The 57,671-nt window shown below is 70.8% G+C and carries 30 protein-coding genes and 4 tRNA genes (2 of these 34 only partly in view); 20 read left to right on the top strand and 14 right to left on the bottom strand.

The genetic code is table 11. The features are described 5' to 3' along the window. Window positions 1-84, top strand: partial view of an antibiotic biosynthesis monooxygenase gene (locus tag WAE60_RS00820; RefSeq protein WP_337684407.1) — the end only. It extends 273 nt beyond the left edge of the window; only the last 84 of its 357 coding nucleotides appear in the window; the start codon falls outside the window, past its left edge; the stop codon is at window positions 82-84. Here WAE60_RS00820 and WAE60_RS00815 read toward each other — a convergent pair whose 3' ends face one another. Beyond that, window positions 85-2,088, bottom strand: coding sequence for a class I poly(R)-hydroxyalkanoic acid synthase (locus WAE60_RS00815; RefSeq protein WP_337684406.1), 2,004 nt, complete (start codon window positions 2,086-2,088; stop codon window positions 85-87). Between the two features lie 95 nt (window positions 2,089-2,183). On the opposite strand from WAE60_RS00815, the gene WAE60_RS00810 reads away from it, so the two are divergent. From WAE60_RS00810 to WAE60_RS00750, 13 genes are all read left to right on the top strand, one after another. Beyond that, window positions 2,184-2,666, top strand: coding sequence for a hypothetical protein (locus WAE60_RS00810; protein ID WP_337684405.1), 483 nt, complete (start codon window positions 2,184-2,186; stop codon window positions 2,664-2,666). A 109-nt stretch (window positions 2,667-2,775) separates the two neighbouring features. Next, on the top strand, window positions 2,776-3,996 hold the full coding sequence (locus WAE60_RS00805) for an LL-diaminopimelate aminotransferase (protein ID WP_029915106.1): 1,221 nt from the start codon (window positions 2,776-2,778) through the stop codon (window positions 3,994-3,996). Between the two features lie 59 nt (window positions 3,997-4,055). Beyond that, the gene (locus tag WAE60_RS00800) at window positions 4,056-5,345 is read left to right on the top strand and encodes a homoserine dehydrogenase (protein ID WP_029915104.1); all 1,290 of its coding nucleotides are present in this window, start codon (window positions 4,056-4,058) and stop codon (window positions 5,343-5,345) included. Between the two features lie 52 nt (window positions 5,346-5,397). Further along, window positions 5,398-6,351 (top strand): class II fructose-bisphosphatase, encoded by a 954-nt coding sequence (glpX, locus tag WAE60_RS00795; protein ID WP_337684403.1) that lies wholly within the window; start codon window positions 5,398-5,400, stop codon window positions 6,349-6,351. A gap of 145 nt (window positions 6,352-6,496) precedes the next feature. After that, window positions 6,497-7,474, top strand: coding sequence for a class 1 fructose-bisphosphatase (locus tag WAE60_RS00790; protein WP_337684402.1), 978 nt, complete (start codon window positions 6,497-6,499; stop codon window positions 7,472-7,474). A gap of 238 nt (window positions 7,475-7,712) precedes the next feature. Further along, on the top strand, window positions 7,713-9,527 hold the full coding sequence (gene recJ / locus WAE60_RS00785) for a single-stranded-DNA-specific exonuclease RecJ (protein ID WP_337684400.1): 1,815 nt from the start codon (window positions 7,713-7,715) through the stop codon (window positions 9,525-9,527). 69 nt (window positions 9,528-9,596) lie between these two features. Next, window positions 9,597-9,671, top strand: a tRNA-Glu gene (locus WAE60_RS00780). A 53-nt stretch (window positions 9,672-9,724) separates the two neighbouring features. Beyond that, a tRNA-Glu gene (locus WAE60_RS00775) sits at window positions 9,725-9,799 on the top strand. 173 nt (window positions 9,800-9,972) lie between these two features. Continuing rightward, entirely contained in the window at window positions 9,973-10,572 is a 600-nt protein-coding gene (gene cspD / locus WAE60_RS00770; protein WP_337684399.1) for a stationary phase survival cold shock domain protein CspD, read from the top strand. 108 nt (window positions 10,573-10,680) lie between these two features. Next, window positions 10,681-11,193 (top strand): DUF192 domain-containing protein, encoded by a 513-nt coding sequence (locus tag WAE60_RS00765; RefSeq protein WP_029915094.1) that lies wholly within the window; start codon window positions 10,681-10,683, stop codon window positions 11,191-11,193. Between the two features lie 71 nt (window positions 11,194-11,264). Beyond that, a tRNA-Pro gene (locus tag WAE60_RS00760) sits at window positions 11,265-11,341 on the top strand. A gap of 46 nt (window positions 11,342-11,387) precedes the next feature. Beyond that, window positions 11,388-11,693, top strand: coding sequence for an ETC complex I subunit (locus tag WAE60_RS00755; RefSeq protein ID WP_029915091.1), 306 nt, complete (start codon window positions 11,388-11,390; stop codon window positions 11,691-11,693). Window positions 11,694-11,733: 40 nt separating this feature from the next. After that, a tRNA-Arg gene (locus WAE60_RS00750) sits at window positions 11,734-11,810 on the top strand. Window positions 11,811-11,877: 67 nt separating this feature from the next. On the opposite strand, the gene treF is transcribed toward WAE60_RS00750, so the two are convergent. The 4 genes from treF to WAE60_RS00730 all read right to left on the bottom strand — a co-directional run bounded on the left by treF (window position 11,878) and on the right by WAE60_RS00730 (window position 17,900). After that, a complete protein-coding gene (gene treF, locus WAE60_RS00745) occupies window positions 11,878-13,458 on the bottom strand; it encodes an alpha,alpha-trehalase TreF (RefSeq protein ID WP_337684398.1) in 1,581 nt (526 codons plus the stop codon). A 159-nt stretch (window positions 13,459-13,617) separates the two neighbouring features. Further along, complete coding sequence (locus tag WAE60_RS00740; protein ID WP_337684396.1) at window positions 13,618-16,185, bottom strand: TonB-dependent receptor; 2,568 nt, start codon at window positions 16,183-16,185, stop codon at window positions 13,618-13,620. 57 nt (window positions 16,186-16,242) lie between these two features. Then, window positions 16,243-17,322 carry a FecR domain-containing protein gene (locus tag WAE60_RS00735; protein ID WP_337684395.1) on the bottom strand — a complete coding sequence of 360 codons (1,080 nt, stop codon included), beginning with the start codon at window positions 17,320-17,322 and terminating at the stop codon, window positions 16,243-16,245. Continuing rightward, the gene (locus WAE60_RS00730; protein ID WP_337684394.1) at window positions 17,319-17,900 is read right to left on the bottom strand and encodes a sigma-70 family RNA polymerase sigma factor; all 582 of its coding nucleotides are present in this window, start codon (window positions 17,898-17,900) and stop codon (window positions 17,319-17,321) included. The genes WAE60_RS00735 and WAE60_RS00730 overlap by 4 nt, the downstream gene beginning before the upstream one ends. Before the next feature lie 164 nt (window positions 17,901-18,064). On the opposite strand from WAE60_RS00730, the gene WAE60_RS00725 reads away from it, so the two are divergent. Then, window positions 18,065-18,418, top strand: a complete 354-nt coding sequence (locus WAE60_RS00725) for a DUF1622 domain-containing protein (RefSeq protein WP_029915081.1) — start codon at window positions 18,065-18,067, stop codon at window positions 18,416-18,418. Between the two features lie 13 nt (window positions 18,419-18,431). On the opposite strand, the gene WAE60_RS00720 is transcribed toward WAE60_RS00725, so the two are convergent. The 3 genes from WAE60_RS00720 to WAE60_RS00710 all read right to left on the bottom strand — a co-directional run bounded on the left by WAE60_RS00720 (window position 18,432) and on the right by WAE60_RS00710 (window position 32,778). Further along, window positions 18,432-20,174 (bottom strand): ShlB/FhaC/HecB family hemolysin secretion/activation protein, encoded by a 1,743-nt coding sequence (locus WAE60_RS00720; RefSeq protein ID WP_337684393.1) that lies wholly within the window; start codon window positions 20,172-20,174, stop codon window positions 18,432-18,434. Next, a complete protein-coding gene (locus WAE60_RS00715; RefSeq protein ID WP_337684392.1) occupies window positions 20,171-31,513 on the bottom strand; it encodes a YDG domain-containing protein in 11,343 nt (3,780 codons plus the stop codon). The genes WAE60_RS00720 and WAE60_RS00715 overlap by 4 nt, the downstream gene beginning before the upstream one ends. A 317-nt stretch (window positions 31,514-31,830) precedes the next feature. Then, entirely contained in the window at window positions 31,831-32,778 is a 948-nt protein-coding gene (locus WAE60_RS00710; RefSeq protein WP_337684391.1) for a DeoR family transcriptional regulator, read from the bottom strand. Between the two features lie 392 nt (window positions 32,779-33,170). On the opposite strand from WAE60_RS00710, the gene WAE60_RS00705 reads away from it, so the two are divergent. After that, entirely contained in the window at window positions 33,171-46,694 is a 13,524-nt protein-coding gene (locus tag WAE60_RS00705) for an autotransporter outer membrane beta-barrel domain-containing protein (protein WP_337684390.1), read from the top strand. 24 nt (window positions 46,695-46,718) lie between these two features. On the opposite strand, the gene WAE60_RS00700 is transcribed toward WAE60_RS00705, so the two are convergent. Continuing rightward, window positions 46,719-48,059 (bottom strand): citrate:proton symporter, encoded by a 1,341-nt coding sequence (locus WAE60_RS00700; protein ID WP_337684389.1) that lies wholly within the window; start codon window positions 48,057-48,059, stop codon window positions 46,719-46,721. A 143-nt stretch (window positions 48,060-48,202) separates the two neighbouring features. On the opposite strand from WAE60_RS00700, the gene WAE60_RS00695 reads away from it, so the two are divergent. From WAE60_RS00695 to WAE60_RS00680, 4 genes are all read left to right on the top strand, one after another. Continuing rightward, on the top strand, window positions 48,203-48,949 hold the full coding sequence (locus WAE60_RS00695) for a GntR family transcriptional regulator (protein ID WP_337684388.1): 747 nt from the start codon (window positions 48,203-48,205) through the stop codon (window positions 48,947-48,949). Between the two features lie 152 nt (window positions 48,950-49,101). Continuing rightward, a complete protein-coding gene (locus tag WAE60_RS00690) occupies window positions 49,102-51,255 on the top strand; it encodes a TonB-dependent receptor (protein WP_337684387.1) in 2,154 nt (717 codons plus the stop codon). A gap of 97 nt (window positions 51,256-51,352) precedes the next feature. After that, window positions 51,353-52,600, top strand: coding sequence for a glycerate kinase (locus tag WAE60_RS00685; RefSeq protein ID WP_337684386.1), 1,248 nt, complete (start codon window positions 51,353-51,355; stop codon window positions 52,598-52,600). Next, on the top strand, window positions 52,597-53,673 hold the full coding sequence (locus WAE60_RS00680) for a tartrate dehydrogenase (protein WP_337684385.1): 1,077 nt from the start codon (window positions 52,597-52,599) through the stop codon (window positions 53,671-53,673). Before WAE60_RS00685 ends, WAE60_RS00680 begins: the two co-directional genes overlap by 4 nt. Window positions 53,674-53,713: 40 nt before the next feature. Here WAE60_RS00680 and WAE60_RS00675 read toward each other — a convergent pair whose 3' ends face one another. The 5 genes from WAE60_RS00675 to WAE60_RS00655 all read right to left on the bottom strand — a co-directional run. Continuing rightward, window positions 53,714-54,715 (bottom strand): phosphoglycerate dehydrogenase, encoded by a 1,002-nt coding sequence (locus WAE60_RS00675; RefSeq protein ID WP_337684384.1) that lies wholly within the window; start codon window positions 54,713-54,715, stop codon window positions 53,714-53,716. Continuing rightward, complete coding sequence (locus WAE60_RS00670; protein WP_337684382.1) at window positions 54,712-55,458, bottom strand: class II aldolase/adducin family protein; 747 nt, start codon at window positions 55,456-55,458, stop codon at window positions 54,712-54,714. The genes WAE60_RS00675 and WAE60_RS00670 overlap by 4 nt, the downstream gene beginning before the upstream one ends. After that, window positions 55,455-55,778 (bottom strand): DUF4387 domain-containing protein, encoded by a 324-nt coding sequence (locus tag WAE60_RS00665; protein ID WP_029915061.1) that lies wholly within the window; start codon window positions 55,776-55,778, stop codon window positions 55,455-55,457. The genes WAE60_RS00670 and WAE60_RS00665 overlap by 4 nt, the downstream gene beginning before the upstream one ends. Further along, window positions 55,778-57,163, bottom strand: coding sequence for an acyclic terpene utilization AtuA family protein (locus WAE60_RS00660; protein ID WP_337684381.1), 1,386 nt, complete (start codon window positions 57,161-57,163; stop codon window positions 55,778-55,780). Before WAE60_RS00660 ends, WAE60_RS00665 begins: the two co-directional genes overlap by 1 nt. 122 nt (window positions 57,164-57,285) lie before the next feature. Next, window positions 57,286-57,671, bottom strand: the 3' portion of a protein-coding gene (locus tag WAE60_RS00655; RefSeq protein ID WP_337684378.1) for an amidohydrolase family protein. The gene runs 637 nt beyond the window's last position; the window shows 386 of its 1,023 coding nt (coding positions 638-1,023); its start codon lies beyond the right edge, outside the window — the gene reads right to left on this strand; its stop codon occupies window positions 57,286-57,288.

Below are 57,671 nucleotides of genomic sequence, written 5' to 3'. Positions count from 1 at the left end.
GAGCACCTGGAACGCGTCCAGCCCCTGATCGACCGCGCCGAGGCGATGCCGGTCGAGCTGGCCTACGAGGTGGGCCTGATCTGATCAGGCGGCGGTGTCGGACCGTACACGGACGAAACTGCCCGGGGCGTCCTCGATCGCCTTGAGGACGCCCTTGGCCGGGTCCCGGGCCGGGACCTGCGGACCGGACCGGGCCTTCAGCCAGGCCGCCCAGTGCGGCCACCACGAGCCAGGATGCTCCACCGCGCCGGACCGCCAGCCCTCGACCGAGGCGGGCAGCTGCTCGTTGGTCCAGTGCTGGTACTTGTTGGCGTCCGGGTGGTTGATCACCCCGGCGATGTGACCCGAGCCGGCCATGGTGAAGGTCACCGGCCCGCCGAACGCCCGCGCGCCGCGATAGACGCTGGGATAGGGGGCGATGTGGTCGTCCTTGGACGACTGGACATAGATCGGCGTCTTGACCTTCGACAGGTCCAGCTGCTCGCCGCCCAGGGTCAGGCGGCCCGTGGTCAGGGCGTTGTCCTTGTAGAAATTGCGCAGGTAGAACAGGTGCAGCGCCTTGGGCATGCGCGTCTGGTCGGCGTTCCAGAACAGCAGGTCGAACGGCCGCGGCTCCTTGCCCATCAGGTAGTTGTTGATGAAGAACGACCAGATCAGGTCGTTGCCGCGCAGGCTGTTGAAGGTGTCGGCCATCGACTGGCTGGGCAGGTAGCCGCCCTGCTGGTCCATCAGGGACTCGATCGACTGCAGCCATTCCTCGTTGGTGAACAGCAACAGGTCGCCGGCTTCCGAGAAGTCCTGCTGGGCCGCGAAGAAGGTGGCGGAATTGATCCGCTTGTCGCCCTTGGCGGCCATGTGGGCCAGGGCGCAGGACAGCAGGGTGCCGCCGATGCAGTAGCCGACGGTGTTGACCCGATCGACGCCCGCCTGGGTCATGACCTGCCGGGTCGCGTCGTAGATGCCTTCGAGCATGTAGTCCTCGAAGGTCTTCTTGGCCTGGTGGCTGTCGGGATTGACCCACGAGGCCACGAACACCGTGAAGCCCTGGCCGGTCAGCCAGCGGATCATCGAGTTCTCGGGCCGCAGGTCCAGGATGTAGAACTTGTTGATCCACGGCGGGAAGATCAGCAGCGGGATCTCGTGGACCGTCTCGGTGGTCGGCGAGAACTGCAGCAGCTGCAGGATGTCGTTCTGGTAGACCACCTTGCCCGGGGCGGTGGCGACGTTCTCGCCGACCTTGAACTTGGCCAGGTCGGTCTGGCTGATCGCCAGCTGGCCGCCGCCGCGTTCCAGGTCGGCGGCGAAGTTCTCCATACCGCGCACCAGGCTCTCGCCCTTGCTCTGCATCACCTCGCGTAGGGCGGCGGGGTTGGAGATCAGGAAGTTCGACGGCGAGAAGGCGTCGGTCAGCATCTTGGTGAAGAACTCGACCCGGCGCTTGGTGGCGGGATCGACGCCCTGGGCCTGCGAGACCAGGTCGTTCAGCCAGTTCGACGACAGCAGGTAGCTCTGCTTCATCATGTCGAACATCGGGTTGGACGCCCAGTCGGGGTCGCTGAACCGCTTGTCGCCGGGGGCGGGGGCGACCACGGGCTGGGTCGGTTCGCCCGTCGCCTTGCGGGCCGCCGACTGCCACAGGTCCATATAGCGGCTGAACAGGTCGGCCTGGGCCCGCAGCAGCCGGTCGGGCTGGGCGGCCAGGCTGGTCATCACCTCGTTGAAGGCGGGACCGACGTGGAAGGGGTCGGGGCTGAGGGCGGCGGGGCGGTCGGCCTGGCGCAGGGCGGCCTCGGCGATCGCGCCCTGGGCGGTGACGGCGGCGCGGGCCAGGTTGGCCGACAGGGTCTCCAGCATCTGGCGCTGGTCCGGCGACAGGAAGGCCTCGAAGTCGGGCAGGGCGCCGGTCGGGAGGGGGGGCGCGGTCCGGGCGGTCGATTCGGCGTTCCGGGCGCGGAGCTCCGGCCCCGGGTCGGCTTTCGGCGGAACCTTCGGCCCGGCCTTGCTCTTGGTCTTGGCGGCGGTCGGCGCCGCGTCCGCCTTGGCGGCGGGCTTTTTGCGCGGTTTGGGGGAGGTTTCGGTCGTGGCCATGGAGCTCCTTGCACCGTCATCTCTTCGACCATCTCGCCTTGGCGGCGCGGATGGCCTTTCGCTCGCCGCGATCATCGCATAAGACCTGAGACAAGATGAACGTCGAAACCGGTAAAATCGTACGGGCCAGCGTACTCTTTCGCGGCGCGGCTCTCGTGGCCCTGCTGGCGGGTCTGAGCGCCTGCGCTTCGTCGCTGTCGTCGGTTTCGCCGTTCACGCCGCCGCCGGCCGATCCCAACTCGCCGATCGCCGCCGCCGCCAACGCCGCGGCCAAGGACTCCAAGCACGCCGACCTGCCGCGCTTCATCGACATCCCGCCGATCCCGACCGACGTGCGCACGCCCGTCGAGTTCAAGAAGGCCGTGGGCGCCGAAAAGGTGGCCGCCGACAAGCTGAAGCGCGACACCGCGCCCAACACCTGGACCCTGTCGGACACCGAAGGCTACGCCGCCCAGGCCCGCAAGGTCGGCAAGGCGCCGCCCAGCGACATCCCCACCGACGCCGACCGCGCCGCGACCGAAGCCTTCGCAAAGGCGGCGCGCGATCGAGCTACCGCGCCTCCGTCCAAGCCCCAATAGGGCGACGGAGGCATAAAATTCCCGTAACTGGCTTGGCTATGCCCCGCTCGGGGTCTATCCATGCCCGACATCCGCTCCCGGCGCGCCGCTGCGGCGCAATGAGCATTTCATGACCTCCGATTTCCACCGTATCCGCCGCCTCCCGCCCTACGTCTTCGAGGAGGTGAACAAGATCAAGGCGCGCCTTCGCGCCGAGGGCACCGACATCATCGACTTCGGGATGGGCAATCCCGACATGCCCACGCCCAAGCATATCGTCGACAAGCTGATCGAGACCGCCCGCGACCCGAAGGCCGGCCGCTACTCGGCCTCCAAGGGCATCGCCGGCCTGCGCAAGGCCATGGCGGGCTACTACGGCCGCCGCTTCGGCGTGAAGCTGAACCCCGACACCGAGGTGATCGCCACCCTGGGCTCGAAGGAAGGCTTCGCCAACCTCGCCCAGGCCCTGACCGCGCCGGGCGACGTGATCATCTGCCCGAACCCGGCCTATCCGATCCACGCCTTCGGCTTCATCATGGCCGGCGGCGTGATCCGCCACGTGCCGGCCCTGTCGCCCGAGCAGTACCTGTCCAACATCAGCCGCGCCGCCAAGCACTCGGTGCCGCCCGCCAGCGTGCTGATCCTGTCCTACCCGTCCAACCCGACCGCCCAATGGGTGGACCTGGACTTCTACAAGGACGCCGTCGCCCTGGCGAAGAAGCACGACCTGCTGGTGATCAGCGACGTGGCTTACGGCGAGATCTATTTCGACAACAACCCGCCGCCGTCGATCCTGCAGGTCGAGGGCGCCAAGGACATCGCCGTCGAGGTCAACTCGCTGTCGAAGACCTACGCCATGGCCGGCTGGCGGGTGGGCATGGTGGTCGGCAACGCCCGCATCTGCGCCGCCTTGGCCCGCGTGAAGTCGTACCTGGACTACGGCGCCTACACCCCGGTGCAGGTGGCGGCGGCCGCCGCCCTGAACGGTCCGCAGGACTGCGTCGACGAGATCCGGGCCATCTACAAGGGCCGCCGCGACACCCTGGTGTCGTCGATGGCGCGCGCCGGCTGGGAGATCCCCAATCCGCCGGCCTCGATGTTCGCCTGGGCCAAGATCCCCCCGCAGTTCGAGGCCGCCGGCTCGATGCTGTTCTCGCGCCTGCTGATCGAGGAGGCCGGCGTCGCCGTCGCGCCCGGCATCGGCTTCGGCGAGTACGGCGAGGGCTATGTCCGCATCGGCCTCGTCGAGAACGAGCAGCGGATCAAGCAGGCCGCCCGCAACGTCAAGAAGTTCATCGCCAACGCCGACACGATCCTGGCCAAGGCGCACAACAAGATGGAACAGGTCTAGGGCGCCGCCAAATCCCCTGAAGGATGGGCAGCCCGGCCGCTGGAACTAGGAACGCGAATATGACCCAGAAGACCTGGCGCGTCGGCGTAGCCGGCCTCGGCACCGTCGGCGGAGGGCTGTTGCAGTTCCTGGCCGAGCAGCCGGACTTCGCGCCGGCCGGCGACCGGGCGGTGGTGACGGCGGTCTCGGCCCGCTCCAAGTCGCGGCCGCGCACGGTCGACATCTCGGGCCTGGCCTGGTTCGACGACCCGGTGGCCCTGGCCTCGTCGCCGGACGTCGACCTGTTCGTCGAGCTGGTGGGCGGCAGCGACGGCCCGGCGAAGGCGGCCGTCGAGGCGGCGCTCAAGCTGGGCAAGCCGGTGGTCACCGCCAACAAGGCCCTGATCGCCGAGCACGGCGCCGAACTGGCGGCCCTGGCCGAGGCCAACGACGCCCCGCTGCTGTTCGAGGCCGCGGTCATGGGCGGCACGCCGGCGGTGAAGATGCTGCGCGAGGCCATGGTCGGCGACGAGGTTGTCGGCGTGGCCGGCATCCTCAACGGCACCTGCAACTTCATCCTCAGCGAGATGGAGAAGACCGGCCGCGACTTCGCGGACGTGCTGCGCGAGGCCCAGGGCCTAGGCTATGCCGAGGCCGACCCGACCATGGACGTCGGCGGCTTCGACGCCGGCCACAAGATCAGCATCCTGGCCGCCCTGGCCTTCGGCTGCGCGCCCGACTTCGACGCCGCCGAGATCGAGGGCATCAGCGACGTCGAGCTTTTGGACATCAAGCTGGCCAAGGACCTCGGCTATCGTATCAAGCTGGTGGCCGGCGCGGCCAAGAGCGACGACGGCGTGTCGGTGAAGGTGCATCCCTCGCTCGTCCCGCTGGAGCATCCGTTGGCCCAGGCGGGCGGCGCGCTCAACGCCCTGTTCATCGAGGGCAAGCGGATCGGCCGGATCTTCATCCAGGGGCCGGGCGCGGGCGCGGGTCCGACCGCCGCCGCCGTGGCCGCCGACATCGCCGACGTCATGACCGGCGCCCGCCGCCCGGTGTTCCAGGCGCCGGCCGGCCAGCTGAAGCCGTTCGTGGCCGTCGATCCGGCCCGTTCGGTGGGCAAGGCCTATCTGCGGATCATGGTCCGCGACGAGCCCGGCGCCATCGCCGCCATCTCCGAGACCCTGGCCGAATGCGGCGTCTCGATCGACAGCTTCCTGCAGAAGCCGGTCGAAGGCGCGGGCGGCGTTCCGATCGTGCTCGTTACGCACGCGACTCCCGAATCCAATCTCCTCGACGCGATTAGTCGCATCGAAAAACTGCACGCCGTGCTAGAGCGTCCCCGCCTTTTGCGCGTCGCGCGCATCTGAGAGCCGCGCCAAGCGGCCGGGACTTGAGCCTCGCATAGGCTGGGAGACGTTGATGAGTTCGAAGACCCTGGACCGTTCGCTGGTCCTGGACGCGGTTCGCGTGACGGAAGCCGCCGCCATCGCCTCGTGGTCGATGGTGGGGCGGGGCGACGAGAAGGCGGCCGACCAGGCCGCGGTCGACGCCATGCGCAACACGCTGAACGAGCTGGCGATCGACGGCGAGATCGTGATCGGCGAGGGCGAGCGCGACGAAGCGCCCATGCTCTATATCGGCGAGAAGGTCGGCACGGGGCAGGGCCCCGCCATCGACATCGCCCTGGACCCGCTGGAAGGCACCACCCTGACGGCCAAGGCCATGCCCAACGCCCTGGCGGTGATGGCCTGGGCGCCCAAGGGCAGCCTGCTGAACGCCCCCGACACCTACATGGACAAGATCGCCTGCGGTCCGGGCCTGCCGGCCGGGGTGATCGACCTGGACAAGTCGCCGGCCGATAACGTCAAGGCCATCGCCGCCGCCAAGGGCGTCGATCCCAAGCACATCACCGTCTGCGTGCTGGACCGTCCGCGTCACGCCGAGATCATCGCCAGCATCCGGTCGGTGGGCGCGCGGGTCAATCTGATCACGGACGGCGACGTGGCCGGGGTGATCGCCACCACCGATCCGTCGACCGGCATCGACCTCTATGTCGGCTCCGGCGGCGCGCCCGAGGGCGTCCTGGCCTGCGCGGCGCTGAAGTGCGTCGGCGGCCAGTTCCAGGGGCGCCTGCTGTTCCGAAATGGCGACGAGCGCGCCCGCGCCGCCCGCTGGGGCATCACCGACCTCGACAAGAAGTACGACCTGCACGAGATCGTCCGCGCCGACGCGATCTTCGCCGCGACCGGCGTCACCTGGGGCAACCTGCTGGACGGGGTGACCTACAAGGACGGCTTCGTCCACACCCACACCCTGGTCATGAACTCGTCGACCGGCACGGTGCGCGAAGTGCGGATGAAGCGGAAGGCCTAGCGGTCTTCCGGCGGACAGTCGCCGATCCGTCGCCGGAAAATGCGTCACAACAACATCCTAGAGCGGTAAGCTGATCCAGCCGGATCGGAAATCGCGCCGCGCGCGCTATGGTCGCGCCGAATCTTTCTTTCCCAAGAGGCCCCGCATGACCACGCTGACCGATCTCGCCGGATGGCTCTCTGACGAGCCGGCGGGCGACGAGGTGAAGGCCGTCGTCACCGTCATCGCCGGGGCCTGCGCCAGGATCAGCAAGGTCGTGGCCTCCGGCGCGATCTCGGGCAGCCTGGGCGCGGCCGGCGTGGTCAACGTCCAGGACGAAGAGCAGAAGAAGCTCGACATCATCACCAACGACATCCTGCGCGATGCGCTGCAGGGCTGTCCGCTGGTGGCCGGCCTGGCGTCCGAGGAACTGGAGACGGTCGAGGCCACCGGGGCCGTTGGCGGTTTCCTGGTCACCTTCGACCCGCTGGACGGCTCCAGCAACATCGACGTCAACGTCTCGGTCGGCACGATCTTCTCGATCCTGCCCGCGCCCGCCGGCGTGGCGCCCAGCGAGGCCGACTTCCTGCTGCCCGGCCGCAACCAGGTCGCCGCCGGCTACGCCGTCTACGGCCCGCAGACCATGCTGGTGCTGACCTTGTCGAAGGGCGTCGTGGGCTTCACCCTGGACGCCGACGGCGCCTGGCGGCTGACCCACCCGACCGTCGCCATCCCCGCCGACACCGCCGAGTTCGCCATCAACATGTCCAACCAGCGCCACTGGGCCGCGCCGGTGCGCCGCTATATCGACGGCTGCCTGCAGGGCAAGACGGGGCTGCGGGGCAAGAACTTCAACATGCGCTGGGTCGCCTCGATGGTGGCCGACGTCCATCGCATCCTGATGCGCGGCGGCGTCTTCATGTACCCCTGGGACGCCCGCGAGCCGGACAAGCCGGGCAAGCTGCGGCTCCTCTACGAGGCCAACCCGATGTCGCTGATCGTCGAACGGGCGGGCGGCAAGTCGACCGACGGCGTCACCGCGATCCTGGACCTGCAGCCCACCAAGCTGCACCAACGCGTGCCGGTGGTGCTGGGCTCGGCCAACGAGGTCGAGGTGGTCGTCGCCGAGACGGCGGCGGGCTGATCCGGGTCGGGGACATGCCCTTGCGGCGTGTCCCCAAGTCTTGGCGCGGTGGATGCTGATGGGGACACGCCCAAGGGCATGTCCCCGGTTTGCGTCCGTTTCTGACGCATCGGCGACCTATCTTCCCAGCATCGCCCCGTCCGTGGAGCGAATCCGCCGAAGGGCGTAGGCTCGGGAGATGACCACGACAGCCAAGCTCAGCATCGCCGGCCGTTTTCCCGCACGGGAGGGCTGAGCCATGGCCGACGGACACGCGCCCCTCGCCACGGGCCACTTCCTCGACGTCGAGCGGTCGATCAGCGGCCGGGCCTGGCGCGAGCGGCCGGGCGACGCAGGCGTAGCCCGCAGCCACCAGCAGATGCACGGCCTGTCCGAGCCCCTGGCTCGGGCCCTGGCCTCGCGCGGCGTGGGCGTCGACGCGGCCGAGCACTATCTGCGGCCCACCCTGAAGGCGCTGTTCCCCGACCCGTCCAGCTTCACCGACATGGACCGGGCCGCCGAGATCCTGATCGACGCCCTGGAAAGCGGCCGGCCGACCATGGTGTTCGCCGACTACGACGTCGACGGCGCCACCAGCGCCGCCCAACTGGTTCGCTGGTTCCGCTACATGGGCGTCGAGCTGCCCATCTACATCCCCGACCGCCTGACCGAGGGCTATGGCCCCAGTCCGGCGGCCTTCAAGACCATCCGTGACGGCGGGGCCGAGCTGGTGGTCACCCTGGATTGCGGGGCGGCCGCCTACGACGCCATCGCCAGCGCCGCGACCATCGGCCTGGAGGTGGTGGTGATCGACCACCACCTGATGCGCGAGGACCCGCCGGCCGCCGCCGCCGTGGTCAATCCCAACCGCCCGGGCTGCCAGAGCGGGCAGGGGGTTCTGGCCGCCGCCGGCGTGACCTTCGTGCTGCTGGCCGCCCTGAACCGCGAAGCCCGCAAGCGCGGCCTGTTCACCGAGGAGCGTCCGCAGCCGGACCTGCGCCAGTGGCTGGACCTGGTGGCCATGGGCGAGGTCTGCGACGTCACCCAGCTGGTCGGCTTCAACCGGGCCCTGACCACCCTGGGCCTGCGCACCATGTCCAGCTGGGGCAATCCGGGCCTCAAGGCCCTGTTCCAGGTGGGCAAGGGCTCGGGCCCCGCCTCGGTGTTCCATGCCGGCTTCATCCTGGGGCCGCGCATCAACGCCGGCGGACGGATCGGCCGCTCGGACCTGGGCGCGCGCCTGCTGTCCACGGACGACCCGCTGGAGGCCCAGGCCCTGGCCGAGGAGCTGGACGGCTTGAACACCGAGCGCAAGGCCGTCGAGGCCGCCGTGGTGGAAGAGGCCGCGGCCGTGCTGGAGCGCGGCAGCAACTTCAATCCCGACGCCCCGGTGATCGTCGTGGCGGGGGAGGGGTGGCACCCCGGCGTGATCGGCATCGTCGCCGGCCGCCTGCGCGAGCGCTATCGCAAGCCCGTGGTGGTGATCGGCGTCGACCGCGCCGCCAATGTCGGCAAGGGGTCCGGCCGCTCGCAGCCGGGCGTCAACCTGGGCGCGGCGATCCAGGCGGCCTTCGAGGCGGGCCTGCTGATGGCCGGCGGCGGCCACGCCATGGCGGCGGGCCTGTCGATCCGCCCCGATTCGATTCCCGAGTTCCGCGCGTTCCTGGAGGAGCGCCTGGCCGGCGAGATGGAAGCCGTCGGCGTCGAGGCGGTCGAGATCGACGCCCTGGTCCAGCCCCGGGCCGCCAACCGCGCCCTGTGGAGCGAGTTCCAGCAGTTGGCGCCGTTCGGTCCGGGCAATCCCGAGCCGATGTTCGCCCTGGCCGGAGTCCGGCCCGAACGGATGATGGCGATGAAGGGCGGCCACGTGCGGGTCGATCTGATCGGGCCGTCGGGCGACCGAATCAAGGCCATCTCCTGGCGGTCGGCCGAGACCCCGCTGGGCGAGCGCCTGCTGACCGGCGGGGGAGCCCTGCACGTCGTGGGCCGTCTGAAACCGGACGATTATATGGGCCGGGAAGGCGTCCAGCTGGAGATCGAGGACGTCGCCGACCCCCGCATGCGCGTGACCTGAAAAAACTGCTCTTCGTCGCTTGCGCCCCGGGGGGAAGCTTTGTATATCGCCTGCTCTTCGCGGCCACGCGGTCCCTTCGTCTATCGGTTAGGACGCCAGATTTTCATTCTGGAGAGAGGGGTTCGACTCCCCTAGGGACTGCCACCGCGAAGCTACTTAGACTTTACATGCGAATACCCGCCTAATGCAGGCGCCGTGGTCCCTTCGTCTATCGGTTAGGACGCCAGATTTTCATTCTGGAGAGAGGGGTTCGACTCCCCTAGGGACTGCCACCCACCACGGACATTTCAGGTTTATGTCGGTCTAGGCGCTGCGACGAAATGTCGCGTACGCCTCGCGATCGCCTTTTCACGTCAATTGGTTATTGACGGCTCTCTTCTCGCGAGAACAGTGTTATTCTGTGGTGCTCGCCCCCTGGGCTGTCTGGGCGAGCCAGAGGGGCGGAATGTCTGGTTTCGATTTCGAGGACTCGGGATCGCATGAGGAATTCGTGCGTATCAGCGGTCGCGTGAAGTGGTTCGACACGGGAAAGGGGTACGGGTTCATCGTCCCCGACGATCCGGGTCAGACCGGCCTGAAGGACGTGCTGCTGCACGTCACGTCTCTGCGCAGCTGCGGCCGGGAAACGGCGCTGGAGGGCGCGATCATCGTCTGCGACGTGGTCAAGCGTCCCAAGGGCTGGCAGGTGTCCGAGGTCGTGGACCTGGACGAGAGCGCCGCGCCGGCGCCCCTCGAGCGGCCCAAGCGGTCGTTCGGCGAAGGCCTGGGCATGCGCCGCGACCACTTCCGTTCGGGCGTCGACAGCGGCCGCCAGATGCTGGAGCCCGTCGGGCCGGCCGAGCGCGCCAAGGTCAAGTGGTTCAACCGCACCAAGGGCTACGGCTTCGTCGTCCGCGACGGCCAGCCGGGCGACATCTTCGTGCATATCGAGACCCTGCGTCGCGGCGGCCTGGAGGACCTCCAGCCGGGCGACGACGTCATGGTGCGTTTCGCGGAAGGCCCTAAGGGCCTGGTGGTGGCCGAGATCACCGCCGGCGAGGACTGACCTCCAAGGACCGGCTTTCGCCATGGCGGCGTGACGTCGTAGGATCGCCGCGCCGCGGGACGCGGCGAGGATGATGAGGCGCGTGTGACCTTCATGAGGACGATCGGGATGACGACGATCGGACGACGCGCCCTGGCGCTGGTCGTCCTGGCCCTGTTCTCCAGCCTGTCGATCGCCGCGCCCGCCCAGGCGTGGCAGGCCAAGCCCAAGCCGGCGCCGGCCGCCGCCAAGCCCTCGGCCAAGCTCGACACGGTCGAGATCCTGACCAGCCGGGGACGGGCCAGGTTCACCGTCGAACTGGCCGTGACCAAGGCCGAGCAGGAGCGGGGCCTGATGTTCCGCAAGTCGCTGGCCCCCGACCGCGGCATGCTGTTCCCGTACAACCCGCCCCAGCGGGCGGCGTTCTGGATGAAGAACACCCTGATCCCGCTGGACATCATCTATATCGCGCCCGACGGCCGGGTGCTGTCGATCGCCCGCAACGCGGTGCCGCACGACGAGACGCCGATCCCCTCAGGCGGCGTGATCCGGGGCGTGCTCGAGATCCCCGGCGGCCGCGCCGCCCAGCTGGGCATCCTGCCCGGCGACCGGGTGCTCAACAAAATCTTCCCGAAAGGCTGATTTCTTTCAGGACGTCCGGCGTTCCGTTTGCCCCCGGCGGCGAAGCCCTGTAGAGCAGCCGCTCGGTGTTTCGGAGCGTAGCGCAGCCTGGTAGCGCATCTGGTTTGGGACCAGAGGGTCGCAGGTTCAAATCCTGCCGCTCCGACCACCTAGACCCCATTCCGAGGGGTGACGATCGACCTGGAGAGGCCCTCATGCTCGCGCGCATCTACCGCCCCGCCAAGACCGCCATGCAGTCCGGCAAGGCCAAGACCAAGGACTGGGTTCTGGAGTTCGAACCGGCCTCGGCCAGACGTCCCGATCCGCTGATGGGCTGGACCCAGTCGAGCGACATGAACGGCCAGGTGCGCCTGAACTTCGAGACCCGCGACGAAGCCGTGGCCTACGCCCAGCGTCACGAGATCTCGTTCCAGCTGTTCGAGCCCAAGACGCCCAAGCGGATCATCAAGGCCTACGCCGACAACTTCGCCGCCGGCCGCAAGCAACCCTGGACGCACTAGGCTTTCCGCCCCAAGCTTCCCCGGATTCCCCAAGGGATCCGCGCCCTTAGCTCAGCTGGATAGAGCACTCGCCTTCTAAGCGAGCTGTCGCTGGTTCGAATCCAGCAGGGCGCGCCACTCCTACATTATAGCGTGACGCGATAGGCCAGAGTCGCCGAAGGGCGCCGGGTTCCGATCGGGATTCTCACGGCGCGGCGTAGAGGTCGAGCAGGGCGCGGGTCACGCCGTTGGTCCAGCCGAAGCCGTCCTGCAGCGGGTACTCGCCGCCGCCGCCGGCCTTGGCCTCCTCGACGTCGTACTTCTCCAGCATCTTGCCGCTGGCCTGGTATTCGCGGGCCACGGTGGCCAGCCAGCGCTGGCCGATGGTCTTGGCCAGGTCGTCCTCGCCGTAGCGGCGCAGGCCCGAGACCGCCACCCATTGCAGCGGGGCCCACCCGTTGGGCGTGTCCCACTGCTGGCCGGTGGCGACGGTGGTGGTGCGCAGGCCGCCGGGCGCGAGCAGCAGGGCGCGGGTGGTCGCCGCCACGGCCTTGGCCTGGTCGGCGCTCGCGGCCCCGACGAACAGCGGATAGAGGGTGGCCGCGCTGGGATGGTCCAGCCGCGCCCGCTCGCGCCACTGGTAGTCCAGATAGAGCCCGCGCGGGGCGTCCCAGAGATAGGCGTCCATCGCCGCCCGGCGGGCCTTGGCGCGGCCGCTGAACTCGGCGACGCAGGGGGCGTCGGTCAGATGGGCGCAGCCCTGGGCGATCGCCGTCTCCAGACCGAACAGCAGGGCGTTGAGGTCGACCGGGATGATCGCGGTGGTCTGGATGGACTTGAGGTTCTTGCCGTCGGCCATCCAGCGCGAGCTGAAGTCCCAGCCGCTTTCGGCTCCCGAGCGCAGGTCGCGGAAGACGTCGCCGGCCGGACGGTTCGTGACCTCTCGCGCCGTCAGCACGTCCTCTCGGTAGGACTCGTCGCGCGGCGTCGTGCGGTCGTCGGCGTAGCGGTTGAGGATCGCGCCGTCGGGCAGGGCCACGACGCGGCGATACGCCTGGCCCGGCGCCAGGGTCTTCTCGCCGTCCATCCAAAAGGCGTGCTCGCGGCGCATCAGGTCCAGGCGCTGCTTGAACCGCGCCTTGTCGGTCTTGTCCGCGAGCCCCACCATGGCGAAGTAGAACGGCGGCTGCGAGCGGCTGAGATAATAGGTGCGCGTGCCGTTGGGGATGTGGCCGTAGCGGTCGATCAGCCCGCCGAAGTCGTCGACCATGTTCTCGACCGCGTCCTGCCGGCCGTCGGCGGCCAGGCCCAGCATCGTGAAGTAGCTGTCCCAGTAGTACATCTCGCGGAAGCGCCCGCCGGGCACCACGAACGGCTTCTCCAGGGGCAGGGCGCTGTCGCCGTCGACCGGCGTGACCGGCGGACGGGTCAGCACCGGCCACAGGGCGGCGATGTGGGCCTTCAGGGTGGTGCGGTCCTTGGACGGCGGCGGCGCGGGCGGACTTTGCGGCACCACGAAATTGGCGGTCACGAACCGCTTCAGCTCGGCGTCGGTGAAGGCCGCGTGGGCGCGGTAGGCGGCCAGGATCCGGTCGGGCGGACGTTTGGGCGTGGCGTCGACGAAGGTCTTCCCGTCCGGGAACAGCCTGCGCATCTGCACCTGGTGGAACAGCTCGGCATAGGTGTCGGCGGGGGAGGCGATCTCGCCGGCCGTCGTCTGGGCGAAGGCGGGCGCGGCGAGGGCGAGCCAGGCGATGGAGGCGGCTAGGACGTGGCGACGGTTCACGGCGTTCCTCCGAAGGCGAACAGCTCTAGCTCAAGAACGGGAAAAGCGCGGATCGGGTCCGAGGGAGGGACCCGATCCGCCAACGGGAGCCGCCGGGGGAGGCGCTCCCTCCGCCGGGCCGACTGGGGGCGGCTCCGGCGGTCTGATCGGGAGAACCGGTCAGAAGTTGTAGCCGACGCTGAACTTGAACGACCGGCCCAGGATCGGGCGGGCGTTGGCGCCGCTGGTCGAGCGCGGGTCGCCCTCGGTCAGGCCGTGGCTGTCGGTGAGGTTGTCGGCCGAGACCTGGACGGTGAAGTCGGCGACGTCGAAGATCGCGCCCAGGTCGACCTTGGTGTAGCCCTTCAGCACCTGGGTGTTGGCGTTGTCGGCGAAGCGGTCGTCCACGGCGCTGACCGTCCCGTAGAAAGTCGTCTCCACCGAGCCCAGGGTCACGTCGTAGCTGGGGGTGAAGCGGATCATCCAGTCGGGCTGGCGCTGGGCGCTGTTGCCCTTGTTGGCCGGGATCGACGACTTGACGATCTCGGTCTTCTGGAAGGTGCCGTTCAGGGCCAGGGACAGTCCGAAGTCCGAGCGCCAGCGGCCGTCTAGCTCCAGGCCGTGAGCCTTGTTGCTGTTGCTCTCCTGGATGCCGCCGACGTCGGCGAACTTGGCGCCCTTGAACTCGTTGGCGAAGCCGGTGGCGTAGAGCTCGAACGGTCCGCTGCGCAGCTTGTAGCCCAGCTCGTACTGGTCGACCGACAGGGTGTCGGTCAGGCCTTCGCGGAAGTTGTCGAAGCTGGGGAACTTGTAACCGCGCGAATAGCGGCCGAACACGCCCGACACGCCGTTGATGTCGTAGTTCACCCCGACCGTGTAGCTGGTCTTGCTGTTGCTGTAGTCGGTGGTCCGCAGGGCCAGGCCGTCGGGGAAGCCGGGACCGTCGTCGACCACGTAGTCGGTCTGGAAGCGCTCGCGGCGGACGCCCAGGTCGATGCGCAGGGGATCGATCACCTGCCAAGAGTCGGCCAGGTAGAGGGCGTCCACCCGCCCGTCGCCGGCCGATGTCAGGCCGAACTTGAAGCAGCTGGACGTGCTGCCGGCCGTGGCCAGGTCGGCGCAGGTGACCGGGGCAGCCAGGTACTCGCCGTTGGCCTTGACCTGCATCGGCTCGACATTGCCCAGCGTCCAGAAGTCGTCGGACTTGAAGCTGGAGGCGTAGTAGCCGGCCGACAGCTGGTGGGTCCCCAGGGTCTTGGCGATCGACAGATCGTTGGTCACGGCCTTGATCTTCTTCTCGACGATCCAGGCGCCCCAGTTCTGCACGTAGTCGGTCGAGGCCAGGGTGGCGCCGCCGCGGGTCTTGATCGCGCCGGGGACCACGGTGTTCAACGAGGCGACCGTGATCGCCGCGCCGTCGCCCACCAGGCCGTAGGTATTGGCGTCGCCGTCGGTCAGGCTGAAGCGGTCGCGCACCTGCCAGCCGTCGCCGAACTCGTGCTCGAACCCGCCGCCCGCGACGAAGCCCTTGAAGCCCCGGCCGTCGGCCAGGTCGAAGTTGCGCGTCGCGCCCGCGGCGTTGATCTGCAGGGTGTGGAAGCGGCTGGCCTCGCCGATCTGGGTGTAGGTCCCTTTGTCGACGCCCGGCACGTTGATCGCGAACGGCAGGTACCAGGCGCCGTGGTCGTCGGTGTAGCGGGCGTAGAGATTGATCTTCCCACGTTCCATCCGCTTGGTGATGTTGACCGTGAACTGCTGGCCGACCTCGCTGTCGAACTGGGTGTCGCGCACGCCGGGCGAGGTGGTCGCGTAGCCGCCGACCATGAAATAGAGGTCGTCGGCCAGCTTGCCGCTGATCAGGCCGTCGACGCGGCGCAGGTCGTAGTCGGAGGTCGACAGCTTGATCAGGCCGTGGGTCTCCTCGCCGCCTTCCTTGAGCTGGAAGTTCGTGGTCAGGCCGGGCTGGCCGTTGGAGAAGATCGGGTTGGGGCCGCCGCGCAGGGCTTCCATCCGCGAGATGGTCTCGTCGACCCGGAAGATCGAGCTGTTCTCCAGGAACGACAGGGTCGAGGGCGGATAGATCGGCGAGCCCTGCAACTGGATGGTCAGGAACTCGGCGTCGCCGGTGGCGGGGAAGCCGCGCACGAAGACGTTGGCGCCGGCCACCCCGCCCGAGGTCTCGACCCAGACGCCCGGGACCAGGGTCAGCAGCTCGGCGGTGCTCTTGGGCGAGGCCTTGGTGATGTCGTCGGCGTTGACGGTGGTGACCGCGAAGCTGGCGGCCAGCTTGTCGATGCCCTTGCCGCCCGGGGTGCCGACCACGATCACTTCCTCGACCTGGGCGGGGGTCTCGGGCTCGGGCTCGACGGCCGTGGCGGGCTGGCCCTGGGTCTGGGCGCTGGTGGCCACCAGCAGGGTCTTGGCGCGGATGGCGTAGACGCCGCTGGCGGTGGGCTGGGCGCTGAGGCCGGTGCCGTTCAGCAGGCGCTTGAGGCCGGCCTCGGCGGTGTAGGCGCCGGTCAGGGCCGGGGCGCGCTTGCCGCGCACGCTGGCCTCGTCGAACGCCAGCTGCTGGCCGGAGGCCTGGCCGAAAGCGCGCAGGGCGCTGCTCAGGTCCTGGGCGGGGATGTCGAAGCTGTAGGTGGTCCGCTGCTGCTGGGCGTGCACGGCGACGGGGGCGGCCAGCAGCATCAGGGCCGCGGCGGCGGTGGACCCCCAAGCCAGGCGACGGTCGAACGTTCTGCGCATTGTCTTCCCTCCCTTATGCGCCGACGTTGATTGCGGCGCTTTGGAAAGTGAGACGCCTCAGCTCGTCGAAGACACACCGGACGGCGCTGAATTTTTTTGACCGCGGTCGATTTTCAGCACGGTCACGCCGTTGGCCGCAACCGCGTGGACGGGCAGCACGGCCGTCACCCCGTCGACGAAGGCGCCGGTGTCGCCCGAGGTGAACACGCCGCTGATCCGCAGCTGGGCGACGCCGGGATCACCGATCTTCAGCTTGTCGCGGGCGTAGCGGTTCACCCGCTCGACGGCCAGGTCCATGGGCTCGTCCTGGAACACCAGCTGGCCGTTCTCCCAGGCCTTGGCGCGCACCGGATCCAGCTGGCTGACGACCGTTGCGTTGGTGCGGGTCGAGGCGACCAGTTCGTGGTCGGGGGTCAGCAGCCGGTCGGCGGGCGCGCCGTCGATCTTGAGGGGCACGGCGGTGTCGGCGCGGCCGGTCTTGTCGTCCAGCACGGCCACGTGGCCTTCGTAGAGCACCACCCGCATCTGGCCGGTCAGGCGCTCGACGCTGAACACCGTGCCGGTGGCCACCACCAGCTTGTCGCCGGCCGCCACCGAGAAGGGCCGCAGCGGGTCCTTGGCGACCGAGAACTTGGCCCGGCCGCTGTCCAGCCACAGCCGCCGGCGGCCGCGCTCGTACTTGACCTTCAGCACGGTGGCGCTGTCGAGCGAGGCGCGCGAGCCGTCGGCCAGCTCGACGATCCGCCGCTCGCCCTCGGTGGTGCGGTAGACGTCGGGCAGGCTGGCGCGCCAGGCGACGCCGCCGCCGACGGCCGCGACCAGGCAGGCCGCCAGCGCCGCCCACATCGCCCGACGGCGGCCGGGGCGGGCCCAGCGACCGTGCTGCGCGCGCCGCAGATCGTCCAGGGCTTCGCGGCGCAGCGCGATCAGGCCCGGCCCCGCGGCCTGTTCCTCGACGGCGCGCCAGGCCATGACGGCGTCGTCCAGCAAGCCGCGATGGTCGGCGTCGGCCTCGAACCAGGCCTGGAGCTCGTCGTGCTCGGCCGGAGTCAGCGCGTTGTCGGCCAGGCGCACGCACCACAGGGCGGCCTGCTCGCGCGCAGCCTCCAGCCGCTCTTCAGGAGAGATCACGGTCATTCGCCGGCCCTCACGCGTCGGGTCAGATGGGTCATGGCCTTGAGGATGTGCTTTTGCACCGCGCTGACGGAGACGCCGTACAGGGCGGCGAGTTCGGATTGCTTCATGCCTTCCAGACGGAACAGAAGAAAGATAGCGCGTGTGCGGTCGGGCAGTTCGCGCAGGGCGTCGGACACCTCGCCCAGGCTCTCGCGACCCAGCAGCACCCGAGCGGGGTCAAGCGGCTCCAGGTCGCCGGCGCCGGCACCGGCGTGCACGCTGGCGCGATAGTTGGCCCGGACCCTTTCGCGCCGACCCCGGTCGCGCAGCAGGTTGGCGGCCATCTGGAAGATGTAGGCGTCGGCGTTGTCCACTCCGCCGGCCCCCGTCGGACCGGATTGAGCGGTCGCCAGCTTGGCGAACAGCTCCTGGGTCATGTCCTCCGCGTCGCTGTGGCTGGCGGCGCGACGCATGAAGAACGCCATCAGCGCCGGCCGGTAGCGTCGGTCCAGTCTATGGAGGTCTGGTTCGATGACTGGTCGCACGATCCCGCCCCATGGGCGTGAGCCCGGGTTCAAGAGGTTTTTCTCACCGTGCATGACGCACGACAACGGCCAACCCACAGCACGGCGCGCCGACTTTTCGCATCTGCGGGAATCCCACGGAACGGCCGGAGCAATCTTCGGCCGGTTCCCTCCGGGTTTTACCCGGTGGCGCGTCCGGCGCGCGCGCGATGGAGTCGCGGCATCAACAAGGTGAGCGCATGGAAGAGATCCTTCGGGAATTCGCCAGCCACATCGCCCTGGCGACGGAACTGGTCTGCGTGCTGTGTATCGCCATCGGTTCGGTGGTGGCGCTGACCCGCGTGATCCTCGCCCTGGTGCGGGGTCTGGCGAGCGAGGTCAGCACGCGCCAGACGATCTTCGTCGCCTATGCCGGCTGGATCATCCTGGCGCTGGAGTTCGCCCTGGCCGCCGACATCGTCCGCACGGCCATCGCCCCGACCTGGGACCAGATCGGTCAGCTGGCGGCCATCGCGGCGATCCGGACGGCCCTGAACTACTTCCTCAACAAGGACGTCGAGGAGCGGCGGGAAACCTCCGCGTTCAAGGACTAGGTAAGGCCTCTTCCTAGAAGCCGATCGAGGTCGAGACGGCGAACTGGCTGGCCTTGTGGGCCTGGCCGGGCGCCGGCTTCAGCTGCGAGCCGAACTCGAGCTGCAGCGCGAAGTGGCGGTCGACGACATAGCGGAGATTGAACCCCAGGCTGGCCAGTTCCGCCTCGTCGGCCAGGTCCGGGAAATCCGTCGGCTGCTCGAACTTCCCGTAGTCGACGAACACGCCCAGCTGCAGGCGGTCGTCCAGGCCCGGTCGGCCCAGGGCCTGTCCTACCCGGATGGTCGGAAAGCGCATCTCGGTGCTGAGGATCACGCCGTTCGAGCCCAGGGCGATGTTAGTGTCATAGCCTCGGACGCTGCCGATGCCGCCCGCCGCCAGCTGTTCGCTGTAGGGCAGATTGCCGCTGGCGATCTGGGCCACGCCGCGCGCGATCCAGGTGAACCCCTTGGGCAGGGTCGTGGTCCGGGTGGCGCTGAAGCGGTCGTAGGCATAGGTGGCGTCGCCGCCGGGGACCAGCAGGCGCATTTCCCGGTCGCCGTTGTGCGGAGCCAGCTCGCCCGGCGAGAGCACGGCGAGGTTCTCCAGGTCGGTCTGACCGGCCCGGTCGGTGGCGGTCAGGCTGTAGATGACGGGGAACTGGACGATCTCGACGTCGGTGTCGAGCAGCCGGAAACCCAGGAATTCCAAGGTGTTGTCGACGCGTTTGTAGTCGAAGCCGATCTGCAGGGTCTGCTTGATCGGCCCGGGGCCGATCACGGGATGGGCCCATCGGCCGCTGAACTGCCCCGAATGGCCCTTGCTGCCGAACTCGCGGGCGACGCGGGGTTTCTGGATCGCGTAGGCCCCGAAGAACAGCAGGCGGTCGCCGTCGACCAGCGGGACCACGTCGCTGAACGAGTGCGAGGTATAGCGGCCCGAGAAGCTCTGGGTGAACTGGTATGAGAACGTGCCGCCCCGGCCGAAGACGTTGCCCCAGTTGAAGCCCACGTTCCACTCGTCGCGGCCCAGGGTCGTGACCCCCTGGTTGTCGTAGCCGGCGTAGACGCGGAACGGGAAACGATCGTGGGCGGTCAGGGCCACGTCGCTCAGGCCGGTTTCGGCCCCGGGGCGGAGGACGGCGTCGACGGTCAGGAAGGCGTTCTGGTTATAGCCGTCCAGCGCTCCGCGCATCCGCGCCAGCGTCAGGGGCTCGCCGCTGTCCAGCCCGCCCAGTCTTCGTACGGTTTCCGACGAGAAATGGCGGTTGCCGGTGATGGTCACCTCGCCGACGCGGAATTCGGTCACCACGATCTGGCCGACGCCGTTCTGGATGTTCTGGGGCGGTGCCGTCACGTCCATGAACGGCCGGCCGGCCTTGCGGTAGGCGGCTCGCACCAAGGCGGTGATCTTGTCGAGATCGGCGCGGGTCAGGGGCTTGCCGAGATAGTCCGTGGCCTGCCGGGTGAAGGCCGGCGTCGACAACAGCGGCAGGTCGGCGGTCGCCAGGCCGGTGGGCGGCGGCGCGACGCCGGCGGGCTGGAGCGATCCGGGATCGGGAACGAAGACCAGGCCCTCCAGGCGCGGCAGCAGGACCGTCCGGTCCTGGCTGGGCGGGGAGGCCGGCGGCGGGGGCTGTACGGGCGGGGGCGTCGTCGGCTGGGGCGGCCGGGGGATCACGCGTTCGAAGTCCTGCGCGCGCGCGACGAGCGGCGCCGAGGCGGCCAGGGCGACGATCATCGCCGCCCACCGCGCGGGCGACTTCGAGTGGGGCTTCAAGGTTGGGCCTCGCTGATTTCGAGGGGGGCGGACCGAGCGACGAAGCGCAGGCTCCAGCGGGTCTGGCGGTCGCCCAGCAGGAGGACGTCCTCGGTGGAGTTGGCGACCGGCGCGCCGCCGAAGATCACCGCCTCGTTGCCCTCGATGACCGGCAGGGAGATCTCGAAGCTGGACGGCAGGTCGCCCAGGCCGTTGGTGCGCCCTTGATAGAGGCCGCCGGCGACGGGGTAGGGGACGTAGAAGCGCGGATTGCCGACGGAACGGGCCAGGTTGAACACCGTGTTGCAGGCGTCCGCCCGCGCGGTCGGACATCCCGGCGGTCCCGGCGGCGCGACGATCTCGCCGGGGCCCGAGGCCGAGGTCGGCAGGTCGTAGTTCGACAGCAAGGTCCCCGCGTCGGTGCTGTAGTCGTCGCCGCCGAGCAGGGCCGTCACGACGCGGGCGCCGGGATCCGCGGAGTCGTACGCGCCGGCGGTTTCGGTGACGGTGGCGCCCTGGCCGCCGATGAAGCCGGTCAACTGGTAGTTTCCGGAGGTCAGGCTCGCGGTGGTGTTCCCGTCGTAGTCCTTGGTCGGGTTGCCGATGATCACGGCGGCCAGGGGCGCGCGATTGATGGTTCCCGCGCCGCTCGCGGCCGTGGGCAGGACGTAGTTCGAGAGCAGGGTCGAGGCCCCGGCGGCGTAGTCCGTCGTGCTCAGCGTCGCGCTGACCGAGCGGGCGCCGGCGTTCGGGGAGTCGTAGACGCCGACCGTCTGGCCGATGGCCATGCTCTCGCCGGACGCCAGGCCCGTCAGGACGTAGTTGCCGGAAGTCAGGGTCGCGCCGGTGGTGGCGTCATAGGTCTTGGAGATGCCGGTCAGCACGACCGTCAGGGCCTTGGGATCGATGCGCCCGGCGCCGGACGCGCTGGTGGGCAGGACATAGTTGTCGAGCAGGGTCGCGCCGCCTGGCGCGAAGTCCGCCGTCGCGAGGTCGGCGTTCACCGTGCGGGCGCCGGCGTTCTTGTCGTCGTAGACGCCCGTCGTCCGGGTCACCTCGGCGCCTTCGCCGGAGACGAAGCCGGTCAGTTGGTAGTTGGCCGAGGTGAGCGTGGCGGTGGTCGTGCCGTCATAGGCCTTGGCCGGTCCGCCGACGATCGCCGCGGCGAGGGCCGCCTTGTCGATCCGGCCCAGGCCGTCGGCCGTGGCGGGCAGGACGTAGTTGGAGAGCAGGGTCGAGCCGGTCGCGGTGAAGTCGCCGGCCTCCAGGACCGCGCTCACGGTGCGCAGGCCGGCGTTGGGCGAGCCGTAGGCGCCGACGGTTTCGGTGACGACGGCGCCTTCGCCGGGCGCGAAGCCCGTCAGGGTGTAGTTCCCGGAGGTCAGGGCGGCGGCGGCGTTGCCGTCATAGATCTTGGAGACGCCGTTGAGGCGGGCGATCAGCACGGCCGGGTCGATCCGGCCGAGGCCGTTGACGCTGGTCGGCAGCACGTAGTTGGCCAGGTTCGTGCCGCTGGCGGCGTTGAAGTCGCCCGCGTCCAGATTGGCCGTAACGAGGTGCAGGCCGACGTTCGCCTGGGCGTAGACGCCCTGGCTCTCGGTTACGGTCGCGCCCTGGCCCGCCACGAAGCCGGTCATCACGAAGTTGTCGGGCGCGACCGTCGCCGCGGTGGTCCCGTCATAGGTTTTGGTCACGCCCGCGAAGGCGACGAACAGGGTCTTGGGATCGATGTGGCCCAGGCCCGCCGCCGAGGTCGGGAGCACGTAGTTCGCGAGCAGGGTGCCGCCATCGGCCGCGAAGTCGCCGGCGCCGAGCGTGGCGGTGACCAGGCGGACGCCGGCGTCGGCCGAGGCGTAGGCGCCCGCGGTCTGGCCGATCGTGGCGCCCTGGCCCGCGACGAAGCCGGTCAGGAGGTAGTTGGCCGAGGTCAGGCTCGCCGAGGTCGTGGCGTCGTAGGTCTTCGTCGGATCGCCCACGATGATCGCGGTCAGGGCGGCCTGGTCGATCCGCCCCGTCCCCGTGGCCTGGACGGGCAAGACGTAGTTGGAGAGGTCGGTCGCGCCACTGGCGACGAAGTCCGCGCCGTCGAGGTCGGCGGTGACCAGGCGAAGGCCCGCGTCCGCCGAGCCGTAGGTCCCGACCGTCTCGGTGACGCTCGCGCCCTCGCCGGCGGCGAAGCCGGTCAGGGTGTAGTTTCCGGGGGTCAGCACCGCCGCCGTCGTGCCGTCATAGGTCTTGAAGGCGCCGTTCAGGATGGCGACCAGCATCGCCTGGCCGATGGTCCCCGTCCCGAGGGCGGTGGTGGGCAGGACGTAGTTGCCGAGCAGCGTCCCGCCATTGGCCGTGAAGTCGCTCGAAGTCAGGCTGGCCGTCACGGCGCGCACGCCGACATTGGGATTGGCGTAGGTCCCCACGGTCTGGTCGACGGTGGCGCCTTCGCCGGCGATGAAGCCGGTCAGCTGGTAGTTGGCCGCCGTCAGGCTGGCCGCCGTCGAGCCGTCGTAGAGCTTGGACGGGTTGCCGACGATCACGGCCGCCAGGGATTTGGGCGTGATATGCCCGACGCCCTCGGCCCGGGTCGGCAGGATATAGTTGCCCAGGGAGGTGCCGCTGTTGGCCTGGAAGTTCGGGCTGCCCAGTTGGGCGGACACCAAGCGGACACCGGCGTTGGCGCTGTCGTAGGTTCCTGTCGGCTGGGTGACGATGGCGCCCTGGCCCGAGACGAAGCCGGTCAGCAGATAGGTGGTCAACACCGCGCTCTGGGTTCCGTCATAGGTCTTGGTGGGATCGCTCAGGATCACCGCTTCCAGCTGCTTCTTGAGGATCAGGCCCGCGCCGGTGGCGGTGGTCGGCAGGACGTAGTTGGCCAGCAGGGTCCCGCTGTCGGCCGTGAAGTCCGTCGGGTCGAGGGCGGCGGTGATCAGGCGCGCGCCGGCGTTGGGCGAGCCGAACTGGCCCGCCGTCTCGCCGACGCTGGCGCCCTCGCCGGAGACGAAGCCGGCCAGGCGGTAGTTGGCCGGGGCCAGGGTGATGTCGGTGGTGGCGTCGTAGGTCTTGGTGGGGATGCCGGTCACGAACGCCGTGAGGGCCTTGGGGTCGATCGTCCCCGAACCCGCCGCGCTGACCGGCAGGACGTAGTTGGCCAGGTTCGTGCCGCCGTTGGCGGTGAAGTCGCCCGTCGAAAGGCCGGCCGTGACCGTGCGGGCGCCCGCGTTGGCGGCGCTGTAGGTCCCGATCGTCTGGCCGACGCTGGCGCCCTGGCCGGCGACGAAGCCGATCAGCTGGTAGTTGGTCGAGGCCAGGGTGGCGGCGGTGGTCCCGTCATAGGTCTTGGTGGGATTGCCGATGATGGCGGCGGTCAGGCTGGCCTGGCTGATGTGGCCCACCCCCGTGGCCGTCGTCGGCAGGACGTAGTTCGCCAGCAGGGTCCCGCCGTTGGCGGTGAAGTCGCTGGAGCCCAGCGTCGCGCTGACGTTGCGGAGGCCCGCGTCGGCCGAGGCGTAGGCGCCGACGGTCTGGGTGACGGTGGCGCCTTCGCCGGCGATGAAGCCCACCAGGTCGTAGTTGCCGGCCGCGAGGCTGGCGGCGGTGGTCGCGTCGTAGGTCTTGGTCGGATCGCCCACGAAGGACGCCGTCAAGGTCGCCTGACCGATGGTCCCCGCGCCGCTGGCGGTGGTGGGCAGGACATAGTTGGCCAGGTTCGTGCCGCCGTTGGCGGTGAAGTCTCCGGCGGAGAGGCCGGCGGTGACCGTGCGGGCCCCCGCATTGGCGGAACTGTAGGTCCCGATCGTCTGGCCGACGCTGGCGCCCTGGCCGGCGACGAAGCCGGTCAGCTGGTAGTTGGTCGAGGCCAGGGCGGCGACCGTGGTCCCGTCATAGGTCTTGGTGGGGTTGCCGATGATGGCGGCCGTCAGGCTGGCCTGGCTGATGTGGCCCAGGCCCGTGGCGGTGGTCGGCAGGACGTAGTTCGCCAGCAGGGTGCCGCCGTTGGCCGTGAAGTCGCCGGCGGCGAGGTTGGCGGTGACCAGGCGCGCGCCCGCGTCGGCCGAGGCGTAGGCGCCGACGGTCTGGGTGATGCTGGCGCCTTCGCCGGCGATGAAGCCCACCAGATCGTAGTTTCCGGCCGCCAGGCTAGCGGCGGCGGTCGCGTCATAGGTCTTGGTCGGATCGCCGATGATCGCCGCCGCCAGCGCCTTGGGATCGATCGTCGCCGAGATGCCGGTCGGCTGGGTCAGGATGTAGTTCCCGGCGTCGACGCCGGTCAGGAGGTAACCGCTGGCGTTGACCAGGTAGGTCCCGGCGTTGGCGGAGGGGAAGCTGGCCGACGAGGCGGCGCTGTCGACGTCCAGGTCGTCGACGCCCAGCGTGCCGACCACCACCGTGCCGGCGTTGTTCAGGGTGAGGGCGGTCGTGCCGTCATAGGTTTTGGTGTTGGCCAGCATACCCGCGAGGGTCACGGTCGCCGGGGTGATCTCGCCGATCGGCGCGTTGGTCAGGGTGGGGGCGATGCTGTAGTTGCCCTGGGCCGCGCCGCCCAGCGCCAGGCCTGACAGGGTGACGTTGATCCCCGTGCCCACGTTCTTGACCGCGTAGTTCCCCGACAGGCCCGAGGTGTCGACGATCACATCGTCGGTCCCGACGATCCCCGACAGCGTATAGGCCGAGGACGCCGTCGGCAGTTCGGTCCCGGCCGTGTAGACGCGGCTGACCTTGATGAGGTTCAGCAGGGCCTGGGTGATGTCGGCGGTCAGGTAGTTGGGCTGGGTGAGGGTGTAGTTGCCGGCGTCGACGCCGGTCAGGCCATAGCCGGTGGTGGTGACGGTCTTGCCGATCCCGACATTGGGGTCGCCGAAGACGCCCGTCGTGGCGAGCGTAAGGGTCAGGTCGTCGGAGCCCAGGCGGCCGACCAGGCTGGTCCCGCTGTTGTCCAGCGTCGCCGCGACCGTGCCGTCATAGACCTTGTCGTTGGCGGCCGCGCCGGCCACCGAAGCCGGGGCCGGGGTGATGTGGCCGGTTCCGGACGCGCTGGTGGGCAGGGTGTAGTTCGCCAGCGACGTGGCGCCGCCGGCCGTGAAGTCCAGGCCGTCCAGCGTCGCGGTCACCGTGCGGGTCCCGGCGTTCTTGCTGTCGTAGACGCCGGCCGTTTCGGTGACCGTGATCGTCTCGCCGGCCACCACGCCCACCAGGTCGTAGTCGGTCGAGGCGAGCGTCGCGGCGGTCGTCGTGTCGTAGACGCGGGTCGGATCGCCGATGATGCTGGCGCTCAGCGCCTTGGGCGTGATGATCCCGATCGGCTGGGCGGTCATGGTCGGCGAGATCGAATAGTTGCCGGCGCTGCTTCCCGACAGGCTCAGGCCGCTGAGCGTGACATTGATCCCGCCGATCACGGTCCCGCCGCTCAGGCTCCCGGCGACGTTCTTGTCGGCATAGGCGCCCGAGAGGCCCGAGGTGTTGGCCGTGACCGTGTCGCCGGCATAGACGCCGCTGAAGGCGTAGCCCGAGCTGGCGGTCGGCAGGGCGGTCGAGCCGTCATAGATCTTGGTCACGGCCAGGAGGCTGATCGGCGCGGGTGTGATGGTCGCGGTCAGGCCCTGGGGGTGGGTGACGGTGTAGTTGCCGGCGTCGATCCCCGTGACGATGTAGCCGTTGGCCACGACGGGCTTGCCGACGCCGGCGTTGGCGTCCGGCGCGGTGAGGCCGGCGTTGTAGAACAGGGCGCTGGAGCCGCCCGTCTGCAAGGTGACGTCGTCTGTGCCCAGCACGCCGCTCAGGCCCGCGCCGGCGTTGTTCAGGATCGCGGTGGCGGTCTGGTCGTAGACCTTGTCGTTGGCCAGCACCCCGATCACCTGCAACGAGGCCGGGGTGATGATCCCGATGGGCGCGTTGGTGGTGGTCGCCGCGATCGTGTAGTTGGCCGCGTCCGCGCCGGTCAGGCCGACCCCCGACAGGGTGACGCCGATGCCGGTGGCGACGTTCTTGTCGGCGTAGGCGCCAGACAGCCCGGCGGCGTTGACGGCCACGGTGTCGCCGCCGATCACGCCGGAAAGACCGTAGGCGCCGTTGGTCGTCGGGATCGCCAGGGTGGAGTCGTAGACCTTGGTCACCGAGGCCAGGATCAGGGTCGCCTCGGTGATGTCGGCGAACAGGCCCGTGGGCTGGACCACGGTGTAGTTGCCCGCATCGGTTCCGCCGATCGCGTAGCCGGTCGCGGTGACGGGGATGTTCACCCCGACGTTCTTGCTGGCGAAGGTCCCGCTGGCCGCGCCGGAGACCACGGTCACCACGTCGGCGCCCAGCACTCCGGAAAGGGCGGCCGCGCCGCTGTTCAGGATGGCGCTGGTGTTGCCGTCATAGACCTTGTCCTGGGCGGTGACGTTGATCACCTGGACGCTGGCCGGGGTGATCGTGCCCGCGCCGCTGGCGGTGGTCGGCAGGTTGTAGTTGGCGAGGTTAGTGGCGCCCACCCCGGTGAAGTTGGGGGCGCTGAGGCCGGCGGTCACGATGCGGGCGCCGACATTGTCGCTGTCGTAGGTCCCCACGGTCTGGCCGACGGTGGCGCCCTGGCCGGCGACGAAGCCGCTGAGGCTGTAGTTGGCCGAGGTCAGGGTGGCGACGGTGGTGTCGTCATAGACCTTGGTCGGGTTGCCGATGATCGAGGCCAGCAGGGTGGCCCGGTTGATCGTGCCCGGTCCCGAGATCGTCGTCGGCAGTTGGTAGTTGGCCAGGCTTGTGCCGGCGTTGACCGTGAAGTCCGACACCACCACGTCGGCCAGCACCGTGCGGGAGCCCGCGTCGGCCACGTTATAGCGCCCGTTCGAGGCCTGGACGATCGAGCCGCCTTCGCCGGCGACGAAGCCGGTCAGGCTGTAGTTCGCCGCGGTCAGGGTCGCCTGGGTCGAGCCGTTGTAGGTCTTGGTCGGGTTGCCGATGATGGAACCGGTCAGGATGGCGCGGTTGATGTCGGCCAGCAGGCCCGACGGCTGGTTGAGGCTGTAGTTCCCGGCGTCGGCGCCGCTGATGGCGAAGCCGCTGACGTTGACGGCCAGATCGGTTCCCACGTTGGATTGGCGGAAGGCGCCGGCCACGCCGGACGCGCCGAGCGTGACGGAGTCCGAACCGAGCACGCCCTGCAGCGTCGCCGCAGAGATGTCCAGTGTGGCGGCGGTGGTCGCGTCATAGGTCTTGTCGAACGCGGTGACGTTCGTCACCACGAGGGGCGCGGGCGTGATGTTGGCGGTCAGGCCCGCGGGCTGGAACAGTTGGTAGTTGGCCAGGTCGGGACCGCCCAGGGTCATGCCGACGACCGTGACCGCGATCCCGTTGCCGACGTTTCGCGTGGCGAAGGTTCCGACCGCGCCGCTGGTGCTGAGCGTGACCGTATCGCCGGCGATCAGGCCCGACAGGCTGGCGACGCTGACGTCCAGCGGGGCGGCCGTGGTGGTGTCGTAGACCTTGTTGAGCGCCCGGGTGCTGAGCACCACCAGGGGGGCGGGCGTGATCGTGCCCGGCCCGATCGCCTGGACGGGCAGGATGTAGTTCGTGCTCAGCGCCCCGTTCGCATAGACGAAGTTGCTGGGCGCGAGCGGCGTGGTGAGGGTCCGGGCGCCGACGTTCTTGCTGTCGTAGTTGGCGACCACCGACGAGGCGCTGATGCTGATTGTTTCCGAGCCGATGAGGCCGTTGACCTGGTAGTTGGATGACAGCGGGAAAGCGTTGGTCGAGCCGTTGTAGACCCTTGTGGGGTTGCCGATGATCGCTGCCGTGAGCTGGGCCCGCAGGATCGTGCCGATCCCCGTCGCTTCGGTGGGCAGGTTGTAGTTGTCGAGATTGGTGCCGGGGCCGGCCACGAAGTCCGTCGGCGCCAGCGAGACGTAGACGGGCTTCTGCCCGGCGTTCTTGTCGGCGTAGCTTCCCGTCGTCTTGGTGATCGTCGCGCTCTCGCCCGGGATGAAGCCGGTGATCGTGTAGTCGCTGGGGCTGAGGGTCGCGAGGACCGTGCCGTCATAGGTCTTGGTCGGATTGCCGGTGATCGCCGCGTTCAGGATGCCCGGGTCCACGTCGATGCGCGTGATGGTGCCGAACCCCGTCACAGGGGAGGGGATCACGTAGTTGGACATCAGCGTCCCGGCGTCGGGGGCGAAGTCGCTGGCGTCGAGGGTGGTCGACACCGACCAGACGCCGGCGTCGGCCGAGCTGTACTGGCCGCTGGTCTGGGTGACCGTCGCGCCTTCGCCGGGCACGAAGCCTTCGACCTGGAAGTTCGAGGGGCCCAGGCCAGCGCTGGAATTGCCGTCATAGGGCTTGGTGGGGTTCCCGACGATCTCGATGTCCAGCGGCGCCGGGTTGATCAGCCCCATCCCGGTGACCGTGGCCGGCAGCTGGTAGTTGGACAGCAGCGTGCCCGGCTGGGCCTGGAAGTCCGAGGCCGAGATGTTGGCGGTCACCGCCCGCGAGCCGGCGTCCTTCGAGGCGTAGGTCGCGCCCGACGACTGGGTGACCGTGAGCCCCTCGCCGGCGACCAGTCCAGAAATGACCACGTCGGACGGCGACAGTCGCGCGGCCGTCGTGCCGTCATAGATCTTGGTCGGCGTCCCGGTGACGGTGATCGTGACCGGGCGTGGCGTGATGTCGCCCGTCACCGAGCCGGCGACCACTGTCCGGTAGTTGCCGCTGTCCGCGCCGCTGATCACGCCGCCGGTGGCGAAGATGGGAATATTCTGGGCGACGTCCTTCGAGGCGAAGAACAGGCCCGAGGCGGTGATGGTGACGTCATCGCCCGCGATCTTGCCGGTCAGCACCGCCGAGCTGGTGTCGGCGGTCGCCGCCGCCGTTCCGTCGTAGACCTTATCGTTGATCGTGACCGACGAGATCGTGAGCGTGGCCCGAGTGATGTCCGCGACCAGGCCGCTGGGCTGGGTCACCACGTAGTTGCCGGCGCTGGCCCCGCTCAGCGTCACGCCGGACACCGTGACCGCCAGGTTGGTCCCGACGTTCTTGCTGGGGAAGAAGCTGGTCGCGCCGGAGCCATCGACGGTGACGCTGTCGCCGCCGATCACGCCGAACAGGCTGGCGCCCGCGGTGTTGACCGTCGCGACGGCGTTGCCGTCATAGACCTTGTTGTTGGCCGTGAGCCCGCTGATCGTCAGGGTGGCGGGATTGATCAGGCCCGCGCCGGTGGCGCTGGTCGGCAGCACGTAGTTGTTGAGGTCCACGCCCGCCCCGGCGACGAAGTCCGGGGTGGTCAGGGTGGCGGTGATGGTGCGCGCGCCGGCGTTGGCGGAGTCGTAGTCCTCGCTCGTCAGGCCGGTGATCGTGATCGTCTCGCCCGCCGCGACGCCCGTCAGCTGGTAGTTCGAGGCGGTCAGGGTGGCGCTGGTGGTGGCGTTGTAAGTCTTGGTCGGCGTGCCGATGATGCTGGCCGTCAGCACGGCCGGGGTGATCTCGCCGGTCGTCGAGGTCGGCACGGGCGCGGCGAACGCATAGCCGTAGACCGGGATCCCGCCTTCCGTGATCTGGAAGTTGCTGGTGGTGACGGTCAGGCCGGTTCCGGCGTTCTTGGTGGAATAGACGCCGTCCAGCGACCAGTCGTCGGCGGCGAACAGCCCCGTGACGGCGGTGTTGCCGTCGTCCAGCGTGGCCGTGGTCGTGCCGTCATAGCTCTTGGTGACTGTCCCCAGGGTGACGCTGACCGTGGGCGCGGCGCGATAAAGCACGCCGTTGCCCGTCGTCGCCGGGCTGCTGCTGGTGACGATGTCATATTGATAGAAGTCCGGCGCCAGACCGCCCAGGGTGGTCGTGGTCGGGTCCTGGCTCACGACGTACCAGACGCCCGTCGCGTTGAGCGCGCCGGCGCCGGCCTGGTTGACGAAGGCGCCCGACGCCAGGGCAAGGTTGCCGCTGGTGGCGGTCACCGATCCGCCGGCGGTGATGGTCAGGGTCCCTCCAATACCCTGGAACGGGGGCGCGCCGGTCTGCACTTCGGTCGCCGCCAGGGGCGCGGCGATCGTGGCGTTGCGGCCGGCTTCCAGCGTCACCATGCCGCCGCCGCTGATCGCCGCGTTAACGGCGAGGTCGCGATAGGCGCTGAGCGTCAGCTCGCCGGCGCCCGTCCAGGAGATGGCCGAGGCCACGGTGAGGTCGCCGTTGCCGCCCGTTCCGCCGGCGGTGGTGGCCTGGGTGACGTTGCTGCCGCCGTCCAGCGTGGACGAGATGGTCGCCGCCGCCGGCGCGTCGATGGTCAGGTCGTCGGGGTCCAGCAGCCAGGTCCCGCCGCGTCCGGCGTCAATCCGCGCCGCGCCGATCGAGACGGTCTTGCCCGAGGTCTCGACCCGACCGCCCCCCGAGGGACCTCCGGCCAGGATCGTCGCGCCGGACGCGATCGTCGTGGTCCGGGCCAGGTCCGTCCCGCCGAAGGCCGAGGTTCCGATCAGCACTTCACCGCCGTACGAACCGGCTGCCGAGACCCGCGCCGTGGACGCCACGGTCACGTCGCGACCATTGGCGACGACCTTGCCGCCCGTCCCGTCGGCGTTGACCGCCAACAGGGCTCCGCCGACCGTGATCGCGCCCTGCGGCGCGGTCAGCCACAGCTGGCCGTCGATCCGTTCGGTCCCGGTCGCCTGAATGAGGCCGTCACGGTTGCCCGCCAGGGCGTAGATGTTGCCGTGGGCCGCCTGCAGCGTCGCCGCGGCCGCCTGGATGCGCCCCTCCTGGGTGACGTCGCCGCCGCCCGAGGCGGTCGCCACATAGAGGCCGCCGTCGCTGCGGTCGGTGGTGGCCAGCAGGACCTCGTCGGCGGCGACCAGGCTGACCCGGCCGTTCGGCGCCTCGATCGTTCCGCGATTGGCGACCGCGCTGGCGATCATCACTACGTCGCCGCCGCGCGAGACGATCGAGCCTTCGTTCACCACCGACGCCTGGGAGCCGCCGGTGAAGGCGAGGGGACCGCCCGCCATGAAGCCGTCGAGGCTGGTCTCCTTGGTGGTGGCGACGAAATTGCCGCCCGCCAGCAAGCGTCCGCCCGCCCCGACGATGACGCCGTGCGGGTTCATCAGAAAGACCGAGCCGGTCGCCGTCAGGCCGCCGTCGATCCGCGAGACCTCGCCGCCCAGCACCCGGTTCAGCGTCGCGCCCTGGCCGTTGAGGATGTTGACCTGGCTGGGGCCGGAGATCGAGAAGCTGCTCCAGTCGATCACGCCGCGCTGGCTGGACTGGGTGATCGTCATCACGTCCGGTGCGGTCTGGCCGATCTGGCCTTCCCCGCGAACGAAGGCGCCGCCCGTGGGGAGGCCCGCTGGCGCCTGGGCCAGGGCCGGCGCGGCCGTGGTCGCCAGGGCGGCGCCGAACAGGGTGATCGCCAACCGCCGAACTGTCGCTCCCGGCTCCGGGGATTTTCGTCGATCCACCCCGCCGACCCACGCCAACATGGAACTGCGCAGAAACGCCGTGCGGAGGGATGAAGTCATCTCGCCAACGCTCTCGAGCCGGTGGTCATCCAGGGCGTGATGATCGGGCGCGGGTCTGGCGGGAGCCATGGGGCGAAACCCCGAGCGCCGTCCGTCTAGTCTCTGGGCGCCGCGCGTTGGGAATCCCGCGCGGATTCCGGGTTCCAGATGCGGCGATCGATCCGGGCGGCAGGGCAGGATCGCCGAGCCGGGTCGGGGGAAACGCGAACGCTCTAGGCGATCGCAGCGTCCCAGCCGTCGAGGACGCCCAGCTGGCCCAGACGGGTGAACAGGCGTGCGCTGTTGGTCCTGTTGGTCTCGACGATGCGCATCAGTTGCGGCCGGGCGGAGTCGGGCGCGACCGCGACCAGACCGCCTGATCTGCGACGACAGAAGCCGAGCGTCTCCAAGGTCAGAAGGTGCCGCCGGATGGTCTCGCCGGAAACCCGCAGCGGACCCGCCAGCGCCCCGATCCTGACCGGCCGCCCGAAGTGCTCGGGATCACGACCCCAGTCGGGCAGAGCCGACGGCGGCAGTTGGTCGATATTGGCCAGCACCAGGTCCAGCAGGACGATGCTGCTCACGACATTGCCCGTGAGGGCGACCAGCTCGCCACAGATCCGCAGCGCGTATTCCGAGACCGCCCAGTTGGCGGCCCGCACCAGCGGTTCGCCCGTCGCCGGCGAGGCCTCGCGCGCCGCCCGGTCCGGCAAGGCGCCCCCGGCCTGCATCGTCTGATAGAAGCCGCGGGTGCGGTCGAAGCGGGCGCGCTGCTCGGCCAGGTAGACGGCCGAGGTCACCGCCGCGCGCGGGATGATCACGCCTTGCGGGCCGATCACGCAGAGGCCGTCGCGGGACATGTTGAGGAAGCGCCGTCGCACGGTCTCCAAGGGCAGCCGCAGTGACGTGGCCACCGCGTTGATGCTGACGGGGCGCCGAAGTTCGTCGGGCGTGGAGACTTCCGCGCCGCCATAGGCGGCCAGCAGGCTGCGGTCCCGGGTCACCGGCGTCATGTTCGCGTCGAGCGCGACGGTGAAGATCAGGGCGTCGAGGAAATGGCGGTCGCCCCGGGTGATCCGCACGATGTCGCGGATGTAGTGGAGGGACGCCCGGGCGACCTCCCACGGCTGGAGGTCTTGGGCCGCCCCCGCGGGGGCCGATGTCGGCGACGCCGTGCTCACGCCCGCCGCCCGGGGCGGGCGCGACGGCTGGACTCCGGTGTCACCGAAAAAAACACGCAATGGGTAAGCTGAAGCATGCCAACTCGCGTAACCACAAGTAGTTAAATTCAGTCAACACTTTTGTGGGGGAACGCTTTGGCCTTAGCAACAATCCGCTCCTGGGTTCGCCCGCCCCAGTACTGAGCGTCGCCAAGATGGTCGCCTCGCAAACACTTGCGCCTGAGCTCCCGCGCAAGCCGACGCGGAGGCTGCGTCCAAGGTCGCGGTCCTGAGCCTCGCGACCGACGGCAGGACCGACTCCACCCAATCCCTGAAGACGAAGCGTGTCGACGGACCGCTTCCCGCCGTGCGCGCCGGCGGAAGATTCCTAAGCGCGACAAAAGGTAGAGACAGTGCAAGCGCCGACGCCCGAGAACGAGAACGACGCCGTGCCGGGCGTGGCCGCGGCTCCCAAGGCGGCGTGCGCCAAGATCGCCTTGATGCTGCGCGGGCTGGAAAAGCTGGCCGCCGCGCGCGACCTGCCGAACGCCGACCGCGCCTCGGCGCGAACCCAGGTCCTCGAAATCGCCGGCCTGCTGTCGCAGAGCCGCAATCGCGACCTGATCGCGCTGCACGACGGCTTCCTGATCCTGGCCGAACGGCTGGCGCCGATCCCCGTCGAGGCCGATGGCGAGATCGCCGCGCCCGACGTCGCGCCCCTGGGCCGACGGAACACGATCGGCAAGCGGCTGAGCCGCGAGCTGCGCCGCCTGGCCGTGGCCGTGACCGCGATGGTCGCGGCGGCCGCGCCGACCCTGGCGGCGGCCGATCCCGCGCCGCCGCCGAACCCGACGGCCGCCTATCACGTCGACGACCTGATCACGAACCCGGCCACCGGCCAGCAGGAAGAGATCGCCGAGATCGTCAACGCGATCACGGTCCGCACCGAAAGCGGCAACCTGATCCTCGTGCCGATGGCGGCGGGCACCACCTTCACCGTCGCCGACCAGGGCACGGGGAACCATCCCGACGACGGCACCCCGGACCCCGCGGGGACCAGCAAGACCTACACCGTGGAGTCGGTCGACAACACCGATCCCGCCCATCCCAAGCTGAAGGTCAAGGACGCGTCCAACAACGTTGTCGCGTTCGACCTGGTCACGCCGCTGGTCAACCCGCCGGCCGGCTCCACCGGCTCCACCGACCCGAACGGCGCCCTGACCTCTTGGGGCGGCGCGGGCGACATCGGGAACCGGATCTTCTCCAGCATCGGCGCCAACGGCAAGAACGGCGCCGACGGCGGCGGCGTGCGCATCTGCTTCGGCTGGTTCGGCTGCGTCACCGTGGGCAAGGAGCCGGGCAACGGCGGCGACGGCGGCAACGGCCAGACCGTCACCGCGACCGTCTACGCCGCCGACGGTCCGATCAAGACCGCGACGGACAAGCTGGCCGGCATCTTCGCCCTCAGCCAGGGCGGCAGCGGCGGCACGGGCGGCAACGGCTACGGCTATGTGATCAGCGGGCGGGGCGGCAAGGCCGGCGCCGGCGGCGACGTCGATCTGATCAACCAGGCCCAGGTGGTGACCACCGGCAAGGGCGCGGCGGCGATCTTCGCCCAGAGCCGGGCCGGCACGGGCGGCAACGGCGGCGACGGCTACGGCCTGAGCGACGGCGCGGTCAGCGGCGCGGCCGCCGAGTCCGGCGACGTGCGGGTCTACAACAGCGGCTATCTGCACACGGTCGGCTACGGCTCGGCGGGCATCTCGGCCCAGAGCCTGGGTGGCGGCGCGGGCACGGGCGGCTCCAGCTACGGCATCGTGGCCGGCGCCGCGTCGGGCAGCACCGGCGGCAACGCCGGCGGCGTCTATGTCGAGAACGACGGGGCCATCGTCACGGGCGACGAGTCCGGCTGGGACTTCAACGCCGCCGGCGAGGACATCAGCGGCTACGACGCCTACGGGATCATCGCCCAGTCGATCGGCGGCTCGGGCGGCTCGGCGGGCGACGGCGCGGGCATCGTTTCGCTGGGCGACACGGTGGCCGGGGCCGGCGGCGACGGCGGGACGGTGACGGTGGTCACTGGTTCCGGTTCGTCGATCCACACCTACGGCAAGGGCGCGACGGGCATCATGGCCCAGTCGATCGGCGGCGGGGGCGGGGCGGGGGGGTATTCGATCGGCCTGGTCGCCCTGGGCGCCAAGGGCGGCTCGGGCGGCGACGGCGGGACGGTGACCGTCCAGAACGCCGGCTGGATCACCACCGAGGGCGACTTCGCGCGCGGCGTCCTGGCCCAGTCGATCGGCGGCGGCGGCGGGGCGGGCAGTGACGCGGGCGGCCTGGTCTCGCTGGGCGGCAACGGCGGCGCGGCGGCCGACGGCGGCGACGTGTCGGTGAGCAACACGGGCGCCATCAACACGTCCGGCGACCATTCCAGCGCCATCCAGGCCCAGTCGATCGGCGGGGGCGGCGGCGACGGCGGCTCGTCGGGCGGGGTGTTCCTGACCATCGGCGGCTCGGGCAACATCGGCGGCAAGTCGGGCTCGGTGACGGTCACGCACGGCGGGGCGATCCACACCAAGGGCGACGACTCCAACGGCATCTTCGCCGAGTCGATCGGCGGCGGCGGCGGCAGCGGGGGCACGGCGTCGTCGATCTCGGTGTTCGCCGGGGCGGCGATCGGCGGCCAGGGCGCCAGCGGCGGCGACGGCGGCGCGGTGAGGGTCAACCTGGTCCCGATCTCGCTCAATGTCGGCGGGAGCACGGTGAGCGTCGACCCGACCATCGACACGGAGGGCGACCGCTCGCGCGGGATCTTCGCCCAGTCGGTGGGCGGCGGCGGCGGCGCGGGCGGCTTCGCCAGCGCCCTGACGGTGGGCTACGGCGCCGGCGCCAGCGCGGCGATCGGCGGCGACGGCTCGGTCGGCGGCAAGGGCGGCGCGGTCTGGATCGAGGGCGAGGCCAGCATCACCACCAAGGGCGACAACGCCGAAGGGATCTTCGCCCAGAGCGTGGGCGGCGGCGGCGGGGCGGGCGGCTACGCCCTGAGCCTGGCCGTCGCGGCCAGCCAACCGGCGGGCGCGGCGTTCGCGGTCGGGATCGGCGGCCAAGGCGGCGGCGGCGGCGACGGCGGCCAGGTCGACATCCTCTCGGGCGGCTCGATCGACACCGACGGACGGTTCTCGACCGGCCTGGTGGCCCAGTCGGTGGGCGGCGGCGGCGGGACCGGCGGCTACGCCCTGGCCTTTTCCGGCGCGGGCGGCGTCGCGGCGGCGGTGGCCGCGTCGGTGGGCGTGGGCGGGCAAGGCGGCTCGGGCGGCGACGGCGGCGCGGTCGGCGCGGCGTTCGAGGGGAAGATCACCACGCACAAAAACGACTCCAAGGGGGCGTTGATCCAGTCGGTGGGCGGCGGCGGCGGCGACGGCGGCTATGCAATCAGCGGCGCGATGGCTGTGTCGTCGGGCGACACCGGCGCGGGTTCGGCCGGCGTCGGCGGTTCCGGGGGCTCGGGCGGCGCCGCCGGTTCGGTGTCGGGCTATGTCGGGGGCGACATCACGACCTCGGGAGACCGTTCGACGGGCCTGGTGGTGCAGTCGGTGGGCGGCGGCGGCGGGGCGGGGGGCTTCGCCGTGGCCGGGTCCCTGTCCGCGGCGGTGTCCGGCGCGGCGATCGGTGTCGGGGTCGGCGGCGTGGGCGGCGGCGGCGGCGACGGCGGCGACGCCTACGGGTCCACGGGCGGCGTGGTCACTACCGGCGGCGACCAGTCGGTGGGCGTGCTGGTGCAGAGCGTGGGCGGCGGCGGCGGCAGCGGGGGCTTCAACGTCTCGGGCGCGCTGTCGTTGTCGGCCACCAACGGCGGGACGATCGGCGTGGGCCTGGGCGGCGCGGGCGGCGGCGGCGGCGACGGGGCCGGCGCGGTCGCCGACATCGGCGACGACGTGGTCACCTATGGCGACCAATCGGTCGGCGTGATCGTGCAGAGCGTGGGCGGCGGCGGCGGCTCGGGCGGGTTCAACATCAGCGGCGGCGTCGATATCGGCGCGGGCGGCGGCCTGGCCGTTGCGGTCGGCCTGGGCGGTTCGGGCGGCGGCGGCGGTGACGGCGGCGCGGTCGAGGCCTCAGCCCACAATATCCACACAGAGGGCGACCAGTCCGGCGGCTTCCTGGCCCAGAGCGTGGGCGGGGGCGGCGGCAGCGGCGGGTTCAACATTTCCGGCGCGGCCTCGGCCGAGATCGCCTCGGCCAACGCCCTGACCGTGGGCCTGGGCGGCTCGGGCGGTCAGGGCGGCGCGGGCGGAACGGTCAAGGCCACCTTGTCGGGCCTGATCACCACCCTGGGCGATCGCTCCGACGCGGTGGTCGTGCAGTCGGTGGGCGGCGGCGGCGGTTCGGGCGGGATCGACATTTCAGGCGCGCTGGCCGCATCGGGCACGGGCGCGGCCTCGCTCGGCGTGGGCCTGGGCGGCTCGGGCGGCGGCGGTGGGGCCGGCGGCGCGGTCGAGGCCCAGGTCGATGGCGTCGTCGCTACCCTGGGCGACGACTCGGCGGGCGTCGTGGCCCAGAGCGTGGGCGGCGGCGGCGGTTCGGGCGCGTTCAACATCAGCGCCGACGCGGCCCTGAGCGGCGGGATCGGCGGGGCGGCCAGCGTGGGCCTGGGCGGCTCGGGCGGAAGCGGCGGTTCGGGCGGCAAGGTGAAGCTGGGCGTCAACGGCGTGGTGCTGACCTTCGGCGAGGGCGCCGAGGCGGTCCTGGCCCAGAGCACGGGCGGCGGCGGCGGCGACGGCGGCTTCAACGTCTCGGGCGATCTCAGCGTCAGCGGCACGGCGGCCTTCGCGGCCAGCGTGGGCGTGGGCGGTTCGGGCGGCGGCGGCGGCGCGGCCGACGACGTGACCCTGACGATGAAGAGCGGCGCGGCGGCGGGCGGCGATCCCGAAGCCACCTGGGCCGCGGTCACCTATGGCGGCGACGCCGACGCGGTGACCGCCCAGAGCGTGGGCGGCGGCGGCGGCAATGGCGGCTTCAACGTGGCCGGAGCTCTCGGCGCGGCGGGCGACGGCGGCGGCGCGGTCAGTGTCGGCGTCGGGGGCTCGGGCGGCGGCGGCGGTTCGGCCGGCGACGTGCTGGCCACGATCACCGGCGACATCCAGACCCAGGGCGACCTTTCGCACGGCGTGCTGGCCCAGAGCGTCGGCGGCGGTGGCGGCAGCGGCGGCTTCAATGTCTCGGGCGCGTTGGGCGCTTCGGGCTCGGTGGCGGGCGCGGTCAGCGTGGGAGTCGGCGGCTCGGGCGGCGGCGGCGGCGACGGCGGGGCGGTGACCGCCGCCCTGACCGGCCTGGTCACGACCGAGGGCCAGCGGGCCTTCGCGATCAAGGCCCAGAGCGTGGGCGGCGGCGGCGGGGACGGCGGCTTCGACGTGGCGGGCGGCCTCAGCGCCTCGGGCGGTTCGGCGGCCACGGTCTCGGTGGGCGTCGGCGGTTCGGGCGGTGACGGCGGCGACGGCGGCGCGGTGTCGCTGGAGGTCGCCGGCGGAGCCTCGACCCAGGGCGGATTCAGCGACGCCATCGTGGCCCAGAGCCTGGGCGGCGGCGGCGGCGACGGCGGCTTCAACGTCTCGGGTACGGTCAATGCGTCGACCGGTAGCGGCGGCGGCGCCAGCGTTGGCGTCGGTGGTTCGGGCGGCGGCGGCGGCGACGGCGCGGCGGTGACCCTGACGGCCTCCAGCCAACTGGCCTCGGGGACCGGCGACAGCGGCGTCCTGGCCCACACCGAGGGTGCGGCCTCGCGCGGGGTGCTGGCCCAGAGCACCGGCGGCGGCGGCGGTTCGGGCGGCTTCGACATCGCGGGCGCGCTGTCGGTCACCGGCCAGTCGGGCGCCAGCGTCGCGGTGGGCGTCGGCGGTTCGGGCGGCGACGGCGGCGACGGCGGAACCGTCCAGGCGACCGTCCACGGCGACGTCGAGACGGCGGGCGGCGGCTCGGCCGGCGTCACCGCCCAGAGCGTGGGCGGCGGCGGGGGGGCCGGGGCGTTCAACGTCACCGGCACGACCACGATCGCCACGGCCGGCGGCGCCGCGATCGGCGTGGGCGTCGGCGGCTCCGGCGGCGGCGGCGGCGACGGCGGGAGCGTCGACCTCGACATCATCGGCCAGATCCTGACCGAGGGCGGCGACAGCGACGGCGTCATGGCCCAGAGCGTGGGCGGCGGGGGCGGTTCGGGCGGCTTCAACGTCACCGGCCAGATGTCGATCACCGCCGACGCGGCGACCAATATCGGCGTGGGCGTCGGAGGCTCTGGCGGCGACGGCGGCTCGGGCGGCGAGGTGACCCTGGTCATGGCCAGCAACGCGGCCTCGGGGACGCGCGACTCCAACTATGCGGCCTACACCAAGGGTTACGGCTCGCGCGGCGTGGTGGCCCAGAGCGTGGGCGGCGGGGGCGGTTCGGGCGGCTTCGACATCGCGGGCCAGCTGTCGATCGCGGCCGACACGGCCCACAACGTCGGCGTTGGGATCGGCGGTTCGGGCGGCGACGGCGGCGACGCCGGCGCGGTGTCGGCGACGATCGTCGGCGACGTGTCCACCCAGGGCGCCAAGGCCACGGGCGTTCTGGTGCAGAGCCAGGGCGGTGGCGGCGGGGCGGGCGGCTTCAACGTCACCGGCGGGGTGACGATCGCCACCGACGCGGCCTCGGTCCTGGTCGGGGTCGGCGGCCTGGGCGGCGGCGGCGGCGACGCCGGGGCGGTGCTCGCCGATCTGACGGGCGACGTCCACACCAAGGGCCGGGGCGCGGGCGCCGTGGCCGTGGTCAGCCAGGGCGGCGGCGGCGGCGTGGGCGGCATGAACGTCACCGGCGGCCTGTCGGTGACGGCGGCCGAGGTGCAGAGCGGCCTGATCGGCGTGGGCGTCGGCGGGTTCGGCGGCGGCGGCGGCGACGGGGCGGCGGTGACCGCCAGCCTCACGGGCGACATCCATACCGAGGGCGACGACGCCATCGGCGCGCTGATCCAGTCGCTGGGCGGCGGCGGCGGCGCGGGGGCGATCAACGTCACCGGCGCGATCAACATCGCCTCGGGCGACGCGGGCACGGTGGCGATGGGGCTGGGTGGCTTCGGCGGGGCAGGCGGCGACGCCGGCGACGTCACCGCCACGCTCACCGGCGCGACCCAGACCGACGGCCACAGCTCGGACGGGATCAACGTCCAGTCGGTGGGCGGCTCGGGCGGTTCGGGCGGGCTGAACGTCACCGGCACGATCTCGGTCAGCCTGGAGAGCGACTCCCTGGGCCTCGGCCTGGGCGTCGGCGGCTTCGGCGGCGGCGGCGGCGATGCGGGCGACGTGACCGCCACGATCACGGGCAGCGTCACGACCGGCGAGGACGTCACCACCGGCTACGTCCTTGACGCGCAAGGTCGGGCCGTGGGCGAGACCGACGGGATGGGCTCCAGCGGCGTCGTCGTCCAGTCGCTGGGCGGCGGCGGCGGCTCGGGCGGGATCAACGTCACCGGCGACCTGGTGATCAACGGCGGCTCCGACAGCGCCGGCCGCGCGGCGGCCATCGGCATCGGCGGCTTCGGCGGCGACGGCGGCGATGCGGGCGAGGTCACGGCGACCATCGCGAGCACGCAGGACGAGCGCACCGTCATCACGTCTAAGGGCGACACGGAATCGGCGGTCGCCATCCAGAGCATCGGCGGCGGCGGCGGCAACGGGGCGATCAACGTCTCGGGCAGCTTTTCGCTGGACGGCTCGGCCACGCTGGGCGTCGGCGGGTTCGGCGGCGGCGGCGGCAAGGGCGGCGACGTCACGGCGGCGATCGACGCCGACCTCTCGGCCCACGGCTGGCGTTCGCGCGGCCTGCTGGTCGAGTCCCTCGGCGGCGGCGGCGGCGATGGCGGCATCAACATCGCCGGGGGGATCAAGGGCGGTTCCGACAGCTCGGAGCCGGTGATCACCTTTGGCGTGGGCGGCGGCGGCGGCAACGGCGACGTCGCGGGCGACGTCTCGGTGGTCCAGACGGGCGACGTCTGGGTCCAGGGCGTCGAGGCCGGCGGGGTGCTGGTGCGCTCGATCGGCGGCGGCGGCGGCGACGGCGGCCTGAACGTCACGCTCTCGGCCACCAACGGCAGCAGCGAGGAGCGCGGCTACGCCCTGGGCGTCGGCATCGGCGGCAACGGCGGCGTCGGGGCCGACGCGGGCGACATCTCGCTGGTCAGCCTGGGCGATGTGATCGTCAACGCCAAGGTCGTGACCGACGCCGCGGGCAAGACCAGCCTGGCTTCGGCCGACTTCACCGGCGGGGCCAAGGGCGTCTCCGTCATGGCCATCGGCGGCGGCGGCGGCTCGGGCGGCATCAACGTCACGGGCGTGGTGGCGCTGTCGGGCAGCCCGTTGACCATCGGCGTCGGCGGTTCGGGCGGCGCGGCCGGCGACGGCGGCGACATCACCGTCGTGCGCGGCGACCTGGACGACGACGAGGTCCGGGCCGGCTCGGTCGTCACGTTCGGCGACAACTCGACCGGCGTCTATGTGGAGTCCACGGGCGGCGGTGGCGGCGACGCGGGCGTCAACGCTGTGCTGGGCCTCTCCACCGCGGGTGTGGACGCCAACACCCCGACCAGCGAGAGCCTCGCGGTGTCGATGGCCATCGGCGGCAACGGCGGCGCCTCGGGCGACGGCGGCGAGGTCGACGTGACCAACCGCGGCGACATCTCGACTGACGGAGCCAATTCCGACGGCCTGGTGGTGCTGTCCCAGGGCGGCGGCGGGGGCAACGCCAACTACAACATCGGCGCCGGCTATTTCCCCAAGACCACGGCCCTGGCCCTGGCGCTGGGCGGCGACCCCACCTCGGGCGGCGACGGCGGCGACATCACCCTGGTGCAGGACGGCTCGATCGTCACCAAGGGCGACGATTCTGACGCGATCATCGTGCAGTCCCTGGGCGGCGGCGGCGGCAACGCCATGCTCAACAGCAACTTCGCCTTTGGAGCCAGCAACAAGCTGGCCATCGCGATCGGTCGCGAAGGCGGAACCGGCGGGGCCGGCGGCGACCTGTCTATCGACATCAGCGGCGCGCTGGACACCACCGGCGACCGCTCCGGCGGCCTCTACGCCCAGTCGATCGGCGGCGGCGGCGGCAAGAGCGGCGCGATCTCGGTCGGGGCTCAGACCGCAACCGGCAGCGACACCGAAAGACAGGTCTACGAAGCGGGCATGACCATCGGCCTGCAAGGCGCCCTGGGCGCCGACGGCGGTCGGATCGTGGTGACCAGCGACGCCCAGGTCGTCACGCGCGGCGACGAGGCCCGCGGCCTGCTGGCCCAGTCGGTCGGCGGCGGCGGCGGCGCGGGCGGCATGGCGCTGAACCTGATCATGAGCACCTTCACCGGCAAGATCGTGCTGGGCGGCGATGGCGGGACCGGCGGCGACGGCGGCGCGGTCGATCTGACCCAGAGCGGACTGGTCTGGACCTCGGGCGACCGGTCCGACGGCGTCCTGGCCCAGAGCGTGGGCGGCGGCGGCGGCGTGGGCGGGGCGACCGTCACCATCGCCAGGCCGGTGGAGGCCGCCCGGAGCGACTCTTCGGCCGGCGCCATGAGCATCGCCCTGGGCGGTTCGGGCGGCGCGGGCGGCGTCGGCGGCGCGGTCGATGTCGTCAACGCGGGCCAGATCGTCACCGAAGGCCAGTTCGCCGACGGCATAAGAGCCCAATCGGTGGGCGGCGGCGGCGGCGTGGGCGGCGCGACGATGAGCTCATCGTCCGACACGGGCGGCGCCGGCGCCAGGACCGCCTCGCGGATCTCGGCCTTCATCAATATCGGCGGTTCGGGCGGGGCCGGGGGGACCGGCGGGACGGTCGATGTCGTCAACACCGGGCTGATCTGGACGCAGGGTGACTATTCGTCGGGCGTTTCGGCCAACAGCATCGGCGGCGGCGGCGGCGACGCCGGGATCATGAACGACGGCGCCACGATCAGCTCCGGCGACCGCGCGACGACGCGCACGGCCCTGAACATCGGCGGTTCCGGCGGAACCGGCGGCACGGGCGGCGACGTCACCGTCACCAACCGCCCGGTCACCGACGACGTGCAGTCCGGCCTCATCGTCACCGAGGGCAAGGAGTCCTACGGGATCTTCGCCCAGTCGATCGGCGGCGGCGGCGGCAACGGCAGCTCGATCCGATCGATCAACCTCATCACGAGCGGCAAGGGCACCACAGCGGCCTCGCTGAACATCGGCGGCGCGGGCGGCTCGGGCAACACCGGCGGCGAGGTGACCGTCCGGAACGACGGCGTCATCGGCACCAGCGGCGACGGGGCGCACGGGGTCCTGGCCCAGTCGATCGGCGGCGGCGGCGGCAACGGCGGCATGGTGCTGACCCTGGGATTGGACTTCGGCAAGGAAACGTCCTCGCCGGCCATCTCGGTGGGCGGGATCGGCGGCGACGGCGGGAACGGCGGCGACGTGCTGGTGGAGAACGCCGGCTCGATCGTCACCCTGGGCGACAACGCCGACGGGATCGTGGTCCAGTCGATCGGCGGGGGCGGCGGCAACGCCGGCGCGGCGATCTCGGCCTCGATCGACGCCGGGGTCATCGCCGTGTCGGGCCTGGTCAACGCCGTACTGGGCGCGGTCGGGACCGGTGACGGCGGCCAGGGCGGCGAGGTCGCGGTCGTCCAGTCCGGCGACATCACCACGCTGGGCGAGGGCTCGCAGGCCATCGTGCTCCAGAGCATCAACGGCGGCGGCGGCCAACTGGCTTTCGACATCACGCAGGTCTACGGCCGCAAGGGCTTGCCGATCGGCGGCTCCAACGACCCCGCCGCGACGGCGGATCCGCGGGTCTCCGCGCGGGCGGGGGCCGAAGGCGCGACCGACATGAACGCCGGCTCGGTGTTCCTGGTCTCGAGCGGCACGTACCAGGTGGGCGGCGCCAACGCGGCCGGCATCTTCAACCAGTCGATCGGCGGCGGCGGCGGCGTGCTGCGCGTCAATCTGGAGGTCGCGGCCACGCCCCAGGACGAGGTGTCGACCCTGTCGGCCCTGGCGGTCGACCCGCTGGCCGAGGTCGGCGGCGAGGCCATGCCGCTGGCGGTGGACGTGGCCCTGGGCGGGATCGACGGCGCGCGCAACCTTGGCGGCGACCTGGACAACAGCCAGACCGGCGACATCCTGATGAACGGCGCCCATTCGCCGGGCGTGCTGGACCAGTCGATCGGCGGCGGGGGCGGCCGGGCGGTGGTCACCGTGGACGTGGCGCAGGGCGCGTCGGTCGGACCGGTGTCCGTGGCCCTGGGCGGCCGGAACGGGACCGACGAGGGCGGCGGCGCGGTGGTCCGCGACCAACAGGGCCGGATCACCACCACGGGCGCGCTCGGCGCCGGCGCGATCCTGCAGAGCGTGGGCGGCGGCGGCGGCGTGGCCGACGTGGTCGTCACGGGCGCGGACGCGGCGACGGTCGCCCCGACCCTGAGCCTGGGCTCGGCCGGCGGCACGGATCTTTCGGGCGGAGCGGTCACCGCCCGCTTCGACGGCGCGATCGTCACGACGGGGGATCACGCCGCGGGTCTGCTGGTCCAGTCGATCGGCGCGGGCGGCGGCGTGGTCAACCTGACCAGTCCCCCCGGCGGCGCGGCGAGCCTGGGCGCGACCGCGGGCGCGGCGGGCGACGGCGGCGACGTCACGCTCGACCAGGACGGCGTCATCGTCACGGCCGGCGCGGGGGCGCATGGCGTGCTGCTGCAATCGATCGGCGGCGGCGGCGGGGCGGTGCTGGGCGGCGGCGTCACGGACGTGAGCCTGAACCAGGACAATATCGGCGACGGCGGCGACATCGCCTTCACCCAGACCGGCGGCGTGCTGACGACGGGGGCGGGCGCCTACGGCGTCGCGGTCCAGAGCCTGGGCGGCGGCGGCGGCTGGGTGGACGGCGTCCATCAGGGCGCGGCCGGCGGCGAAGGGGCGGGCGGTTCGATCTCGCTGAACTTGGCCGACGACATCATGGCGGTCGGCGCGGACGGCGTGGCCGTCTTCGCCCAGAGCCAGGGCTCCAGCGGCGCGGGCGACATCGACATCAGCCTGAGCGGCGTGACGCGCGGCGGCTCGGGAACGGGCGCGGGCGTCGTGATCGACGGCGGGGCCGACAACACCCTGGTCAACACGGGGCACGTCTCGGCGACCTCGAACCTGGCCATCCGGACTTCGGGCGGCGACGACCATGTCGACAACCTGGGCGTGGTCGTCGGCGACGTCGATCTGGGCGGCGGCGACAATAGTTTCGTCAACCAGGACGGGGCGACCTTCATCGCCGCCCATTCGATCGTCCTGCGGGAAACCACGACGGTGCGCCTGGCCTCGGCCCGCATGGCGGCCTTCTCGCTGTCGCCGGCCGCGATCCCGGGCGGGACCTTCACCAACAGCGGCGACTTCCTGATGGGCCTGTCGGCGCCGCGTACGCCGATCGACCTAGCCGGCGGCGCGCAGTTCGCCAACTACGACGATCTCGGCGATCCGGCCGCCAATCCCTATTACGGGCTGCGGGTGATCAACACGGTCGCGATCGACGGCGACTTCGTCCAGACCTCGACGGGTCGCATGGCCTTCGACGTGGCTTTCGGGCCCTATGCGTCCGACCATGTGGACGTCACGGGATCGGCCAGCGTGGCCGGCACGGGCGAGGTGACCCTCACCTGGCTGCAGGACGCCAAGCCGGTCACCCTGTTCGCGACCGGTTCGGCCGTCGACAACGGCCTGAAGATCGCCGACACCCTGGCGATGGACTACCGGGTCGTGACGGGGGCGGCCGGCGTCCAGCTGGCCTTCACGCCGCACTTCGACCAGGGCTTCCTGAACGACAACGGCCAGGCGCTGGGCCGGCACATGAATTCGGCCATCGAGGCCGGCGATTCCGGCGGCATGGGCCGTCTGATGGCCCTGATCGGCAATCTGGAAGCCGGCCAGGAGGCGATCTATTCGCGGGTCTTCGGCGAGCTCAATCCCGAGCCCTACCTGGCGCCGCTGCGCAGCCAGCTGTACTCGGCCAACAGTTTCTCGAGCCAGCTGTTCGACTGCGCCAGTCCTGGCGCGGGCCTGGACGGCAAATGCGCCTGGACGACGATCGAGCGGGTGACCTCACGCGGCGAGGCCGACGCCCAGACCCTCGGCGCCAAGGTCGAGGGCGGGCGCCTGCGCGGCGGCTTCGAACGTCCGCTGGCCGGCGACTGGTCGCTGGCCGCGGCGGTCGGATACGAGCGCCTGGACCGCGTCGATGTCGACGACATGCGTTCGCTGGCCGAGGGGCAGGGCTTCAACGCCGGCCTGGGCCTGAAGAAACGCAGCGATCACGCCCACGGCTCGGCGGAGATGGCCTTCTCGCTGTCCGGCGGCTGGCAGTGGATGGACACCACGCGCGCGGTCGAGGTCTTCGGGCCCGGACGCGCCGAGGCCCAGCCGGAAAGCGGCTATCTGCGCACCGACGCGCGCTTCGCCTATGTGATCGAGAACGGCCGGCTGTTCGTGCGTCCGGCGCTGAACGTCTGGGCCACCGGCCTGCACCAGCAGAAGTTCGCCGAGGGCGGGCTAGGCGGCCTGGGCGCGAGTGGCGCTTCGCACACCCAGTTCATCGGTACGGCCAATCCGGAGGTGACGCTGGGCTTCGTGATGCGGCAGGGCGTGCGCAGCCAGACGGCGGTGGCGTTCCGGGTCGGGGGCCTCTTCAACACGACCGACCGGATCGAGATGCCGTTCCGCCTGGTCGGCGCCAATCCGACGTCGCAAGCGGCGCGGGTCGGCACGACCCTGGACCGCAGCGCCTATACGGCCGGCGTCGACTTCCACGTGATCGGCGACGACCGCGTCTCGGTGCATTTCAGCTATGACCGCGAGTTCGGCGACCGGACCCGCGCTCAATCGGCCGGCCTCGATATCCGGGTCCGCTTCTAGCGGCTCCGGAGGTCGAGGCCGCCGCTAGCCGGCGACCAGGGGCACGGCTCCCGTCAGGAGGGCTGCGCCCAGCACCAGCAGGCAGATCAGCACCGCCCACTTCAGGGCGAACCGCTGGGCGTCGGCGACGTCCACGCCCAGCAGGCCGCACGCCAGGTAGATCGGCGCCAGCAGCGGGCTGAGCGCGTGGACCGGCTGTCCGATCAGGGAGGCGCGGGCGATGGCCTCGGGCGCGATGCCGTAGTGGGCGGCGGTCTGGGCGATCACCGGCACCACGCCGAAATAGTAGGCGTCGTTCGACATCACGAAGGTCAGCGGCATGCTGGCCAGGGCGGTGATCGGCGCCAGGAACGGTCCGATGTTCGGCGGGATGACCGACAGGGCGGCGGTGGCCATGGCGTCGGCCATGCCCGTGCCGTTCAGGATGCCGGTGAAGGCGCCGGCCGAGAAGATCAGCACCACCACATTGACGACGTTGTCGGCATGAGCGGCGATCCGCGCCTTCTGCTCGCGCAGGTTCGGATAGTTGATCGTCACGGCGACGGCGAACGCGCCCATCATCAGGACGGGCAGCGGCGCCAGGCTCAGGATCATCCCCAGCAGCAGGCCCACGGTCAGGACGAGGTTCAGCCAGAACAGCCGGGGCCGGCGGAGGGCGGCGGCCTCCGTGTCGGCGGGCGGCGCGAGCGCGACGACGGGCTGGTCGGCGATCGTCGCGCCGGGCGCGGCTCCCGCCAGGCGCCGACGCTCGGACCGGCCGAACAGCCAGGCCAGGCCGTAGACGCCGGCGAGCCCGGCGATCATCGCCGGCAACAGGGGCAGGAAGACCTGGGCCAGGTCGGCATGAACGGCGCTGGCCGCGCGCGCCGACGGTCCGCCCCAGGGCACGAAGTTCATCAGGGAATTGGTCGAGCCCAGCAGGGTGGCGAGGATCAGCGGGTTCATCCCGACCTTGCGATAGACGGGCAGCATGGCGGTGATGACGATCAGCGCCGTCGTGGTGCCGTCGCCGTCCAGCGAGACCACGGTCGCCAGCACGGCGGTGCCCAGGGCGATGCGCACGGGGTCCTCGCCGACCGTGGCCAGCACCTTCCTCACCAGCGGATCGAACAGGCCCGCGTCCATCATGATCGCGAAGTAGAGCACGGCGAAGGCCAGCATCAGCGCGGTGGGGGCGACCTGCAGGACGCCCTTGATCATCATCGGGCCCAGCCCCGCGCCGGCGCCCGCAATCAGGCCGAACAGGATCGGCACCAGCAGCAGGGCGGCGATCGCCGACATGCGCTTGGTCATGATCAGCGTCATGAAGGTCATGACCATGGCCAGGCCAAGGAAGGCCGGATTCAGGAAGATGCTGGGCGTCACGTGGAGGTCTCCGTCGGCGATCGGCCGGGGGCGGATGGTTGAATGAGGGGGACGCGCGGCGCCGGATGATTGTATCGCTCCGGGGGATCGCTCACCGTGGGGCGACAGGAAGATTCTCGGAGCATGCGATGGCGGGGGCGAAGATGACGGACGGCGCCGAGGCTTTGGCCGATCCCCAGAACACCGAGCCGGCCACCCATACGGTGCTGACCCGACTGCGCGAGATGATCGTCACCGGCGAGATCGCGCCCGGCACGCGCCTGCGCGCCGAGGCCCTGGCGACCCAGCTCGACGTCTCGCGCACGCCGGTGCGCAGCGCCCTGGCCGTGCTCTCGGCCGAGGGGCTGGTGCTCTACAACATGAACCGGGGCTACACCGTCCGCGCCGTGACCCTGGGCGACATCTACGACTCGATCGAGGTGCGCGCGCGGATCGAGGGCCTGGCCTGCCGGCTGTCGATCGAGCAGGGCTGGACCGAGGAGGGGCTCCAGCCACTGGACGAGCTGGTGGCGCGCGGCCGCGCTATCGTCGATCGCGGCGAGTGGTCCGAAGCCATCGAATACGAGTGGTACGACTGCAACTGGATCTTCCACCGCCGGATCCATCACGCCGCCAACAACCTGGTGCTGCGCCACGCCATGCGGATGACGATCCTCTATCCGGTGTTCGGCGACGCGGTGCGGGTGTCGCCGACGGTCGCGGCCCATGTGCCGCCCCGCGCGCGCCAGATCGCGGCGACCGTCCCGCCGCACATCGTTCAGTCGCAGGCCGATCACGAGAACCTGCTGGCGGCGATCCGCGCGGGGGATGGCGAGGGGGCCGAGCGCCTCATGATCGAACACGTCCTTCGCACCAAGGCGCGCATCCTCGCGATCGCGACCCTTCGCTAGGGAACCTGCCGCCCGCATCCTCCATCGTCAAGGATCACATTCAAACAGACATAAAATTGGATGCAATCTGTTGACCGACAGCATCCAGGCTGTCTATCGTCCCGGCATCCCCGCTGAGACGGGGTTCAATAATGACCCCAGGGGAGGGCGATATGGTCTCGATGAGCCGCAAGGTGCTGGCGTGTGGCGTCGCCGCGACGGCGCTGATGTCCGCCGGTCACGCGCTGGCCCAGGCCGCGTCGGCCGACAACGCCATGCTCGACGAGGTGGTCGTCACCGCCCAGCGCCGCAGCGAACGCCTGCAGGACGTGCCGGTGACCGTGACCGCCTTCGGCGCCGAGCAGGTGAAGGAAGCCCGGATCCGTGAGATCGACGACGTCTCCAGCCGCACGCCGGGCCTGGAGTTCGACGCCTTCCCGGCCTCGCAGCCGCGCATCGCCATCCGCGGCATCGGCTCGACCGACCGCGGGGCCGCGGGCGATCCGAGCTCGGCCGTCTTCCTCGACGAGATCTATCTGGGCCGCCCGGCCATGGTCGCCTTCGACGCGTTCGACGTCGAGCGGATCGAGGTGCTGAAGGGACCCCAGGGCACGCTGTACGGCCGCAACGTCGTCGGCGGCGCGGTCAATGTCGTGTCCAAGCGCCCGAGCCTGACCGGCTTCGACACGGGCGTCGAGGCGACGGTCGGGAACTACGACCGGTTCGAGGGCGCGGGCTTCGTCAACGCGCCCTTCGCCGACGGAAAGGCCGCCGTGCGCGCCAGCGCCGCCTGGCGCAAGCATGACGGCTATGTCGACAACACCTTCACCGACGGCTCGCTGGAGGACCAGGACACCCTGAGCGGCCGGTTCCAGGTGGCGGCCGAACTCAGCCCGACCTTCCGCGTCCAGGCGGGCGTCGACGGCACGCGCGACCGCGGGACCGGTCCCGGACAGCACGTGCTCGATCTGGATGACAGCAGCCCGTACGCGGCCTTCTGGACCGTGGATCGGGATCGCGACCATTCGGCGGGCTCGATCGACGGCCACCAGGACCGCGACACCTGGGGCCTGCGCTTCCAGGCCGACTGGGACCTGTCGTTCGCGACCCTGACCTATCTGGGCTCGTACCGCGACCTCGACTACGACGCCTATTACGACTTCGACGGCGGCAACCCGTCGACCAACTTCATCGGCATCGAGGGCGGCAACGCCGAGACAAGCGACGCCTCCAGCCACGAGCTGCGGCTCTCCTCCCTGCCGGACAGCCCGGTCCAGTGGGTGGTCGGCCTCTACAACTTCAACAGCGACACGCACCGGACCGACACCCTGGTGCTCGACATCGGCGGGGCCGGAACCGAGGTCTTCACCCAGGACGCCCAGCTGAAGAGCTACGCGGTCTACGGCGACGTCACCGTGCCGGTGGGCGAGCGCTTCGCGGTGATCGGCGGCCTGCGCTACTCGAAGGACAAGAAGGACTACCGCGTCGACGACCTGGCCGGGGACTCGCTGTTCCGCGCCGAGGGGCCGTTCGACGTCTCGTCCTCGGCCTCGTTCGACGCGGTGACCTGGCGGACCGGCGTCAACTTCCAGCCGGACAAGAACAACCTGTTCTACGCGATGATCTCGACCGGCTTCAAAAGCGGCGGGTTCCAGGACCTGCCGGCGACGGCGGAGGAGGCGGGCGACGCGTTCGATCCCGAGCACGCCACCCAGTACGAGCTCGGCCAGAAGAGCACCTTCCTGGGCGGCGCGCTGGTCTGGAACAACACCCTCTACTGGATGGACTACAGCGACCTGCAGACCCGCCGGACCGTGCCCAGCGGCGCGGTGGTCACCGACAACGCCGGCGCGGCCACCATCAAGGGCTACGAGACCTATCTCAGCTGGCGGCCGTTCCACGGCGCCAAGCTGGTGGCGTCCTACGGCTACACCGACGCCAAATTCGACGAGTACGAGGCCGAGCCCGGCGTCAGCTACGCCGGCAACCAGATCGCCCGCGTGCCCAAGCACAAGGTGGTGCTGTCGCCCTCGTACGACTGGTCGCTGGCGGGCGGCGGCGCGGTGCGCTTCGCGATCGACTACCGCTACGAAAGCAGCATCTGGGACGACAATTCCAACGAGGGTCCGGAACGGCGGTCGCCGACCAATTTCTATGACGGCCGTATCGTCTACACCGAGCCGCACGACCGCTGGTCGCTGTCCCTGTGGGGCAAGAACCTGAGCGACGAGGTCACGCGCACCTTCCAGGGCTCGTTCCTGGGCGCGAACTTCGGCGCCTACGCCCCGCCGCGCACCTTCGGCGTGACCTTCAACTGGACCCGCTGACCATGACCTCGAGCGGATCGGGCGCGCGTCATCGACGCGGCCCTGGTCCTTCCCTGGCCCCGGGGTGCTGATGCAGCCCGGGGTCCTTCTTCGCGCCATGTTCGACGCCGCGGTCGACGCCGCCTCGCCGGCGTCGCGGCTGCCGTCGTTCCTGCCTGACCCGCCGCGCGGGCGGACGATCGTGGTCGGGGCGGGGAAGGCGGCGGCGGCGATGGCGCGAGCCGTCGAGACGCACTGGCCCGAACCGCTGTCGGGCCTGGTGGTCACACGCTACGGGCACGCGATCCCCTGCGAGCGCATCGAGGTCGTGGAGGCCGCCCACCCGGTGTCCGACGCGGCCGGGGCGCGGGCGGCTCAGGCGATCCTGGAGCGGGTGAGGGGGCTCACCGAGGACGACCTGGTGCTCTGCCTGCTCTCCGGGGGCGGCTCGGCGCTGCTGGCGGCCCCGGGGGAGGGCGTCACCCTTGCCGACAAGCAGGCGGTCACCCGGGCGTTGCTGAAATCCGGCGCGCCGATCGGCGAGATCAACTGCGTGCGCAAGCATCTTTCGGCCATCAAGGGCGGCCGGCTGGCGCTGGCGGCCGCGCCGACCAAGGTGGTCACCCTGGTCATCTCCGACGTGCCCGGCGACGACCCGGCGGTGATCGCCTCGGGCCCGACCCTGGGCGATCCGAGGACCTCGGCCGAGGCCCTGGCGATCCTCGAGCGTCGGCTGGACACCGTACCCGACGCCGTCCGCGCCTGGCTGCTGGATCCGCGCAGCGAGACACCCGGGCCGGACGCGGTTCGCGCCGACGTCCGGATGATCGCCACGCCCGCCAAGTCGCTGGAGGCCGCCGCCGCCGTCGCGCGCGAGCACGGCTACACGCCGGTGGTCCTGGGCGACCGGATCGAGGGCGAGGCGCGAGAGATCGCGGGCGAGCACGCCGATCTCGTCCAATGCCTGATGGCCCTGACCCGGCGTCGACGCGGCCGCTGGGCGGTCCTGTCCGGCGGCGAGACCACGGTGACCGTGCGCGGCGGCGGTCGCGGCGGGCGCAACGCCGAGTTCCTGCTGGCCCTGGCCGTGGCGCTGGACGGCCTGCCCGGCGTGCACGCCCTCGCCGCCGACACCGACGGCATCGACGGCTCCGAGGACAACGCCGGCGCCGTGCTGGGGCCTGAGACGCCGACGCTGGCCCGGCGGCTGGGCCTCAACGCCCGCGACCGGCTGGACGACAACGACGGCTACGGCTTCTTCCAGGCGGTCGGGGGGCTTGTGGTCACCGGCCCGACCCTGACAAACGTCAACGACTTCCGGGCGATCCTGATCGATCCGTCCGTCGCTTCCCGAGAGTTCCGATGAGCACCAACCGCACCTACCGCATCGCAGTCATCCCCGGGGACGGGATCGGCAAGGAGGTCGTGCCCGAGGGCCTGCGCGTGCTGGACGCCGTGTCGGCGAAATACGGCTGCCGGTTCGAGTACGACCACTTCGATTTCGCCTCCTGCGACTACTATCTCCGGCACGGCCAGATGATGCCGGACGACTGGAAGACGCTGATCGGTGGTCATGACGCCATCTTCTTCGGCGCGGTCGGCTGGCCCGAGACGGTGCCTGACCATGTCTCGCTGTGGGGCTCGCTGATCCAGTTCCGGCGCGAGTTCGATCAGTATGTGAACCTGCGCCCCGTGAAGCTGATGCCGGGCGTGCCCAGCCCGCTGGCCGGGCGCGGGCCGGGCGACATCGACTTCTACGTCGTGCGCGAGAACACCGAGGGCGAATACTCCTCGATCGGCGGGAAGATCTTCCCCGGCACCGAGCGCGAGGTGGTGGTGCAGGAGACGGTGATGACCCGCATCGGGGTCGACCGCGTGCTGAAATACGCCTTCGACCTGGCCCAGCGCCGGGAGAACAAGCATCTCACCTCCGCGACCAAGTCCAACGGCATCTCGATCACCATGCCCTACTGGGACGAGCGGGTGGAGGCGATGGCGGCCAGCTATCCGGACGTGCGCTGGGACAAGTACCATATCGACATCCTGACCGCGCATTTCGTGCAGCACCCCGACTGGTTCGACGTGGTGGTGGCCTCCAACCTGTTCGGCGACATCCTGTCGGACCTGGGCCCCGCCTGCACCGGCACCATCGGCATCGCCCCGGCGGCCAACATCAATCCGGAGCGGAAGTTCCCTTCGCTGTTCGAGCCGGTGCACGGCTCGGCGCCCGACATCGCCGGACAGTGGATCGCCAATCCGGTGGGACAGATCTGGGCGGCGGCGCTGATGCTCGACCATCTGGGCGAGCGCGAGGGGGCGGCGGCCGTGGTGAGCGCCATCGAGGCGGTGCTGGCCAACCAGGCGCTGCGCACCCGCGACCTCGGCGGCCCGCTGGGCACGGTGGCCTGCGGCGAGGCGATCGCGGCGGCGGTGCGATAGGAGGAAGGTCGGGGTCCCCTCCACGGGGACCCCGGATGGGCTAGCGCCGGCGTCCGTCGGCGACGACGCAGCCGGGGGCCGGATCGCGGCCTTCCAGCACGGCCACCACCGACTCCGCCGCGACCTTGTTGGTTCGGTCCAGGCCTTCGCGGGACGAGGCGGCCGCGTGCGGCGTGGCGACCACGTTGGGCAGGGCCAGGAGCGCGTCGGTGACCGGCTTCAGGGCCGGGTCGCTCTCGCTCATGAAGGTGTCCAGGCCCGCGCCGCCCAGGCGGCCGCTCTTCAGCGCCTCCAGCAGGGCGGCGTCGTCGACCAATCCGCCGCGCGCGGTGTTGATCAGGATCGCGCCCGGCTTCATGGCCGCCAACGCCTCGGCGTCGATCAGCAGGCGCGTCTCGGACGTCAGCGGGGCGTGCAGGGTGACGACATCCGACCTGGCCAGCAGCGTCGGCATGTCCAAATAGGTGACGTCGTTGGCGGCGGCCCAGGCGTCGTCGCGGCGGTTGCCGGCGACCAGCACCTCCGCCTCGAAGCCGCGCAAGCGCTGGACGACGCTGCGGCCGATGCGGCCGGCGCCGACGACGCCGACGGTCTTGCGGTACAGGTCCGAGCCCATCAGGATCGACCAATTCCCGGCCAGCATGTTGGCCTGCGACTCCCGGAAACGGCGACCAACGGCGAGCATCAGGGCGATGGCGTGGTCGGCCACCGAGGCGTCGTTGCCGCCGGCCGCGATCGCCACGACCTTGCCGAGATCGCGGGCCGCCTCCAGGTCGACGCGCTCATAGCCGACGCCCCGGCGCGAGACGATCTTCAGGTCGGGCAGGACGGCCATCAGTTCGCGGGTCACGCGGGCATGGCCGACGATCCAGCCGTCCGCGTCGGCGAGCAGGGTCTCCAGCTCGGCTTGGGTGAAGTCGCCATCGCCCTTGCCCGGCGGCAGGTCGGCGACGGCCACCTCGCAGCCGTGGGCCTGGAGATAGGCGACGGTCGCGTCGTCGAAGAAGCGCTGGGTGACGACCACCCGTCGGGAGTCCGTCATGCGGCGTAGCCGGGGGTCACGCGGTCGAGCTTGCGCAACAGAGCCGGCCAGACCAGCAGGTCGGCGACGAAGCCCTGGCCCTGGCTCTGCTGCTCGACCACGGCCTGCACCGGATCGGCGGGCAGGCGGACCGTTCCGCCCTGGGCCGCCACCTGCATCGCGCAGGCCCGCTCCAGGAAGTACATCTGGGTGAAGGCCTGGGCCACCGTGCGGCCGACCGTCAGGGTGCCGTGGTTGCGCAGGATCATCACGTCCCGCTCGCCCAGGTCGGCGACCAGGCGCGGGCGCTCGTCGTGGTCCAGGGCCACGCCCTCGAAATCGTGGTAGGCGACGCGGCCGTTCAGCAGCATGGCCGTCTGGTTCAGCGGCAGCAGGCCTTCCTCCTGCGACGACACCGCCGTGCCCGCCACCGTGTGCAGGTGGATGACGCAGCCGGCGTCCTCGCGCGCCTCGTGGATCGCGGAATGGATGGTGAAGCCGGCCGGATTGACCATCGCGGTGTTCGGCCCGATCGCCTGGCCGTCCAGCCCGACCTTCACCAGCGAACCGGCGGTGATCTCCTCGAACATCCAGCCGTACGGATTGATCAGGAAGTGGTGCTCCGGCCCCGGGATACGCGCCGAGATGTGGGTGAAGACCAGGTCGTCCCAGCCGAACAGCGCGACCAGGCGGTAGGCGGCGGCCAGGTCGACGCGCAGGCGGGCCTCGGCGTCGGCGGCGGTCTCGGCGGTTAGGGCGCTCACGCGACCGTCTCCGCGTCCAGCTCGACGTCCAGCAGACGCACGTACTGCTGGCCCGCGTGCATGTCGCGCTCGACCATGCCGCCCTGCGCGGTGACGCGCGGGTACGAGATCTTCACGACGTGCAGGCTTGGCACGGCGAAACGCTTCACCAGCGTGGGGTCGGCGCCGTAGAGCCGCGCGAACAGGTCCGGCCCGAGGGCGGCGCTGTCGTGATAGCGCCGGAAGTTCGCCTCGCCGTCGAAGAACAGGTCGACCGTGACCCAGAAGGGGCCGGCGTTCTTGGACCGCACATGGCGGCAGACGTCCTTGACCGTGGTCATCACGCGGCCTCCTCGTTGCGAAGGTCGATCCAGACGGTGCGGACCAGCTCCAGCGGATCGTCGACCTCGACCACGTGGTTGAGCTTGAATTCGAAGACCGGGCCGCGATCGATGTCCGCCGGGCTGAAGGCGAAGCCGTAGCTGGGCAGCTCGCGGTCCATGAACAGCGGGTAGTGGAAGAAGTACGGGTTGCAGGCCTTGGCGATCTGCGAGGCCATCTCCTGGGTCTCGGCGGTGGCCACGAACAGCACCCCGACCTCGCGCGGCGGCGGCGTGCCCTTCGGCGGCCTCTCGCCCGAGAGGGCGTTCCAGCCGTATAGCCGCAGCGAGATGTGGAAGTCGCCGGCCGCCGCGCCGATGGTGGCGTGCACCCGCTGGTTCAGCGCCTCCAGCAGGTTGTCGTGGAAGGTGTCGATGTCGGCCAGGACGTCGGGGTCCTGGATGCCGATCAGCATGACCGTCTGGAACCGGCTGGCCGCCGCGCCTTCCAGCTTCAGGGTGTAGGGCATGGGCTCCCACACCGAGCCGGTGACCTTCACTGACCGTTTGTCGGCCTGGGTGTAGACGGCTTGGGTCACGTCCAGCACGCCGCCCGGCTCGGTCAGCCGGAACGGGTCGCTGTTCTCGTACAGCATGTGGGCCGAGACGCTCTCGGGATCGCACCAGTTGTCGAGGCTGAGCGGTTCGACCTCGAAGCCGTCGTCGCCGATGCTGATCAGCACGCCGGCGCCCTTGTTGCGCACGGCCGTGGCCTGGGCCCCGCACTCGGCGATCTTGGCCGCGTGCCAGGACGGGCCGGACGGCGCGCCGTGCAGCAGGGCGAAGCAGGCGATGACGGCGGTGTCGGTCGTGCGGCCGCCCAGGATGATGTCGGCCCCGCCGCGCAGCGCGGCCATGTAGGGCTCGGGCCCCATGGCGGCGACGATGTGCTCGCAGGAGTCGATCGTGGCGTCGTCGAGCGGGCCCAGCGGCGGCAGGGGCCGGATCTTGCCGGCGGCGTTGCGCGCCTTCAGGTCGGCCTTGTCCTGCTCGGAATAGAGCAGGGCGATCTTCGGGCTGATCCCGAGTTCGCCGGCCACCTCCAGCACGATGTCGCGGGTCCAGTCGACGTTGCGGTCGCCGCCGGCCTGACCGCTGGTGCCGATGATCAGCGGGATGCCCGCCTGCGCGCCCGCCTTCATCAGGATGGTCAGGTCGCGCTTCACCGAGCCGCGGTTGTTCTTCGAGATGCCCAGCGCGAGATAGGCCGCGCCGCTGTCGGTCGAGCCGGCGTCGGTGGCGATGGCGCGCGCGCCCTGGGCGACGCCGTAAGCGACCTCGGCTTCCAAGGCGCCGGCCCCGAGGGAGCCGGTCGGAACCAGTATCTTGATCGGGCCGTCGCGCATGCCAGTCCACCGTCGTCAGCGCCCGAAAGCAGGCGTGACACCGGACTACAATGCATGAATGCAATCGGTCAATATTTTGGATGCAAAATGTCGTTCCGCATCTGGACGCCGATCAGGCCGGCCTACCGTCCCTGCCGTTTCAGGATCGCGTCCAGGCGCGGATAGACCCGGCGCGCGTTGAGCTCGAACACCTTGCGCTTGTCGGATTCGGGGATCGGCAGGGCGTCGACATAGCGCTTGGTGTCGTCGAAATATTGTCCCGTCTCCGGATCGATCCCGCGCACCGCGCCGACCATCTCCGAGCCGAACAGGATGTTGTCGATGTCGATCACCCGGAACAGCAGGTCGATGCCCGGCTGGTGGTAGACGCAGGTGTCGAAGAAGACGTTCTTCATGACGTGGTCGCGTAGGAGCGGCCTCCCCAGCATGTCGGCCAGGCCCCGATAGCGGCCCCAGTGATAGGGGACCGCCCCGCCGCCGTGCGGGATGATGAAGCGCAGGTCGGGGA

The sequence above is a fragment of the Caulobacter sp. CCG-8 genome (assembly GCF_037402475.1).
Lineage (GTDB): Bacteria > Pseudomonadota > Alphaproteobacteria > Caulobacterales > Caulobacteraceae > Caulobacter.
The sequence above is the reverse complement of the archived record's forward strand: the minus strand, read 5'-3'. Positions and strand labels throughout refer to the sequence as shown.

Bases quoted from the DNA above. Each gene is read 5' to 3' on its own strand.
- cspD (WP_337684399.1), top strand. From the start codon at position 9,973: ATGTCTGGTTTCGATTTCGAGGACTCGGGATCGCATGAGGAATTCGTG.
- glpX (WP_337684403.1), top strand. From the start codon at position 5,398: ATGAGTTCGAAGACCCTGGACCGTTCGCTGGTCCTGGACGCGGTTCGC.
- WAE60_RS00765 (WP_029915094.1), top strand. From the start codon at position 10,681: ATGACGACGATCGGACGACGCGCCCTGGCGCTGGTCGTCCTGGCCCTG.
- WAE60_RS00735 (WP_337684395.1), bottom strand. From the start codon at position 17,322: ATGACCGTGATCTCTCCTGAAGAGCGGCTGGAGGCTGCGCGCGAGCAG.
- WAE60_RS00790 (WP_337684402.1), top strand. From the start codon at position 6,497: ATGACCACGCTGACCGATCTCGCCGGATGGCTCTCTGACGAGCCGGCG.
- WAE60_RS00685 (WP_337684386.1), top strand. From the start codon at position 51,353: ATGTTCGACGCCGCGGTCGACGCCGCCTCGCCGGCGTCGCGGCTGCCG.
- WAE60_RS00725 (WP_029915081.1), top strand. From the start codon at position 18,065: ATGGAAGAGATCCTTCGGGAATTCGCCAGCCACATCGCCCTGGCGACG.
- recJ (WP_337684400.1), top strand. From the start codon at position 7,713: ATGGCCGACGGACACGCGCCCCTCGCCACGGGCCACTTCCTCGACGTC.
- WAE60_RS00660 (WP_337684381.1), bottom strand. From the start codon at position 57,163: ATGCGCGACGGCCCGATCAAGATACTGGTTCCGACCGGCTCCCTCGGG.
- WAE60_RS00690 (WP_337684387.1), top strand. From the start codon at position 49,102: ATGGTCTCGATGAGCCGCAAGGTGCTGGCGTGTGGCGTCGCCGCGACG.
- WAE60_RS00755 (WP_029915091.1), top strand. From the start codon at position 11,388: ATGCTCGCGCGCATCTACCGCCCCGCCAAGACCGCCATGCAGTCCGGC.
- WAE60_RS00665 (WP_029915061.1), bottom strand. From the start codon at position 55,778: ATGACCACGGTCAAGGACGTCTGCCGCCATGTGCGGTCCAAGAACGCC.
- WAE60_RS00740 (WP_337684396.1), bottom strand. From the start codon at position 16,185: ATGCGCAGAACGTTCGACCGTCGCCTGGCTTGGGGGTCCACCGCCGCC.
- WAE60_RS00730 (WP_337684394.1), bottom strand. From the start codon at position 17,900: ATGCACGGTGAGAAAAACCTCTTGAACCCGGGCTCACGCCCATGGGGC.
- WAE60_RS00810 (WP_337684405.1), top strand. From the start codon at position 2,184: ATGAACGTCGAAACCGGTAAAATCGTACGGGCCAGCGTACTCTTTCGC.
- WAE60_RS00815 (WP_337684406.1), bottom strand. From the start codon at position 2,088: ATGGCCACGACCGAAACCTCCCCCAAACCGCGCAAAAAGCCCGCCGCC.
- WAE60_RS00805 (WP_029915106.1), top strand. From the start codon at position 2,776: ATGACCTCCGATTTCCACCGTATCCGCCGCCTCCCGCCCTACGTCTTC.
- WAE60_RS00800 (WP_029915104.1), top strand. From the start codon at position 4,056: ATGACCCAGAAGACCTGGCGCGTCGGCGTAGCCGGCCTCGGCACCGTC.
- WAE60_RS00680 (WP_337684385.1), top strand. From the start codon at position 52,597: ATGAGCACCAACCGCACCTACCGCATCGCAGTCATCCCCGGGGACGGG.
- WAE60_RS00695 (WP_337684388.1), top strand. From the start codon at position 48,203: ATGACGGACGGCGCCGAGGCTTTGGCCGATCCCCAGAACACCGAGCCG.
- WAE60_RS00675 (WP_337684384.1), bottom strand. From the start codon at position 54,715: ATGACGGACTCCCGACGGGTGGTCGTCACCCAGCGCTTCTTCGACGAC.